General features: G+C 69.7%; 50 protein-coding genes, 2 tRNA genes and 1 pseudogene (1 of these 53 only partly in view). 19 read left to right on the forward strand and 34 right to left on the reverse strand.

Annotated features, from left to right (window positions below; all coding sequences use genetic code 11):
* The 5 genes from speB to Talka_RS06385 all read left to right on the forward strand — a co-directional run.
* Positions 1-121, forward strand: the 3' end of a protein-coding gene (gene speB / locus Talka_RS06365) for an agmatinase (protein ID WP_143890279.1). 851 nt of this gene lie to the left of the window's left edge; only the last 121 of its 972 coding nucleotides appear in the window; its start codon lies off the left edge, out of view; the stop codon is at positions 119-121.
* Between the two features lie 147 nt (positions 122-268).
* Complete coding sequence (locus Talka_RS06370) at positions 269-1,747, forward strand: NAD-dependent succinate-semialdehyde dehydrogenase (protein ID WP_143890280.1); 1,479 nt, start codon at positions 269-271, stop codon at positions 1,745-1,747.
* Between the two features lie 110 nt (positions 1,748-1,857).
* Entirely contained in the window at positions 1,858-3,492 is a 1,635-nt protein-coding gene (locus tag Talka_RS06375; protein ID WP_143890281.1) for an ATP-binding protein, read from the forward strand.
* 99 nt (positions 3,493-3,591) lie between these two features.
* Positions 3,592-3,665, forward strand: a tRNA-Gly gene (locus Talka_RS06380).
* 97 nt (positions 3,666-3,762) lie between these two features.
* Positions 3,763-4,656 carry a recombination-associated protein RdgC gene (locus Talka_RS06385; RefSeq protein ID WP_143890282.1) on the forward strand — a complete coding sequence of 298 codons (894 nt, stop codon included), beginning with the start codon at positions 3,763-3,765 and terminating at the stop codon, positions 4,654-4,656.
* Here the strand turns inward: Talka_RS06385 and Talka_RS06390 are convergent.
* A complete protein-coding gene (locus Talka_RS06390) occupies positions 4,653-5,099 on the reverse strand; it encodes an OsmC family protein (protein WP_143890283.1) in 447 nt (148 codons plus the stop codon). The genes Talka_RS06385 and Talka_RS06390 overlap by 4 nt on opposite strands.
* Positions 5,100-5,213: 114 nt before the next feature.
* Between Talka_RS06390 and Talka_RS06395 the strand changes: the two genes are divergently transcribed.
* Positions 5,214-6,551 (forward strand): NAD(P)/FAD-dependent oxidoreductase, encoded by a 1,338-nt coding sequence (locus tag Talka_RS06395; RefSeq protein ID WP_143890284.1) that lies wholly within the window; start codon positions 5,214-5,216, stop codon positions 6,549-6,551.
* A 27-nt stretch (positions 6,552-6,578) separates the two neighbouring features.
* On the forward strand, positions 6,579-6,944 hold the full coding sequence (locus tag Talka_RS06400; RefSeq protein ID WP_143890285.1) for a DUF5368 family protein: 366 nt from the start codon (positions 6,579-6,581) through the stop codon (positions 6,942-6,944).
* Positions 6,945-7,020: 76 nt separating this feature from the next.
* Here Talka_RS06400 and Talka_RS06405 read toward each other — a convergent pair whose 3' ends face one another.
* From Talka_RS06405 to Talka_RS06420, 4 genes are all read right to left on the reverse strand, one after another.
* A complete protein-coding gene (locus Talka_RS06405; RefSeq protein ID WP_143890286.1) occupies positions 7,021-7,272 on the reverse strand; it encodes a MoaD/ThiS family protein in 252 nt (83 codons plus the stop codon).
* Positions 7,273-7,276: 4 nt separating this feature from the next.
* Positions 7,277-8,590: an NAD(P)/FAD-dependent oxidoreductase gene (locus Talka_RS06410; RefSeq protein ID WP_143890287.1), complete on the reverse strand. Its 1,314-nt coding sequence runs from the start codon at positions 8,588-8,590 to the stop codon at positions 7,277-7,279.
* A 94-nt stretch (positions 8,591-8,684) separates the two neighbouring features.
* Entirely contained in the window at positions 8,685-10,532 is a 1,848-nt protein-coding gene (locus Talka_RS06415) for an aldehyde ferredoxin oxidoreductase family protein (protein ID WP_143890288.1), read from the reverse strand.
* A gap of 32 nt (positions 10,533-10,564) precedes the next feature.
* Complete coding sequence (locus Talka_RS06420; RefSeq protein WP_143890289.1) at positions 10,565-11,047, reverse strand: 4Fe-4S dicluster domain-containing protein; 483 nt, start codon at positions 11,045-11,047, stop codon at positions 10,565-10,567.
* 181 nt (positions 11,048-11,228) lie between these two features.
* On the opposite strand from Talka_RS06420, the gene Talka_RS06425 reads away from it, so the two are divergent.
* A complete protein-coding gene (locus Talka_RS06425) occupies positions 11,229-12,311 on the forward strand; it encodes a helix-turn-helix domain-containing protein (RefSeq protein ID WP_143890290.1) in 1,083 nt (360 codons plus the stop codon).
* Between the two features lie 11 nt (positions 12,312-12,322).
* Here the strand turns inward: Talka_RS06425 and Talka_RS06430 are convergent, their stop codons facing one another.
* The 11 genes from Talka_RS06430 to tolB form a co-directional block, all read right to left on the reverse strand.
* The gene (locus Talka_RS06430; RefSeq protein WP_143890291.1) at positions 12,323-13,141 is read right to left on the reverse strand and encodes an ABC transporter substrate-binding protein; all 819 of its coding nucleotides are present in this window, start codon (positions 13,139-13,141) and stop codon (positions 12,323-12,325) included.
* Positions 13,138-13,860 carry an ATP-binding cassette domain-containing protein gene (locus Talka_RS06435; protein WP_143890292.1) on the reverse strand — a complete coding sequence of 241 codons (723 nt, stop codon included), beginning with the start codon at positions 13,858-13,860 and terminating at the stop codon, positions 13,138-13,140. Before Talka_RS06435 ends, Talka_RS06430 begins: the two co-directional genes overlap by 4 nt.
* The gene (locus tag Talka_RS06440; RefSeq protein ID WP_143890293.1) at positions 13,857-14,573 is read right to left on the reverse strand and encodes an ABC transporter permease; all 717 of its coding nucleotides are present in this window, start codon (positions 14,571-14,573) and stop codon (positions 13,857-13,859) included. The genes Talka_RS06435 and Talka_RS06440 overlap by 4 nt, the downstream gene beginning before the upstream one ends.
* 42 nt (positions 14,574-14,615) lie before the next feature.
* Positions 14,616-15,641 carry an MBL fold metallo-hydrolase gene (locus tag Talka_RS06445; RefSeq protein WP_143890294.1) on the reverse strand — a complete coding sequence of 342 codons (1,026 nt, stop codon included), beginning with the start codon at positions 15,639-15,641 and terminating at the stop codon, positions 14,616-14,618.
* A gap of 110 nt (positions 15,642-15,751) precedes the next feature.
* Positions 15,752-16,336: a TMEM165/GDT1 family protein gene (locus Talka_RS06450; RefSeq protein WP_143890295.1), complete on the reverse strand. Its 585-nt coding sequence runs from the start codon at positions 16,334-16,336 to the stop codon at positions 15,752-15,754.
* A gap of 82 nt (positions 16,337-16,418) precedes the next feature.
* Positions 16,419-16,494, reverse strand: a tRNA-Lys gene (locus tag Talka_RS06455).
* 56 nt (positions 16,495-16,550) lie between these two features.
* The gene (locus Talka_RS06460) at positions 16,551-17,375 is read right to left on the reverse strand and encodes a tRNA threonylcarbamoyladenosine dehydratase (RefSeq protein ID WP_143890296.1); all 825 of its coding nucleotides are present in this window, start codon (positions 17,373-17,375) and stop codon (positions 16,551-16,553) included.
* Complete coding sequence (locus Talka_RS06465) at positions 17,368-18,483, reverse strand: YeeE/YedE family protein (RefSeq protein WP_143890297.1); 1,116 nt, start codon at positions 18,481-18,483, stop codon at positions 17,368-17,370. The genes Talka_RS06460 and Talka_RS06465 overlap by 8 nt, the downstream gene beginning before the upstream one ends.
* A gap of 41 nt (positions 18,484-18,524) precedes the next feature.
* Positions 18,525-19,328 carry a tol-pal system protein YbgF gene (gene ybgF, locus Talka_RS06470; RefSeq protein ID WP_246100604.1) on the reverse strand — a complete coding sequence of 268 codons (804 nt, stop codon included), beginning with the start codon at positions 19,326-19,328 and terminating at the stop codon, positions 18,525-18,527.
* Positions 19,329-19,407: 79 nt separating this feature from the next.
* Positions 19,408-20,016 carry a peptidoglycan-associated lipoprotein Pal gene (pal, locus tag Talka_RS06475; RefSeq protein ID WP_143890298.1) on the reverse strand — a complete coding sequence of 203 codons (609 nt, stop codon included), beginning with the start codon at positions 20,014-20,016 and terminating at the stop codon, positions 19,408-19,410.
* A 43-nt stretch (positions 20,017-20,059) separates the two neighbouring features.
* Positions 20,060-21,298 (reverse strand): Tol-Pal system beta propeller repeat protein TolB, encoded by a 1,239-nt coding sequence (gene tolB / locus Talka_RS06480; protein WP_221933862.1) that lies wholly within the window; start codon positions 21,296-21,298, stop codon positions 20,060-20,062.
* 271 nt (positions 21,299-21,569) lie between these two features.
* Between tolB and msbA the strand changes: the two genes are divergently transcribed.
* Positions 21,570-23,345, forward strand: coding sequence for a lipid A export permease/ATP-binding protein MsbA (gene msbA / locus Talka_RS06485; protein ID WP_246100605.1), 1,776 nt, complete (start codon positions 21,570-21,572; stop codon positions 23,343-23,345).
* 21 nt (positions 23,346-23,366) lie between these two features.
* Here msbA and rng read toward each other — a convergent pair whose 3' ends face one another.
* From rng to Talka_RS06525, 8 genes and pseudogenes are all read right to left on the reverse strand, one after another.
* Positions 23,367-24,851 carry a ribonuclease G gene (gene rng / locus Talka_RS06490; RefSeq protein WP_143890336.1) on the reverse strand — a complete coding sequence of 495 codons (1,485 nt, stop codon included), beginning with the start codon at positions 24,849-24,851 and terminating at the stop codon, positions 23,367-23,369.
* Between the two features lie 17 nt (positions 24,852-24,868).
* A complete protein-coding gene (locus tag Talka_RS06495; protein WP_143890300.1) occupies positions 24,869-25,516 on the reverse strand; it encodes a Maf family protein in 648 nt (215 codons plus the stop codon).
* Positions 25,513-25,983 (reverse strand): 23S rRNA (pseudouridine(1915)-N(3))-methyltransferase RlmH, encoded by a 471-nt coding sequence (gene rlmH / locus Talka_RS06500; protein WP_143890301.1) that lies wholly within the window; start codon positions 25,981-25,983, stop codon positions 25,513-25,515. The genes Talka_RS06495 and rlmH overlap by 4 nt, the downstream gene beginning before the upstream one ends.
* Before the next feature lie 92 nt (positions 25,984-26,075).
* Positions 26,076-26,432: pseudogene (gene rsfS, locus Talka_RS06505) on the reverse strand (ribosome silencing factor); the annotation flags it as partial.
* A gap of 22 nt (positions 26,433-26,454) precedes the next feature.
* Complete coding sequence (gene nadD / locus Talka_RS06510; RefSeq protein WP_185970085.1) at positions 26,455-27,060, reverse strand: nicotinate (nicotinamide) nucleotide adenylyltransferase; 606 nt, start codon at positions 27,058-27,060, stop codon at positions 26,455-26,457.
* Positions 27,057-27,974 carry an oxygen-dependent coproporphyrinogen oxidase gene (gene hemF / locus Talka_RS06515; protein WP_143890302.1) on the reverse strand — a complete coding sequence of 306 codons (918 nt, stop codon included), beginning with the start codon at positions 27,972-27,974 and terminating at the stop codon, positions 27,057-27,059. Before hemF ends, nadD begins: the two co-directional genes overlap by 4 nt.
* 21 nt (positions 27,975-27,995) lie before the next feature.
* Positions 27,996-29,288 carry a phosphoribosylamine--glycine ligase gene (purD, locus tag Talka_RS06520; RefSeq protein ID WP_143890338.1) on the reverse strand — a complete coding sequence of 431 codons (1,293 nt, stop codon included), beginning with the start codon at positions 29,286-29,288 and terminating at the stop codon, positions 27,996-27,998.
* 11 nt (positions 29,289-29,299) lie between these two features.
* Complete coding sequence (locus Talka_RS06525) at positions 29,300-30,025, reverse strand: YebC/PmpR family DNA-binding transcriptional regulator (RefSeq protein ID WP_143890303.1); 726 nt, start codon at positions 30,023-30,025, stop codon at positions 29,300-29,302.
* Positions 30,026-30,176: 151 nt separating this feature from the next.
* Between Talka_RS06525 and Talka_RS06530 the strand changes: the two genes are divergently transcribed.
* Positions 30,177-31,670 (forward strand): helicase HerA-like domain-containing protein, encoded by a 1,494-nt coding sequence (locus tag Talka_RS06530; RefSeq protein ID WP_143890304.1) that lies wholly within the window; start codon positions 30,177-30,179, stop codon positions 31,668-31,670.
* A 31-nt stretch (positions 31,671-31,701) separates the two neighbouring features.
* On the opposite strand, the gene sbcB is transcribed toward Talka_RS06530, so the two are convergent.
* Positions 31,702-33,159, reverse strand: a complete 1,458-nt coding sequence (gene sbcB / locus Talka_RS06535) for an exodeoxyribonuclease I (protein WP_143890305.1) — start codon at positions 33,157-33,159, stop codon at positions 31,702-31,704.
* Between the two features lie 46 nt (positions 33,160-33,205).
* Between sbcB and Talka_RS06540 the strand changes: the two genes are divergently transcribed.
* Positions 33,206-33,772: a methylated-DNA--[protein]-cysteine S-methyltransferase gene (locus Talka_RS06540; RefSeq protein ID WP_143890306.1), complete on the forward strand. Its 567-nt coding sequence runs from the start codon at positions 33,206-33,208 to the stop codon at positions 33,770-33,772.
* Between the two features lie 50 nt (positions 33,773-33,822).
* Here the strand turns inward: Talka_RS06540 and clpA are convergent, their stop codons facing one another.
* From clpA to icd, 3 genes are all read right to left on the reverse strand, one after another.
* Positions 33,823-36,162: an ATP-dependent Clp protease ATP-binding subunit ClpA gene (gene clpA, locus Talka_RS06545; protein WP_143890307.1), complete on the reverse strand. Its 2,340-nt coding sequence runs from the start codon at positions 36,160-36,162 to the stop codon at positions 33,823-33,825.
* Positions 36,163-36,254: 92 nt separating this feature from the next.
* Positions 36,255-36,605, reverse strand: coding sequence for an ATP-dependent Clp protease adapter ClpS (gene clpS / locus Talka_RS06550; RefSeq protein ID WP_143890308.1), 351 nt, complete (start codon positions 36,603-36,605; stop codon positions 36,255-36,257).
* A gap of 232 nt (positions 36,606-36,837) precedes the next feature.
* On the reverse strand, positions 36,838-38,094 hold the full coding sequence (icd, locus tag Talka_RS06555; protein ID WP_143890309.1) for an NADP-dependent isocitrate dehydrogenase: 1,257 nt from the start codon (positions 38,092-38,094) through the stop codon (positions 36,838-36,840).
* Positions 38,095-38,276: 182 nt separating this feature from the next.
* Here icd and Talka_RS06560 point away from each other — a divergent pair, with 182 nt between their 5' ends.
* Complete coding sequence (locus tag Talka_RS06560) at positions 38,277-38,720, forward strand: DUF192 domain-containing protein (RefSeq protein ID WP_143890310.1); 444 nt, start codon at positions 38,277-38,279, stop codon at positions 38,718-38,720.
* 110 nt (positions 38,721-38,830) lie between these two features.
* Here Talka_RS06560 and Talka_RS06565 read toward each other — a convergent pair whose 3' ends face one another.
* A complete protein-coding gene (locus tag Talka_RS06565; RefSeq protein WP_143890311.1) occupies positions 38,831-39,418 on the reverse strand; it encodes a superoxide dismutase in 588 nt (195 codons plus the stop codon).
* 77 nt (positions 39,419-39,495) lie between these two features.
* The gene (xseA, locus tag Talka_RS06570) at positions 39,496-40,905 is read right to left on the reverse strand and encodes an exodeoxyribonuclease VII large subunit (protein WP_143890312.1); all 1,410 of its coding nucleotides are present in this window, start codon (positions 40,903-40,905) and stop codon (positions 39,496-39,498) included.
* A gap of 99 nt (positions 40,906-41,004) precedes the next feature.
* On the opposite strand from xseA, the gene Talka_RS06575 reads away from it, so the two are divergent.
* From Talka_RS06575 to adk, 6 genes are all read left to right on the forward strand, one after another.
* Positions 41,005-41,640, forward strand: a complete 636-nt coding sequence (locus tag Talka_RS06575; protein WP_143890313.1) for a MotA/TolQ/ExbB proton channel family protein — start codon at positions 41,005-41,007, stop codon at positions 41,638-41,640.
* A 34-nt stretch (positions 41,641-41,674) separates the two neighbouring features.
* Positions 41,675-42,097 carry an ExbD/TolR family protein gene (locus Talka_RS06580; RefSeq protein ID WP_143890314.1) on the forward strand — a complete coding sequence of 141 codons (423 nt, stop codon included), beginning with the start codon at positions 41,675-41,677 and terminating at the stop codon, positions 42,095-42,097.
* Positions 42,094-43,161, forward strand: a complete 1,068-nt coding sequence (lpxK, locus tag Talka_RS06585) for a tetraacyldisaccharide 4'-kinase (RefSeq protein WP_143890315.1) — start codon at positions 42,094-42,096, stop codon at positions 43,159-43,161. Before Talka_RS06580 ends, lpxK begins: the two co-directional genes overlap by 4 nt.
* Before the next feature lie 8 nt (positions 43,162-43,169).
* Positions 43,170-43,388 carry a Trm112 family protein gene (locus tag Talka_RS06590; RefSeq protein ID WP_143890316.1) on the forward strand — a complete coding sequence of 73 codons (219 nt, stop codon included), beginning with the start codon at positions 43,170-43,172 and terminating at the stop codon, positions 43,386-43,388.
* Positions 43,385-44,176 (forward strand): 3-deoxy-manno-octulosonate cytidylyltransferase, encoded by a 792-nt coding sequence (gene kdsB / locus Talka_RS06595; protein WP_143890317.1) that lies wholly within the window; start codon positions 43,385-43,387, stop codon positions 44,174-44,176. Before Talka_RS06590 ends, kdsB begins: the two co-directional genes overlap by 4 nt.
* Positions 44,177-44,324: 148 nt before the next feature.
* Positions 44,325-44,981 (forward strand): adenylate kinase, encoded by a 657-nt coding sequence (gene adk, locus Talka_RS06600; protein ID WP_143890318.1) that lies wholly within the window; start codon positions 44,325-44,327, stop codon positions 44,979-44,981.
* 66 nt (positions 44,982-45,047) lie between these two features.
* Here the strand turns inward: adk and Talka_RS06605 are convergent, their stop codons facing one another.
* From Talka_RS06605 to Talka_RS06620, 4 genes are read right to left on the reverse strand one after another with little or no spacing between them, the layout of a single operon-like run.
* On the reverse strand, positions 45,048-46,112 hold the full coding sequence (locus Talka_RS06605; RefSeq protein WP_143890319.1) for an asparaginase: 1,065 nt from the start codon (positions 46,110-46,112) through the stop codon (positions 45,048-45,050).
* Positions 46,093-47,601: a tripartite tricarboxylate transporter permease gene (locus Talka_RS06610; protein WP_143890320.1), complete on the reverse strand. Its 1,509-nt coding sequence runs from the start codon at positions 47,599-47,601 to the stop codon at positions 46,093-46,095. Before Talka_RS06610 ends, Talka_RS06605 begins: the two co-directional genes overlap by 20 nt.
* A gap of 4 nt (positions 47,602-47,605) precedes the next feature.
* Complete coding sequence (locus Talka_RS06615) at positions 47,606-48,052, reverse strand: tripartite tricarboxylate transporter TctB family protein (RefSeq protein WP_143890321.1); 447 nt, start codon at positions 48,050-48,052, stop codon at positions 47,606-47,608.
* A 5-nt stretch (positions 48,053-48,057) separates the two neighbouring features.
* On the reverse strand, positions 48,058-49,059 hold the full coding sequence (locus tag Talka_RS06620; protein ID WP_143890322.1) for a Bug family tripartite tricarboxylate transporter substrate binding protein: 1,002 nt from the start codon (positions 49,057-49,059) through the stop codon (positions 48,058-48,060).
* A gap of 285 nt (positions 49,060-49,344) precedes the next feature.
* On the opposite strand from Talka_RS06620, the gene Talka_RS06625 reads away from it, so the two are divergent.
* A partial coding sequence (locus Talka_RS06625; RefSeq protein ID WP_185970086.1) for a tyrosine-type recombinase/integrase occupies positions 49,345-49,914 on the forward strand: 570 nt, incomplete at its 3' end.

Below are 49,914 nucleotides of genomic sequence, written 5' to 3' on the forward strand. Positions count from 1 at the left end.
GGTGGGGTGTGACCTCGTCGAAGTCTCCCCTCCGTACGACCCGAGCGGCAACACCGCGCTGCTCGGCGCCAACCTGCTGTACGAGATGCTGTGCGTGCTGCCGGGCGTGCGGTATCGCTGACGACGCCGACAGCCGACGCCCGCGCAGCTGTATCGGCCCACAGCCCGGCACAACGGCGTGCAGGCTGTCGCGCGCTGTACCGCCACGCGCACGCCAGCCGGGCTACAGTACCGCGATCATCGGAGCCTGGATGGATGGAGTTTCTCGATGGACATGCCGACCTCGCCGCTTGCCCTGCTGCGTGATCCCACGCTGCTGAAGACCGACGCGCTGATCGACGGCCGCTGGGTGGCCGGCCCGGCGCGCTTTGCCGTGCACGACCCAGCCACCGGGGCCAGGCTCGCGGAGGTGGCCCGGCTCGGGCCTGCCGAGGCCGAAGCCGCCATCGCCGCGGCCAACGCCGCCTGGCCGGCTTGGCGCCACCGCACGGCCAAGGAACGCGCCAACCTCCTGCGCCGGTGGTACGAACTGCTCATGGCCCACCAGGACGATCTGGCGCGGCTGATGACCGCCGAGCAGGGCAAGCCGCTGCCGGAGGCCAAGGGCGAAGTGGCCTACGGCGCCAGTTTCGTCGAGTGGTTCGCCGAGGAGGCCAAGCGCGTCAACGGCGAGACGCTGCCGCCCTTCGACATGAACCGCCGGCTGCTGGTGCTCAGGCAACCGATCGGCGTCTGCGCGGCCATCACGCCGTGGAATTTTCCGCTGGCGATGATCACGCGCAAGGTGGCCCCGGCGCTGGCCGCCGGCTGCACGGTGGTGATCAAGCCCGCGGAGCAGACGCCGCTGACGGCGCTGGCGGCGGCGGAGCTCGCCATGCGCGCCGGCATCCCAGCCGGCGTGCTCAACGTGCTGACCAGCGACGGCCCCGGCAGCGTCGAGATCGGCCAGGTGCTGTGCGCCAGCCCCGTGGTGCGGCACCTGAGCTTCACCGGCTCCACCGAGGTCGGCCGCATCCTGATGGCGCAAAGCGCCCCGACGATCAAGAAGCTGTCGCTGGAGCTGGGCGGCAACGCGCCGTTCATCGTCTTCGACGACGCCGACATCGACAGCGCGGTGGAAGGGGCGTTTGCCAGCAAGTACCGCAACGCCGGCCAGACCTGCGTCTGCTCCAACCGCATCTACGTGCAGGAGGGGGTGTACGAGGCGTTCGTGCAGAAGTTCGCCGCCAAGGTGGCCACCGCCAAGGTCGGCAACGGCTTCGAGGAGGGCGTCAACCAGGGCCCGCTGATCGAGGAGGCCGCGGTGGAGAAGGTGCAGCGCCACGTGGACGACGCGCTGGCCAAGGGCGCGCGGCTGCTGACCGGCGGGCGGCGGCTGGGCGGGCTGTTTTATGCGCCCACGGTGGTGGCCGACGCCACGCCCGACATGCTGTGCGCCCGGGAGGAGACCTTCGGGCCGTTTGCGCCGGTGTTCCGCTTCCGCACCGAGGACGAGGTGATCCGCATGGCCAACGACACCGAATACGGCCTGGCGGGCTACTTCTACAGCCGCGACGTGGGACGCATCTTCCGTGTCGCCGAGGCGCTGGAGTACGGCATGGTCGGCGTCAACGTCGGCATCCTGGCCACCGAGCACGTGCCGTTCGGCGGCGTCAAGCAGTCGGGCCTGGGCCGCGAAGGCTCGCACCACGGCATCGACGAATACCTGGAGCTGAAATACATCTGCATCGGGGACGTGCTCAAGTGAACGGCAGCGCGCGGCAGGTGGTCGCAACGTGAATGGAAGGCCCCGCGCCCACCCTCCCCGCCGAGCGGCGGCGGCGATCCGGTGGGGGTGACCGTGCTACCCTTGGCGGCATGAACCGGGTCACGCCCACCCGCCGCAAACTGCCGATCGGCATCCAGACCCTGCGCGACATCCGCGAGGGCGGCTACTACTACGTGGACAAGACGCCGCTCGTCGCGCGCCTGGCGGACAGCGGCAAGTTCTACTTTCTCTCCCGCCCGCGCCGCTTCGGCAAGAGCCTGCTGCTGGACACCATCGCCTGCGCGTTCGAGGGCAAGCGGCAGCTGTTCGATGCGCACGACGGCGCGGATGGCACGGCGCCGCGAGAGAAGCTCTTCCTGGCCGACCACTGGGACTGGGTCAAGCCCCACCCGGTGATTCGGCTGAGCTTTGCCGCCGGGCGGCTGCAGCGGCGCGAACAGCTGGAAGAGCACATCCACGCGCAGCTGGAGGCCAACGCCCGTCATCTGGGCGTGGAGCTTCCGCCGCCGCAGACCGACATCCCGCTGCGCTTCGATGCGCTGATCGAGCGCGCCGCTGAGACCCACCACCGCCAGGCCGTGGTGCTGGTCGATGAATACGACAAGCCGATCCTCGACAACCTCGAAGCCCCTGAGATCGCCCGCGCCATGCGCGAGGGCTTGCGCAACCTCTACAGCGTCATCAAGGGAAGAGACGCCGACCTGCGCTTCGTGCTGCTGACGGGGGTGTCCAAATTCAGCAAGGTCTCGATCTTCTCAGGGCTCAACAACCTCAACGACATCACGCTGGACGAGCGCTACGGCACGCTGTGCGGCTACACCGAGGAGGACATCGACACGGTGTTTGCGCCGGAGCTGGAGGCTGCCAAGCAAGAGGGCCAGCCGCTGGACCGCGAGGAGATCCGGCGCTGGTACAACGGCTACCGCTGGGGCCCGGTGAGCGTTTACAACCCGTTCGACGTGCTGTTGCTGCTGGACAAGCGGCAGTTTCGCGCGCACTGGTTTGAGACCGGCACGCCGACGTTTCTCGTGGAGTGGCTGCGCGGCAAGGGGTTCTTCACCCCGCAGCTGGAGCGGCTCTACGCCAGCGAGCAGCTGCTCTCCACCTTTGACGTGGAGCGTATCGAGCCCGAGGCGCTGCTGTGGCAGACGGGGTATTTGACCATCGACGGCCAGCAGCGCAAGGGCGCTGCCACGGTCTACACGCTGCGCGTGCCCAACCTCGAGGTGCGCAGCGCCCTCAACGAGGCGCTGCTGCTGGGCGGGTGGCTGCCGGGCGGCACCCCGCTGTCGCAACTGACCCTGCGGCTGTACGACCTGCTCACCGATGGCGATGCGCAAGCCCTGCGCGCGCACTTCGAGCGGCTCTACGCCAGCATCCCGCACGATTGGGTGCGCGCCAACCCGATTGCGCAGTATGAAGGCTATTACGCCAGCGTCTTCTACAGCCACTTGGCAAGCCTGGGCCTGGACATCGTGCCGGAGGAGGTCTCCAACCCGGGCCAGTGCGACCTCGTCATCCGCCATGCGGGCCGCGCGTGGGTGATCGAGTTCAAGGTGATCGACGGCGACGCCCCCACCGGCGAGGCGATGCGCCAGCTCAAGGCCAAGGATTACGCCGCCAAGCACCGCGGCGCGCCGGGCATTGAGGAGGTGATCGAACTCGGCGTGGAGTTCAGCCCCACGAAGCGCCAGATCGTCGGGTGGGAGGTGGCGCGCGGTTGAACCAGCCTTGCGGCCGCCTCCCCCACGACCGGAAGCCGGCTCGCGCGCGAGCCGACGGTCGAGGCGGGTGCGCGGGAATTCGCTAAAATAGCGTTCCGTGCGGCTGTCGTTCAATGGTAGGACCTGAGCTTCCCAAGCTCAAGACGTGGGTTCGATTCCCATCAGCCGCTCCAGAACCGAACCGGCCCCGCTCGCGGGGCCTTTTTGTTGGCCGCACCCGGCGGGCCTGAGGGGGCCACCGCCGCGCGCGGCCACAGGGAAACCGGGCTGATGTTCAAGAACCTGACCGTGCTTCGCGTGGCCGAGGCGCCGGCGCTGGAGCTGGAGGCGATCGAGGAGGCGCTGCGGCGGCGCCCCTTCGTGCCGTGCGGGCCGACGCAGGCCGAAAGCCTGGGCTGGGTGCCGCCGCGCGACGATGCGCACGCGCCGCTGGTGGAGGCGGTGGCCGGGCACCGGCTGATGCGGCTGCGGCTGGAGCACAAGCGCGTGCCGGCGGCGGCGGTGCGGCGCGAACTGGAGGCGCGCTGCGCGCGGATCGAGGCCGCCGAAGGCCGCCAGCCGGGCCGGCGCGAGCAGCGCGAGCTGAAGGAGGCGATCCAGCAGGAGCTGCTGCCGCGGGCGTTCGCCAGCACGGCGGACGTGTGGGTCTGGTGGGACGTGCGCGCCGGCCGGCTGCTGCTGGACACCACGACCGCGCGGCGCGTGGACGCCGCCACCACCGCGCTGGTGGAGGCGCTGCCGGGCTGGCGCGCCGAGCCGCTGGCCACCGCCACCTCCCCGGCCAGCGCCATGGCGGCCTGGCTGGGGAGCCGCACCGAGGACTGGCCGGCGCCCTTCGCACCGGGGCGCGAGGTGGAGCTCAAGGGCGACGGCGACAGCCCGCCGGTGGTGCGCTTCGCGCGCCACGTGCTGCACGCCGAGGCGATGCGCGAGCACTTGGCGCAGGGCAAGCGGCCGACGCGGCTGGCGCTGGACTGGCGCGGGCGCGTGCAGCTCGTGCTGACCGAGGCGCTGCAGCTGCGCCGCATCGCCTTCGACGACGGCGCGTTCGAGGCCAGCGACCACGGCGAGGCCGACCGCTTCGACGCCGATGCGGCGATCGCCACCGGCGAGCTGTCCAGCCTGCTGGACGACCTGATCGCCGCGCTCGGCGGGCCGCTTTAGCCCTTGAGCCGCTGACCGGCGCCGTCCAGCACGCGGATGTCGATCGGCACCCCCTGGCGCACGCTCATCGAGACGGTGCAGAACTCCTCGAACTGCGCCAGGATGCGGTCGAGGTGCTCGTAGTCGGCGCCGGGGCGCTCCAGCTGGATGTCCACCTCGATGCGCTGGATGCGCAGCCGGCCTTGCTCGTTGCGATCCACGGTGGAGCGCGCCACCGCGCGCAGCGTGCCGGGGTCGTTCTTGAACTTGGTCAGCGCAAACGTCAGGCTGGCCGACAGGCAGTTGGCCACCGCCGCCAGCAGCAGGTGGTTGGGCGTGGGGCCCTGCCCGTGGCCGAGCGGGGCCGGCTCGTCGCTGAACAGGTGCGGCCAGCCGGTGCCGAAGTCGATGTCGAACTGGTAGCCGCTGCGGCGGGTCAAGGTGACGGTGGCTTGGGAGGCCATATGCGGGAAACTCCTAGGCTAGACGAGCCCGATCGATTGAGAAATATCAAATGAACTGGACCACGTGTTTTTGATCATACAAACTCCCGAGAGTATGAAACGAGGACGCAGAGGATGAACGACCATCATGTTGACCGTCGCGCCGCGCTGCGCCGGCTGGCCATGCTGGCTGGCGGCGGCGTGGCGCTGGCCGGCGTCGGCGCCACCACCACCCCCGCACGCGCGGCCACCGAGCCGGTGCGCACCCAGGCCCGCATCGCCATCGTCGGCGCCGGCGCCGCCGGCCTGGCGGCGGCCTCGCGCCTGTCGCAGCGGCTGCAGGGCGCGCAGATCACGCTGATCGACGCCCGGCGCGAGCACTACTACCAACCCGGCTACACGCTGGTCGGCGCGGGCATCAAGCCGGCCAGTTATGTCGTCTCCACCACGCAGGAATACATCCCGCGCGGCGTGGAGTGGGTGCAGGAAGCCGCCGCCGAGCTCGACCCCGACGCACGCAAGGTCGTCACCGCCAGCGGGCGCGCGGTGCCGTATGACTTTTTGATCGTGGCCTGCGGGCTGGAGCTGAACTACGGCGGCATCGAGGGCATGGACCCCGGCCTGATCGGCCGCGAGGGCATCGGCAGCGTTTATTACGGCCCGCAGGCTGCCGCTGAAACGTGGAAGACGATGGCCGCCTTCGCGCAAAAAGGCGGCGTGGCGCTGATGGGCCGCCCTCATACCGACATGAAGTGCGCCGGCGCGCCGCTCAAATACACCTTCATCACCGACGACCGGCTGCGCCGCGCCGGCACGCGCGGCAAGGCCGAACTTCACTATTTTGCGCCGCAAAAAACGCTGTTTTCGGTGCCGATTGTGGCCGAAAAGGTGCGCATGCTGTTCCAAGATCGCGGCGTCAAGACGCACCTGGAGCACCGGTTGGTGGCCATCGATGCGGGGCGGCGCATCGCCACTTACGAGTCGCCGGCGGGCCGCACCGAGATGCAGTGGGACTTCATCCACGTGGTGCCGCCGATGCGCGCGCCAGAGGTGGTGCGCAACAGCCCGCTGCCTTGGCAGGACGGGCCGTTTGCCCGCGAGAGCTGGCTGGAGGTGGACCGCGAGACGCTGCGCCACAAACGCTACGCCAATGTGTTCGGCGTCGGCGACATCGCTGGCGTGCCCAAGGGCAAGACCGCCGCCAGCGTCAAATGGCAGGTGCCGGTGGCGGTGGACCACCTGATCGGCGACATCACCGGCAAGCCCTCCAGCGAAACCTACAACGGCTACACCTCTTGCCCGCTGATCACCCGGCTGGGCCGCGCGATGCTGATCGAGTTTGACTATCACGACAACCTCTACCAATCGTTCCCGGGGTTCATCGCGCCACTGGAGGAGCTGTGGGTCAGCTGGGTGATGAAGACGATGGCGCTCAAGCCCACTTACCTTAGCATGCTGCGCGGACGCGCCTGAGCCCATTCAACAAGTAGCGAGGAGACGATGAAGGACTACGATCCGATGGTGTTTCTGGCGGTGTTCCAGGAAATGCTGGGGCCGCTGCTGTGGATTCTGCCGCTGCTGGCGCTGGCGGCGGTGGCGGGCTTCGTGTGGGTATGGCGACGCGAAGGCGGCTTGGTGTCGCGCCGGCTAGTGCGCGCCGAGCTGCTGGGCCTGCTGGGCGGCGGCCTGGCGCTGGTGATCATGGCGGCGGTGTCGTCGTCGGGCTTCACCGACGCCGCAGGTCCCGCCGACTGGTTCTTGATCATGATCGTCTATGGCGTCGGGTTTGTGGCCACCACCGTGCTGGCCTACACGGTGCTGGGGCTGCTGTGGCCCCGGCAACCCACAGCCAAACCCGCCACCTAACGCCGCGGCGCAAGCAAACCATCCCACGGCGGCTGGCGGCTGAGGGTTGTGACGCTGTCAAAACCGCCCCGTCGCCTCAACCGCCGGCCACCGGCGGCCAGATGGCCAGCACGTCGCCTTCTTGCAGACGGCGCTCAGGGCGCTGCGGCGGGGCCACATACACGCCGTTGACCAGCACCAGGTGCACGAGCTGAGGCGGCAGGTTGAGGCGGTCGATCGCCTGTTGCACCGTGGTGCCGTCGGGCAGCGGCAGAGTGATGGAGTTGCCGTGGCCTGCGGCGGGCAAATGATCCGACAGCGTCGCAAACAATTTGAGCGTGACGTTCATCGCCTCATCGTAACGCGGCTTCGGCTGGGCTGCCAGGGCGCCCACGGCGGCGCGCGTCCCCCGGCCCAGCCCAATCCGCTTGCCCCTGGGCGCAGGCCAAATAGGCGCTCATGAACTGGGTCGGATCGCGTCGTAGCGTCTCTTTCCACGGCCCGAGGCGCACCTGCCCCTCGACCAAGCCGCGCAACGCGCCGATGTGCGCCGTCCAGCCAACCGTATTGCTGCCGATCAGGCGGTCGCCGTCGAACGCCAGGCTGATCATGCGCGGGCGCGCTTCGTCCACCCACTCGACGTGCTCGCCGCCTGGCACGCCCTGCCACTGGCCAAAGCTGCTGGAAATCAACCCGAGCGTGTCCAGCACGTTGATCTGCGTGACGCCGCGCAGCTCGGCGGCTCGGCCGGCCATGTTGAGCGCCGCCACGCGCGCCTGCTCCGCCGCGTTGGGCTGGATGGCGCTGACGATGGAGCGGGCGCTGACCTTGTCGAACGCCTCGGCGCAGTCGCCGGCGGCGTAGATGCCCGGCACGTTGGTCTGCATGCGCTCATCCGTCAGCACGCCCTGCAGGCAGCGGATGCCGCTGCCCTCCAGAAACCCGATCGCCGGGCGCACGCCGGCGGCGATGATGACGAGGTCGGCGGCCACGCGCTCGCCGTTGGACAGCCGCGCCTGCAACGGGGCCGCATGCTCAATGGCCTCGATGCGCGTGCCGGTCAGCACGCGCACGCCTTGCTGCTCGCACCAGCGGCGGATCATGCCGCCCGCAGTCGGGCCCATCATGCGCGGCACCATGCGGTCGCCCATCTCGACCACCGTCAGCTGCACGCCGCGCTGCTTGAGCGCCTCCATGATGATGCAGCCGATGAAGCCGGCCCCCAGCTGCAGCACGCGCGCGCCGGGCGTGGCGCGCTGCAGGATGGCGCGGGCGTCGGCCAGCGTCCAGCAGTGGTGCACGCCAGGCAGGTCGATGCCGCGGATCGGGGGCTTGAGCGGCTGCGAGCCGGTGGCGATCAGCAGCCGGTCGAACGCCAGCGTGGCGCCATCGGCCAACTGCACGGTGCGGCTTTCGGCGTCCACCGCCACCGCTCGCCCTTGCACGCGCTCGATGCGCAGCGCCTCGTAATGCCCCGGCGACTTGCGCAGCCACGTGCCGTCCTCGCCGATCTGGCCGATCAGCAGGTAGGGGATCGCCATGCGCGAATACGGCGGCTCGGGCTCGTCGCCGACCAAGGTGATGCGGTCGGCTGGGGCGTGCTTGCGGATCGTCTCCGCGGCGATGACGCCGGCCGGGCCGGCGCCGAGGATCACGTGGTGCGTCATCAGCAAGGCTCCCATCCGCGGGAAGGGCCCCGCGCCGGGCCCAGCCGGCCATCCTCAGCCGGCCGGGGCGCGGGAGCAAAAGCGCACAGGCCACTCACAGCCCAAGGCGGGCCTTGGTCTGCGGCGTCGGGCGGCCCTGCTCGTCCCAGCCGCGCACTTGGTAATACTTTGGCAGCATCTGCGGCAGCCTGTTGACGAGTCCCTTGGCCGGGCCGGTCTTGGCCGGCTCGGTCAGCAGGCGCGGCGGCAGCGTGTCGTCTTTGGCCGTGAAGCCCGCCGCCAGGTTGAACTCGCGCTCCAGGTTCCAGATGCGCTCGCCGATGCGCTCCAGCTCCTGCACGGTGAACTCCTCGCCGCACGCCGCCGCCACCTGCGGCGCCACGTCCGCCAGCGTCCAGGCAAAGCTCGTGAAGATGCAGATGCCCGCCGAGTCGAACGCCGCCGTGGCGTCCTGGAACGCCTTGACGAGCTCGGGCTTGCCCTCGGTGGTCAGCGGATCGGTCTTGACCGGGATGCCCAGCACCTCCGAAGCAACCGTGTAGCCGCGCAGGTGGCAGGCGCCGCGGTTGCTGGTGGCGTAGGCCAGCCCCATGCCCTGGATGCCGCGGCTGTCGTAGGCCGGGAATTCCTGCCCCTTGACGCTCATCGACAGCTCCGGGTGGCCATACTTTTCGCACAGGCGCTTGCTGCCCAGGCCGATTTCCTTGCCGAAGCCGATGCCCAGCGCGGTCATCTCAGCCAGCTCGCACAGCGCGCGCGCCGAGCCGAACGGCGCCTCCAGCCCGATCTGCTCCCGGGTCAGCACGCCCATCTCATACAGCTCCATCACCGCGCCGACGGTGGCGCCGAAGCTGATCGGGTCCATGCCGTGCTCGTTGCAGATCAGGTTGGCGTACTGCAGCGCCTCCAGGTCGCGCACCCCGTTGGCGGCCCCCAGCGCCCAGGCCGCCTCGTACTCCAGCCCGCCGCTGGCGCCCCAATACTGCGGCTTGTTCTGCACGCTGAAGTGCGTCTCGTCGATCTTGCTGATGCGCCCGCAGGCGATCGTGCAGCCGAAGCACGCCTGGTTCGTCACGAGGTGCGTTTTGCCGTCGGTCGGGCGCGGCCGCAGCATGGCCTCGGCGGAAATGTCGTCCGCGCCTTCGAACTGCACGTCGCGGTGGTTGCGCGTCGGCAGCGCGCCGACTTCATTGATGACGTTCATCAGCACCTGCGTGCCGTACTTTGGCAGGCCCTGGCCGGTGACGGCGTTGTCCGCGAGCACCTTCTTGGCCGCCCGCGTGGCCGCCATGAACGCCTTCGGATCGCGCAGGTTGCCCACCCCCTTGGTGCCACGCACGGCGATGGCCTTGAGGTTTTTGCTGCCGGCCACCGCGCCGACACCGGAGCGCCCGGCGGCGCGGTGCAGGTCGTTGACGACGCAGGCGAACAGCACCTGGTTCTCACCCGCGCGGCCGATGCTGGAGATGCGCAGCAGCGGATCCTGCAGCGTGGTCTTGAGCGTCTCCTCGGTCTCCCAGACGCTTTTGCCCCACAGGTGCGAGGCGTCGCGCAGCTCGGCCACGTCGTCGTGGATGTAGAGATAGACCGGCTTGGGCGCGCGGCCCTCGAAGATGATCATGTCCCAGCCGGCCATCTTCAGCTCCGCGCCCCAGTAGCCGCCGGAGTTGGAGCAGGCGATCGCCCCGGTCAGCGGCCCCTTGGTGATGACGGTGTAGCGCCCGCCGGTGGAGGCCATCGTGCCGGTCAGCGGGCCGGTGGCCCAGATGATCTTGTTGTCCGGCGACAGCGGATCGACCTTGGGGTCGATCTCCTCCACCAGGTACTTGGTGCCCAGCCCCCGCGAACCCAGGTACTGGCGCGCCCAGTCCATGTTCAGCGGCTCCGGCGTGCAGGTGCCCGCGGTGAGGTTGACGCGCAGAATCTTGCCAGCCCATGCCATGGTCGGTCTCCTCGTTGTCGGATGCGCGGGGGTCAGGCCGCCGCCGGGGCGCTCTGGTTGCCGAGCTTGTCGGCCCACTGCTGCATGCGCGCCAGGCCCGTCCAGTTGGCGTCGATGTAGGTGATGGCCCCGGTCGGGCAGGCCTCGGCGCAGGCCGGCTGGCCGCCGCACAGGTCGCACTTCTGTACCTTGCCGGTCTCGGCCACGTAGTTGATGGTGCCGAACGGGCAGGCGATGGTGCAGACCTTGCAGCCGACGCAGGTGGCTTCGCTGACGACCTTGGCGCCGGTGACCTTGTCCACGGTGATGGCCTCCACCGGGCAGGCGTGCAGGCACCAAGCCTCGTCGCACTGGGTGCAGGTGTAGGGCACCTTGCGGCCAGTATGGTGAAAGTCAAACACCTTGATGCGCGATTTGGACGTCGCAAAGACGCCAAAATGCTCGTAAGAACAAGCCATCTCACACGACAAGCATCCGGTGCACTTGGCCGGATCGATGTGCAGCACCTTGTGCATGGCGCGGTCTCCTGGAACATGCCCGGGCATCACCCCTGCCCGCGGGAAGCTTTTTCGGCTATTCTTGACGCCAAGGCACCGATCCGCTTTCGGGTTTTCCCCGAAAAACCGTCGAAATTCTCAAAATGAGACAGGCCCGATCCGAAAGCCCGGACGGCGCCCGTCCGCCAGGAGACCGCGGATGCCGCTCACCGAACCTGCTTCAGCGCGGCTGCAGGCCATTGAGCTCGCGCGTCGGCTTTGGCTCGACGAGCGGCGCGAAGACCCGACCGTGCTGCCCGACTGGATTGCCGCCTCGTGGCGGCGTTGCTTGGCCCGCGGTCGCCAGCCCTATGAACGCTTGACGTTCGATCAAGTCGGCGCATCGGCCCAGCGCTGCGCGCTGGAGCGCAACGCCGCTTTGCGCCGCGTGGCCACGCCGATCATCGAAAGCAGCCTGGCTCAGGCCATGCGGGATACGGGCTACTTTGCGCTGCTGACCGACGCGCACGGGGTGGTCATCGGGGTGCACGGCCCCGCCGACCTGGCCAACCCGCATGTGCAGGCGATTGCCCGCATCGGCGTGGACTTGTCGGAAGCTGCGGTCGGCACCACCGCCATTGGCGCGGCTTTGGGCGAGCGCATGCCGGTGTGGCTGCATCGCGGCGAACACTTTTTCGAAGACACGGCGGTTTATTCCTGCGCCGGGGCCCCGTTGTTTGGCCCGGATGGCGCATGCATCGGCATGCTTGACCTGACCGGCGTGCTGGCACCCGAGCGCCGTGCGCTCAAGCACTTGGTGGCGGCCACCGCGCGCCGCATCGAACACGCCCTGGTGGCGGCGGCGCCCCATGCGCTGAGCCTGCGCTTGGCTTGGCCGGGCCGCCTGCCGGGCGATGACGCGGATGGCATCTTGGCGTTGGACGGCGACGGAGCGATCGTGGCGGCCAACCGCGCCGCCGCCGAGATGCTCGACCTGCAACCGCCGTGGCCCCACATTGAAGCGGCGCTGGCCTTGCCCGCCTCGGCGCTGTTTGACGCCGCGCGGCGGCAACGCCCGCCTTGGGAAGCACCTACTTGGGCTGGGCTGCGGGTGATGCTGCTGGCGCAATTGGCCAGCCAAGAGCCGCCCGCAGGCGCATCGGCCACGGCGCTGCCGCTGCGCCACCGCCAGACAGCCCTGATCCGCCAGGCCGTGGCCGAAGCCGGCGGCAACGTCGCCGAGGCTGCGCGGCGGTTGGGCATCAGCCGCGCAACGGTTTACCGCAAGCTGCAGTCGCCATGACGTCAGCCGGCCTAGGGGCTAGCGGCCACTGGCTGAAACACCATCTCGCCGTGAAGACGGAACGCCGCGATCGCCGCTTGGCCTCGCGGCCCGGCCAGCCAGTCGGCCACCCGCTGCGCCCACTCCGCTTGCACGTGCGGATGGCGGCGCGGGTTCGTGACCACCACCGCGTAGGGGTTGCGCAGCCGCGCATCGCCCTGCACCAGCACGGTCAGCTCGGCACGGTGGCGAAAACTTGCCCATGTGGCGCGATCGGCCAACGTGTAGGCCGCCAGCGCCGCCGCCATTTGCAGCGCAGGCCCCATGCCGCAGCCGCAGGCGCGGTGTCCGCGACCGATGGGGCCCCGACCGCCAGCCAGCGCCCACAGCCGCTGCTCGGCCATGTGGGTGCCGCTGCGATCCGCGCGGGAAATCCACGGCGCGCCCGCCGCCGCGATGCGCTGCAACGCCTGCACCGCATCCCCGCCGCGCGCGCCTGCGGGGTCATGGCGCGGCCCCACCATCAGCAAATCGTTGACCATCACTTCGATGCGTCGCAACCCATGGCCCTGCGCCACCAGGGCGGTTTCCGCCTGCGCATCGTGCCCCAGCAACAAGTCGGCATCGCCGCGGCGCACCAGCTCGACCGCCTGCCCGGTACCGACGGCCACCACCCGCAGCTCGATGCCGGTGTCTTGGCGCAAGCGCGCTCGCAAATGGGCCATCAGCCCAGAATGCTCCACCGACGTGGTGGTGGCCAACACAACCGTCGGCGCCGCTGCCCACCCGCGGCGCGCCGGCCCGACGCAGCCAACCGCCGCGGTTGCCAGCAACCAGCCGCGACGCCTCATGGCAAGGGTTCTTGGCTCACACGCAGGGCTGCTGGGTCATGAGCCGCCGGCTGGACCCGATCCCAGAAGGCGTCCACCGGCTCGTCCCACTTCAGACAACCGCCCTGCACCCACCACACCCGGGTGGCCAGGCGGCGCACCTGGCCCCAATCGTGGCTGCTGAACACCAACGTGCGCGGCCCCCCCTGTGCGGCCCCCGCCGCCATCAAGCGCAGCAAGCTGGCCTCCAGCTCTGCGCACGCCTGCGGGTCCAGGCTAGCCGCCGGCTCGTCCAGCAGCCAAAGGTCAGGCTGTTGCGCCCACAATCGCGCCAACGCCAGCCGTTGCTGTTGCCCGCCAGAAAGTTGATGCGCCGGTTGCCGCCAAAGTCGCTCCAAGCCCAACTCCGCCAGCGCCCGGCGAGCGGTGTGCCGCGCCTGCGACCACGCCACCCCTTGCAGCCAAACGGGCAAGGTGGCGTTGAGCCCCACGCTGGCACGCAACAGGAAGGGGCGCTGAAACACCATGCCAACCTTCAGCCCCGGTGCGCACAGCACCTGCCCTTCGGTCGGCGCCGCCACGCCCGCCAGCAACCGCAGCAGCGTGGTTTTTCCGCTGCCGTTGGGGCCTACCACGGCCACGCACTCACCGCGGCGCAGCACGGCGTCGATGGATCGCAGCGCCCATCCTTGCGCGCCACGCAGCCCCACGCCGCGCAGCGTCACCACGACGTCGTTCATCCACCCACCCCGGCGCGATGCGGCTGAGCGGCGCGTCCCGCCCAAGCCCCCAGCCCGTGCAGCGCCCACACCACCGCCAGCAACACCAGCCCAAGAGCCAGCGCCAGCGGCAGGTCGCCTTTGCTTGCTTCCAGCGCGATCGCGGTGGTCATGACGCGCGTGTAGCCTTCAATGTTGCCGCCCACCACCATCACCGCGCCGACCTCCGAAACCGCGCGGCTGAACGCCAGCAACACCGCCGACAGCACCGCGTGCCGCTCATCCCATGCCAGCAGCGCAGCGCGCCAGCCGATGCCGGCCCCCCACATGCGCAGCTGCTCTCCGTGATCGCGTTCAGCCGGCTCCACCGCGCGCCGCACCAGATTGACCACCACTGGCAACACCAAAACCGTTTGCGCCATCACCATGGCCGGCAACGAAAACAGCCAGCCTAAAAACCCCAGCGGGCCGGAGCGCGACAGCATCCAATAGGCAACCAGCCCCACCACCACCGAGGGTACGGCCAACAACCCATCCAGCAGCGTCATCCACGCCGCGCGCCCCGGAAAGCGAGCCACTCCCAGCCACGCTCCGAGCGGCACGCCCACCACGCACGCCAGCCCCGTGGCCAAGCCGCTGACAGTTAGCGATCGCGCCACCGTGGCCCAAAGCGTCGCATCGCCCTCGAACACGAGCGCCCAGGCCAGCGCCCAAGGGGATTCGTTCGGATCCATTAGCCCGGCCAAAGCCGCAGACGGGCTCACTGCGGCGCTGATTTAAAACAGCTCTTTTTCGGCTTCCAGATAAGCCAGACTTGTGTATTTGCCGATGTTGCTGTCAAAGCCGGCCATGGTCTTGGCGCGCCGCGCCACGCGCGGATCCTGCAACACCAAATCTTTGGCTTTCTCCAGCGGCACGCCGTCTTTGACCGCCTGCACGCACGGCTCCCAAATGCCTTTGAGAAAGGTGCCATAGTCGTCCAGCAGCGTCTTGCTGCCGCGGCCATGCCCGGGCCAGAAGACCTGATCGCCCACGGCTTTTTGCAGCGCCTCGTAATACTTGAACGTGCCGGGGTAGGAGCCGTCGTCGATGTTGGCGATGCGGTTTTCCATCGCGATATCGCCGACGTAGGTGAAGCGATCCTCCACCACTTCCACGCACAAGTCCGATGGAGTGTGCGCGCGTCCGTAATGATGCATGCGCAAGGTCACATCGCCGAACCGGTAGGTGCGCCCATGCTCGGTGGGCGTGTTGGGCGGCACCACCTTGGTGCCCAGCGTCGCCTGATTGGTCCAGCGCTCCATCAGGCTGCGCCACAAGTTCCCCTCGGCGCCCTTGACTTGCTCAATGGTGTGCGGCAGCGCATAAATCGGCAGGTTGGCCCCGAAAGCCTCGACAAAGGCGTGGTTGCCAAGCCAATGGTCGCCATGGTAATGGCTGTTGAAAATGGCCACCACCGGCTTGTCCGTAACGGTGCGGATCATGCGGATGGCCATCTGGCCGTGCTGCAAAGAGCAGCCCGAGTCCAACACCACTACGCCAGCGCTGGTGACCACGAAGATCACATTGGCCATGACGCCGCGGTTTTCCGGCGTGGGAAAGCCATCCTTGGCGTAAATCATCCAGACATGCGGCGCGATGCGCTCGGGCCGCACATCGGGCACCGGCGGGCCCTCGATGAAGTCTTGCAACTGCTGCGCGAACACGCGCACCTCGGGCACCGCGGCCAGCGCGGCCACGCCAGCGGCGCTGCCAGCGGCCAGGCGCAGCCAGCGGCGACGGCTTATTGGGAATGGGGTCATCGGCAGTCTCCTCGCAGGTCTGTGGCTCGGTGTGCTTTCGGAGAGCACACACCGGTTTCAAACATCAGCGTCCACGAATGTGCCGATTGTGACGCGGCGTCAACGGGGTGTCAAAAACCCAGCGACGCCCCCGCACCCAGCAAGGTGGCTGCACCCAACAGCGCAAACACCGCTGCGGCCACCCCGTGCACCAGCCGCATCGGCACGCGCCGCGCCAGCCGGTCGCCCACGAACACCGCGGGCACGTCGGCCATCAGCATGCCCAGCGTGGTGCCGATCACCACCATCACCGGCGCCGCGTAATGCACGGTCAGCGCCACCGTGGCCACCTGCGTCTTGTCGGCCATCTCAGCCAGAAAGAACGCCAAGGCCGTAGCGCTGAACACGCCCCAGCGCGCCGCAACGCGGACATCCCCTTCCTCGACCTTGTCCGGCACCAGCATCCACAGCGCCATGCCCAGAAAAGAAAGCCCTAAGCCCCAACGCAGCCAGGTGGGATGAAGGTGCGCCGCCAGCCACGCGCCCACGGCGCCGGCCAGCGCATGGTTGAGCAGCGTGGCCGCCACGATGCCCGCCACGATCGGCAGCGGGCGGCGAAAGCGCGCCGCCAGCAACAGCGCCAGCAATTGCGTCTTGTCGCCCATTTCGGCCAGCGCCACCACCCCAGTCGAAACCGCCAACGCTTCCCATGTCATCCTGCGAACCCCTGGCCGACGGGCGCAACCCAAGACGCACAAAAAAACCCGCTGTCTGCGGGCTGCTTGATTTGAATGAATTTGGTGGGTCGTGCAGGATTCGAACCTGCGACCAACGGATTAAAAGTCCGCTGCTCTACCGACTGAGCTAACGACCCTAGCTGTTTTGCCGCGCCGCTATCGTGCGCTGCGAAAGCTTGCATTATAGCAGAGATTAGAGCGTCTCCTTGACTCCTGCAGCCCATTGGTTCAACACCCAGCCAGCGGCGCAAAAGCCAAACGTGGCGGTGACGACCACGCTGGAGCCGTAGCCATGGCAGCTTAACGAGGCGCCGGGGCCAAAGGCGTCGGGCACTTGCGGGCAATCCGCCGCCGGGCGCGCCACTGGCTCGCGGCTGAAGACCGCCGCCAGCTCCATCGGGCCTTGGCTTGGCGCGCCATGCCGGCGCCGCAGCTGCTGGCGCAGCCGGGCTAGCAGCGGATCGTGGGTCGCGCGCGCCAAATCATCGATTTCAACCCGCTCGGGATAACGCTTGCCGCCAGCGGCGCCGACGGTCACAAGCGGCACACGGCTGCGGCGCGCCCAGGCAGCCATCGCCACCTTGGCGGCGATTTGATCGCAACAATCCAGCACCGCCAGCGGGCGTTGCCGCCCTTGGCGGTCGCAAGCGCGTTCCAGCAGCGCCACCCAGCCATCCGGCTCGACGAAAGCCTCCACTGCCTCCACCTGACAGCCCGGGTGGAAGGCCGCGATGCGCGCGCGCATGGCCTGCACCTTGGCCATGCCCAGCGTGTCGTCCAAGGCGTGCACCTGCCGGTTGATGTTGGACTCCGCGACGTGATCGAGGTCGATCAACGTCAACGCCCCGACGCCGCTGCGCGCCAACGCCTCCGCGGCCCAGGAGCCCACGCCGCCGACGCCCACCACGATGGCGTGCGCCTCAGCAAACGTGGCAGCCGCCGCCGAACCGTAGAGCCGCGGCACGCCTCGAAAGCGTCGCGCCTCAACGCCCCCCGCGCCGACGCTGGTCTCAGTCACGCTCCAATAACCAAAGCTGGAACCGTAAACCCGCCAGGGCCCCTATCACGATGCCGACCAACGCCAGCACGCTGGTCACGCTCAGCGTCGAGACGCCCGACAGACCCTGCCCGATGGTGCAGCCCATGGCCGTGACGCCCCCCACGCCCATGCACACCGCGCCTACGATGTGCAGCGCGGTGTCGCGCGTGTCGGCAAAGCCTTCCCAATGGAAGGTGCGCGTGCCCAGCGCCGACGCCGCCGACCCCGCCACCACGCCCAGCACGCTAACCACGCCCAGCGTCAAGGTTTTGTTGGCGTCGCTGAACAACATCAACCAGTCCAGCGTGTAGGCCATCGGGGCGGTAAAGGTCAGGGCCTCCATCCGCCCGCTTTGCGTAGCCACGAACGTCGGCTCCAGGGTTTCAGGGTGCTCCGGCACAAAGCCCAGCCAGCCCGAGACCGCCCACATGGCCACCACCGTCAAGCCGATGCCGATGCCGCCAAGCCAAGCGTCAAAGCTGCGCCGAAACTCCGCGCTGGAGACGGCCCACAGGATCAAGAGCGCCCCTACGCCGAGCCCCACGATAAGCAGCGACCAGGCTTCGGGCCAGCCCCACTGCCGCGCCAGCCAGGCCGGCAGCGGGCTGCCAGGCTGCATGTCAAACGCCCACCGATCCACCGTGCGATCGCGCAACACCGCGGTGAGTCCGCGCAACGTGGCGTAGGCGGCCACGCCCATCACCACAAACACCACCAACGCTTTGAGGCTGCCTGCGCCCAAGCGCACCAGCGTCTTGCTGCCGCAGCCGGAACCCAGCACCATGCCGAAGCCAAACAGCGCGCCGCCAACCAGCGCGGACGCCCAGATCACCCGCCCGCTGTAGTAGATGGTCTGGGTGGCGTCGATCACGCCCAGCGCTGCCAGCATGTGAAAGCCGATCATGGCCACCCCGATGGCCATCGCCCACATGCGCAGCCGCGTCCAGTCGCCCATGTTGACGACGTCGCTGATGGCGCCCATCGTGCAGAAATGGGTGCGTTGCGCCACCGCCCCAAAAACGGCCGAGACGGCAAACGCCGCCAGCAAGACTTCGGTGCGCAAGGTGGATAAAACGTTGGCGTCCATAGGTTCGAGGACGCGATTGTAGGCTTGCTGCCCAGGGCTTTTCAGCGCAGTCGGCTCAAACGCTCACGCGCGGCAGCCGCGGCTTCGCTGTCGGGGTAGCGCTGAACAAGCGCCTGCCAGGTGGCGCGGGCGGCCTTGACGTCTTTGAGCTCAACCTGGCAGCTGGCGATCGCCAGCATGGCCTCAGGCGCGCGCGGATGTCGCGGGTAAGCGTCCAGCAGGCGTTGATAGGCTTCGATGGCTGGCTTGTAGTCGCGCGCCGCATAGAGAGCGTTGCCACGCCAATAATGCGCCAGCGGCGCGTAGCCGCTGCTGGGGTAGCGCTGCAAAAAATCGGCATACAGCTCTGCCGCGCGTCGAAAGTCGGATGCCCGCAGCGCGGCCATGGCGGATTCAAAAGCGCTCTTTTCTTCCGGGCGGACGGTGAATTCTTGCCCCTCGATCGTGACTTTGAGCGGCTCTTGGGCGCGCAGCCGTTCATCCAGCGCAGCCAGCGCATCGCGCTGCTGGCGCTGCAACTCCGCCAGCTGAAAGGCAAGCTGCTCCTGCTGACCACGCAGCTGCGCCAGCTCGCGCCGCAGCGCCTCGGTCTGGTTGGTCTGCTCCAGCAAGCCTAGACGGGCGGGCTCCAGCGCATTTTGCAGCTCTTGCAAGCGCTGCTGCGTGCTTTGCAGCGCGCGCTGCTGCTCCTCGATCAGTAGGCGCTGGGCTTCGATTTGCTGGCGCTGCGCTTCCAAGCGACCGCGCAGTTCGAGGATGGCCCGCCGGGCTTCATCGTCGCCAAACAGCGCCCAAGCTGGCGTGGCCACCCACACCGCCAGCAGCGCAGCCGTCAAGCCGCGCATCCACCGAACCTGAGCTACCCCCATCCGCTGAACATGACGCGTCATTCAGCCTCCCTTCGCACGGCATCACCGCTGCGCCTCAGCGATACACGATTTCGACGCGCCGGTTGCGGCTCCAGACCTCTTCGCCGCTGCCCTGCACGGCGGGTTTTTCTTTGCCGTAGCTGACCGACTCCATCTGTTCGTCTTGCACGCCCAGCAGCGCCAGCGCGCGCCGCACCGCGTCGGCCCGCTTCTGCCCCAGCGCGAGGTTGTATTCGCGCCCGCCGCGCTCGTCGGTGTGGCCCTCCAGCACCACGCGGCGCTTGCGGTCGGCGTTGAGGTAGCGCGCATGCGCCTGCAGCGTCGCCATGAATTCCGGCTTGACCGTGTAGGAGTCAAAGTCGAAATAAATCACCCGCGCGACCTGGGCCGGCGGCTGCCCTTGATCGGCGGCGGACGCCTGCACCGGCGCGACGTTGCGCGGGTCGATGGCCGAGCCGGTCGCCGCGCCAGCGACGCCCCCATCCCCTGCCGGCGCCGGGGCCGGCGCCACCGGCACGGTGGTAGGTTGTCGATCCGCCACCGGGGCTTGGTCATCCAGGCGCACGCTGGAGCAGCCCGCCAGAATGGCGACGGCGGCTGCCAACCCTAACCAGCGCGAAGCAACCCGCGCAGCACAGCGATCAAGGGGTGAGATGGCGTTCATGATGGTAACCATAAGTGGGCGATCAAAAAGCGAACGTGGACAGTCAAACCGGCAGCAACGGCCCCCAGTCGGGTTCGCGCACGTTGCCCTGCGCGTTGAGGCGCGTTTTGACGCGACCATCCAACGTGGTGGTCATCAGCACTTCGCGCCCTTGTTGCCGGGTGGCATACACCAACAGCCGGCCATTGGGCGCAAAGCTTGGGCTTTCATCAGCCGTGGTGTCGGTGGGGGCGGTGACGCTGCCGGTGGCCAGATCCATGACACGCAGCTGGAAGCCGCCGCCCGCAGTGCGGGTCACGTAGGCCAGATGGCGCCCGTCCGGGCTGACCGCAGGCGAGATGTTGTAGCCGCCCTCAAACGTCACCCGTGTCACCTCGCGTCCGTCAGGCGTCATGCGGTAGATCTGCGGCGCGCCGCCGCGGTCGCTGACGAAATAGACCGATTTGCCATCCGGGGCAAAGGCCGGCTCGGTGTCGATGCCGCCGGTCTGCGTGATGCGCTGCGGGGCGCCGCCGTCCAAATCCAACGCGTATATCTGGGAGCTGCCGGCCAGCGTCAGCGTGGCATACAGCCGCCGACCGTCGGGCGACCAGGCCGGCGCGCTGTTGGAGCCGCGAAAGCTGGCCAGCAAGCGCCGCCGCCCTGTGGCCAAGTCATGCACGTAAATGACGGGCTTGCGCGCTTCGAACGACACGTAGGCGAGCTGCTGACCATTGGGCGACCAGGCCGGCGAGATGATGGGCTCGCTGCTGGACAGCGCCGCCTGGGCGTTTTCGCCGTCGGCATCAGCCACCCACAACCGGAACTGCCCGCCCAGCTCGCCAACGTAGGCGATACGGGTGGAAAAAACACCCTTGTCGCCGGTGAGCTTTTCATACACGTAGTCGGCGATGCGGTGCGCAGCCAGCCGCAGCTGGCTGGCTCCAGCGGGGTAGCTCAGCCCGCCGAGATCGGCGCCACGCACCGCGTCCCAAAGGCGGAAGCGCACATCGAAGCGGCCATCGGCCAGCGGTCGCACGCTGCCGGTGATGAGGGCATCCACGCCTTGCGCTTTCCACGGCGCCAGATCCGGGCGCGTGGTTTCATCCATGCCTTGAGCCGAGCTGGGCACCTGCCGCAGCACGCCGCTGCGCACCAAATCGGCGGCCACCACCGCGGCCACATCCTGGGGCAAGCCGGGCGGCACGCGAAACGGCGCGATGGCAAACGGGATTTGCTGCATGCCAACCCCGGTGACTTCGACGCGAAACTGCGCCCACGCGGCAGGCGCAAGGCCCATCATCGCGCCGACCAGGGTCTGGCGCAAAAAACGGCGGCGCGCAGCCCCCGCGCACTGCCAAAACCAAGGACTGTGTGCTTCCAATCGGTTCATGCCTGGGTGTCGGGGCTTTTTACGCAACCGAGCGGGGGCGTAATTATCGCCCCTGACCTGAGGGTCTAGCCCTTTGCGGAAGGGCGCCCCGCGGCCCGCCGATAATAACGGATCCGTTCGAGGAGATTCGCGCCGCGTTGGCCAAGTTCCCGTTTGCCCATTAACGCTCCGTCGCTCCGCTTTGCTGTCCCCCCGCGCCGTCCCCGATACCGCCCACGAAAGCGCGGCTTTGCACCGCCGGCTGCGCCGCCTGTGGCCGTACTTCCGCCCGGCGCGCGCCGGGCTGCTGCTGGCGCTGGCAGGCGCGCTGCTGGCGGCGGCCACCGAGCCGGCCATCCCGGCGCTGCTGAAAGTGCTGCTGGACGAGGGTTTCATCGCGCGGCGCATCCCGCTTTGGACGGTGCCGGTGGCGCTGGTGGGGCTGTTCGCGCTACGGGGGCTGGCCACCTTCATCGCTCAGTATGGGCTGGCCTACACCGCCAACGGCGGCATGGTGGCCCTGCGCCGCGCAATGTTTGAACGCCTGGGTCAAGCCGAGCTGCGGTTGTTTGCCGAACAAAGCGCCAGTCAGCTGGCCAACACGGTGGTCTATGAGGCCAACAGCGGCGCCGCGCAACTGGTCGGCGCGCTGCTGACGCTGGTGCGCACGGCGTTGACGATCGCGGCGCTTCTGGCCTACCTGCTGTGGCTGAACTGGGCGCTGACGCTGGTGGTGCTGGCGATGTTTCCGCCGCTGGCCTGGGGCATGCGCACGCTGTCGCGCCGGCTTTACGGGGTGACGCGCCGGGCCCAGGGCGCCACCGATGATTTGGCCTACGTTGTCGAAGAAAACGTGCTGGCGCACCGGCTGATCCGCCTGCACGAGGCGCAGGCGCAGCAGCAGGCGCGCTTCGACCGCTTGAACGCCACGCTGCGCGCGCTGGCGCTCAAGAGCACAGTGGCGGCGGCGCTGATGACGCCGCTGACGCAGCTGCTGGCCGCGGCCGCCCTGTCGGCAGTGATCGTGATCGCGCTGTGGCAGGCGCAGGGCGGGGTGTCGGTCGGCAGCTTTGTCGGCTTCGTCACCGCGATGCTGATGCTGGTGGCGCCGCTGCGCCAGCTGGCCGACGTGGCCACGCCGATCACGCGCGGACTGGCGGCGCTGGAGCGGGGGCTGGCGCTGATCGACGCCACGCCGCTGCAGGCCGGCGGCGCGCACGCGGCGCCGCGCGCGCGCGGCGCGCTGGCGCTGCGCGACGTCTGGGTGCGCTACCGCTCAGGCGGCGGCCACGCCCTGCGCGGCGTGACGCTGGAGATCGCCGCCGGCGAGGTGGTGGCGCTGGTGGGGCCTTCGGGCGCGGGCAAGACGACGCTCGTCAACCTGCTGCCGCGCTTCGTGGAGGCCGAGCACGGCGAGGTGACGCTGGACGGGCGCGACGTGCGCGAGTGGGACCTGGTGGCGCTGCGGCGCCAGTTTGCGATGGTCAGCCAGGACGTGGTGCTGCTCAACGACACGGTGCGCGCCAACGTGGCGCTGGGCGATCCGCAGCCCGACGAGGCGCGCGTGCGCGCGGCGCTGCAGGCGGCCAACCTCGGCGACTGGTGGCCGGCGCTGCCGCAGGGGCTGGACACCGTGGTCGGGCACAACGCGGCGCAGCTCTCCGGCGGGCAGCGCCAGCGGCTGGCGATCGCGCGCGCGATCTACAAGGACGCCCCGGTGCTGATCCTGGACGAGGCCACCTCGGCGCTGGACAACGCGTCGGAGCGGCTGGTGCAGGAGGCGCTGGCACGGCTGATGGCCGGGCGCACGACGCTCGTCATCGCGCACCGGCTCTCCACCGTCGAGCACGCCGACCGCATCGTCGTGCTGGAGGACGGCCGCATCGTCGAGCAGGGCCGCCACGCCGAGCTGCTGGCCGCCGGCGGCCTCTACGCGCGGCTGCACGCGCGCGGGCTGGACGACGCCGCGGCGGGCTGACCGCCGCGCCGCACACGCCCCTCACAGCAGCACGATGTCGTATTGTTCCTGTGTCATCGCGCTTTCGCTCTGCAGCGAGATCGGCTTGCCGATGAAGTCGCTCAGGCCCGCCAGGTGCTGGCTTTCCTCGTCGAGGAAGCGCTCGATCACCGAGGGTGACGCAATGATGCGGAACTCGCGCGGGTTGAAGGCGCGCGCCTCGCGCAGGATCTCGCGCAGGATGTCGTAGCAGACGGTGCGCGCGGTGCGCACGCGTCCACGCCCGTCGCACGCCGGGCAGGTCTCGGTCAGCATTTGCGCCAGCGATTCGCGCGTGCGCTTGCGCGTCATCTCCACCAGCCCCAGCGCCGAAAAGCCCCCCACCATCGTCTTGACGCGGTCGCGCGCCAGCTGCTTGCGCAGCTCGGTCAACACCGCCTCGCGGTGCTCCTCGCGCGCCATGTCGATAAAGTCGATGATGACGATGCCGCCGAGGTTGCGCAGCCGCAGCTGGCGCGCGATCGCCTGCGCCGCCTCCAGGTTGGTGCGAAACACCGTGTCGTCGAAGTTGCGCGCGCCCACAAACGCGCCGGTGTTGACGTCGATGGTGGTCAGCGCCTCGGTCTGGTCGATCACCAGGTAACCGCCGGACTTGAGGTCCACCCGCCGCCCGAGCGCCTTCTGGATCTCCTCATCGACCTGAAACGGCTCGAAGATCGGCCGCTCGCCGCGGTAGAGCTGCAGCCGCTCGGCCACCTGCGGCGTGAATTCGGCGGCAAACGCCTGCAGCGCGGCGAATTGCTCGCGCGCGTCCACCTGGATGCTGCGCGTGGCGGGCGTGGCCAGGTCGCGCAGCACGCGCTGCGCCAGCGTCAGTTCCTCATACAACAGCGCCGGCGGCGCGGCGGTGTTGGCGCGCTCGCGGATGCGCGCCCAGGTCTTGCGCAGGTAGGCGATGTCGTCGGCCAGTTCCTCGTCGCTGGCGTCTTCGCCGTTGGTGCGCAGGATGAAGCCGCCGCCGCCCTCGCCGACCAGCGCCTGCAGCCGCTGGCGCAGCGCCTCGCGCTGCGGGTTGGGGATTTTCTGCGACACGCCGACGTGCTCGTCATAGGGCAGGTACACCAGCAGCCGCCCGGCGATGCTGACCTGCGTGGTCAGCCGCGCGCCCTTGGAGCCGATGGGGTCCTTCAGCACCTGCACCAGCAGCGTCTGGCCTTCGAACACCTGGCGCTCGATCGGCGGCGGCGCAGGCCGCGGCTCGCCACCCTCGCCGCGACCGGCGCCAAAGCGCTGCTGGATCTGCGGCATCAGATCCGCCACATGCAGGAACGCGGTGCGCTGCAGCCCGATGTCGATGAAGGCCGACTGCATCCCCGGCAGCACGCGCTGCACGCGCCCGGCGTAAATGTTGCCGACCAGCCCGCGCTCCAGCGCGCGCTCGATGTGCACCTCTTGCACCGCGCCCTGCTCGATGACGGCCACGCGCGTTTCCTGCGGCGACCAGTTGATCAGGATGTCGTTGGGCACCATCACAACGCGCAAGCTTAGCGCAGCAGCGCGAGCCCTGCGCGCGCCAGCAGGGCGCCGGTCTCGAACGCCGGCAGGCCGACGATGCCGCTGTGGCTGCCCACGATGCGGCGCACCCACAGCGCCGCGCGGCCCTGGATCGCGTAAGAGCCGGCCTTGCCGAACGGCTCGCCGCTGGCCACGTAGGCGTCGATCTCAGCCGGCGCGAGCGCCCGCAACGCCACCCGCGAACGGCTAAGGCGCAACCAGCGCCGGCCACCCGCGGCCACCGCCACCGCGGTCAGCACCTCGTGCGTGCGGCCCGAGAGGCGCGCCAGCATCGCGCGCGCGGCGTCCGCGTCGGCCGGCTTGCCAAGGATCGCGCCGTCCAGCGCCACCGTGGTGTCGGCGGCCAGCACCACGCCGCCGGGCCAGCCGCGCCGTCGCAAGCGCGCCAGCGCCGCGGCCAGCTTGGCGCGCGTGACGCGGCGCACGTAGGCCGCCGGCGCCTCGCCCGGCTGCGGCGCCTCCAGCGCCTCGGCGTCCTCGTGTGGATCCGGCAACAGCAGCACCGGCTGCACGCCCCACTCGCGCAGCAGCGCCTGGCGGCGCGGGCTCTGCGAGGCCAGGTACACCCACGGGCGGCCATCGGCGGGCAAATCGGGCGGGGCGGCGGCGTCGTTCATGCGCGGTGATAGGGGTGGCCGGCGTGGATCGACCACACGCGGTAGAGTTGTTCCAACAGCAGCACGCGCGCCAGCGCATGCGGCAGGGTCAGATCCGACAAGCGCAGCCGCTCGTGCGCCTGCGCGCGCAGCGCTGGATCGAGCCCGTCGGCCCCGCCGATCAACAACGCCACATCGCTGCCGAGCCGCTGCCAGCGCGCCCAGCGCTGCGCCAGCTCCGCGGTGGTGCAGCGCTCGCCGCGCTCGTCCAGCGCCACCACATGCGCGCCCTTGGGGCAGGCGGCGCGCAGGCGCTCAGCCTCGGCGGCCATCGCCGCCTCGGCGCTGCGGCCATCGGCGCGCGTCTCGGCCTTGACGGTGCGCACCACCACCCTCGCCTCAGGCGGAAAGCGCTTCAGGTAGTCGGCGCAGGCGGCCTCGGCCCAGTCCGGCAGGCGCTGACCGACCGCCAGCACATGGCACTTCATGCGTCCATCGTCGCGGGGCGACGCTGGCGAGACCGCCGCGCGGCATGGGTCGCCGCTGGCGTGGCTGAACCCGCCTTGGCCGGCGATGCGCGGCGCAACCGCACGGGCTTGCCGCCCCAGATTTCCTCCAGGCGGTAATACTGCCGGATCGCCGGTTGCATCACGTGCACCACCGCTTCGCCGCAATCGACGATGATCCACTCGCCGTTGTCCTCGCCCTCCAGCCGCGGCTTGGGAAAACCCGCCTCCACCACCTTATCACGCACGCTGGCTGCCAGCGCCCGCGTCTGGCGGTTGGAGGTGCCGCTGGCGATGATGACGCGTTCAAACAGCGGGGTCAGTTCCTGCGTGTTGAAGACCTGGATATCCTGGGCTTTGATGTCTTCCAGGCCATCCACGATGGCGCGTTGCAGTTTTTGGATCCGGCGTTGGGCGGCAGCGTCTCGCATGAACAATCACGATGCAACAGTTTCAGACACCGGGCCTGTAGAGCCCATGCCGCACAATATACCGCGCCACCGCCGCCGGCACCAGCGTGGCCAGCGCTGCAACGTCGGCCCCGGCAGCTGCGGCGGCGCGCACCGCGGTGGAGCTCATGTCGCGCGCCGGCCACGGCAGCGTGCGCGGCGGCGCGCCCAGTGGCGAGTCGGCCAGCGTCGCGCCAGGGCGGGCCGCCACCACCGGCGTGGCCAGCGCCAGCACGTCGCGCCAGCGGTGCCAGGTCGGCAGCGCGCGCCACTGGTCGGCGCCGATCAACAGCAGCAGCTGGGCCTGCGGATGGCGCGCGCGCAGCTCGGCCAGCGTGTCGGCGGTGTACGAGGGGCCCGGGCGCGCCAGCTCGCACGGGTCGATGACGACGCCGGGCAGCCGCGCGAACGCCAGCCGGCACATCGCGAGCCGGTGCGCCGCGGGGCTCAGCGCGCGGGCCTTGTGCCAGGCGTGGCCGGTCGGGATGACGTGCAGCGCATCCAGCCCCAGGTGGCGCAGCGCCAGCCGCGCCAGCGCGCGGTGCACGCGGTGAGGGGGATCGAACGCGCCGCCGAAGACGCCGACGCGCCGCGGCGCCGCCGCGTTCACAGCCAGTCCCGGCGCACCAGGAACTCGGTCAGCAGCCGGTGCTCCGGCGTGCCCGGCGCGGGCCGCTCGTCGTAAGCCCAGCGCACCAGCGGCGGCATCGACAGCAGGATCGACTCGGTACGCCCGCCGGACTGCAGGCCGAAGTGGGTGCCGCGATCCCACACCAGGTTGAACTCGACGTAACGCCCCCGCCGGTAAAGCTGGTGCTGGCGCTCGCGCTCGCCATAGGGGGTGTCTTTGCGCCGCTGCACGATCGGCAGGTAGGCGTGCAAGAAGGCATCGCCGACCGCGCGCGTCAGCGCAAAGCCCCCGTCGAAGCCAAGCTCGGTGAGGTCGTCGTAGAAGATGCCGCCGATGCCGCGCTGCTCGCCGCGGTGGCGCAGGCAGAAGTAGTCGTCGCACCACGCCTTGAAGCGCGGGTACTTGTCGGCGCCAAATGGCGCCAGCGCCTGCGCGCAGGTGCGGTGGAAGTGCACCGCATCCTCCTCGAAGCCGTAGTAGGGCGTGAGGTCCATGCCGCCGCCGAACCAGCTGACCGGCTCGCCGCCCGCGGGGCGCGCGGTGATCATCCGCACGTTCATGTGCACGGTCGGCACGTAAGGGTTGCGCGGATGGAACACCAGCGACACCCCCAGCGCCTCAAACGGCGCGCCCGCGAGTTCCGGCCGGTGCTGGGTGGCCGAGGGCGGCAACTTCGGGCCGCTGACGTGCGAGAAGCCGCAGCCGGCGCGCTCGAACACCGCGCCATCCTCCAGGATCTGCGTCACGCCGCTGCCCTGCAGCGGGCTGCCGGGCTCCTTCTCCCAGGCGTCGGAAAGAAACGACTTGCCGTCGATCTCGGCGATCGCGCTGGTGATGCGCGCCTGCAGCCCGAGCAGGTACTCGCGCATCAGGCTGACCGGGTCGGTGACCATGGGGATGGACCTCCTGCGCCTTCAGAGGGCCGGGCGCGCCAGCGCCCGGCGGCCGATGTCGCGGCGAAACTGCATGCCGGCAAAGCGCACGCCCTCCACCAGCGCGTAGGCGCGCGCGCGCGCCGCGGCCACGTCGGCCCCCAGCGCCGTGCAGCAGAGCACGCGCCCGCCGCTGGTGAGGAGCCGCCCGTCGGCGGCCAGGGCCGTGCCGGCGTGGAACACCACGGCGTCGTCGGCATCCGGCGGCAGCGCCTCGATCGCATCGCCCTTGCGCGGCTGCAGCGGGTAGCCCTCGGCGGCCACCACCACGCCCAGCGCCACGCGCGCGTCCCACTCCAGCGTCACGGTGTCGAGCCGGCCTTCGGTGGCGGCCAGCAGCACCTCCACCAGGTCGCTGCGCAGCCGCATCAGGATCGGCTGCGTCTCCGGGTCGCCCAGCCGGCAGTTGAACTCCAGCGTGCGCGGCGTGCCGTCCGGCGCGATCATCAGCCCGGCGTAGAGAAAGCCGGTGTACGGCGTGCCCTCGGCGGCCATGGCGCGCACGGTCGGCTCGATGATCTCGCGCATCACCCGCTCGTGCACCGCCGGCGTGACCACCGGCGCCGGCGAGTACGCCCCCATGCCGCCGGTGTTGGGGCCGGCGTCGCCGTCGAGCAGCCGCTTGTGGTCTTGGCTCGTGGCCAGCGGCAGCGCGCGCTGGCCATCCACCAGCACGATGAAGCTTGCCTCCTCGCCCTCCAGGTAGGATTCGATGACGACGCGCGCGCCGTCGGCGTTGTGCTGCACGCCGAGGCGGTTGTTGACCAGCATGGCGTCGATGGCCTCGTGCGCCTCGGCAACGGTCATCGCCACCACCACGCCCTTGCCGGCGGCCAGGCCGTCGGCCTTGACGACGATCGGCGCGCCCACGCGATCGACATGGGCGTGCGCCGCCGCCGCGTCGGCGAACGTCTCGTGCGCGGCGGTGGGGATGCCGTGGCGCTGCATGAACGCCTTGGCGAACGCCTTGGAGCTCTCCAGCCGGGCGGCGGCCTGCGTCGGGCCAAACACGCGCAGCCCGGCGGCGCGGAAGGCGTCGACGAGGCCGGCGGCCAGCGGCGCCTCCGGCCCAACGACAGTGAGGTCGATGCCTTCCCGCTTCGCCCAGTCGCACAGCTCGGCCACGCCGGTGATCGGCACGTTGGTCAGGCGCGCATCAAGCGCCGTGCCGCCGTTGCCGGGCGCGACGAACACCCGCGCCGCGCGCGGCGACTGCGCCAGCTTCCACGCCAGCGCGTGCTCGCGCCCGCCGGCGCCGACCACCAGGATGCGCAGGCCGGCGGGGCTCATGCGTCGAGCTCCGCGTTGTGGAACACGTCCTGCACGTCGTCCAGATCCTCCAGCGCGTCCAGCAGCTTCTGCATGCGCTGCGCGTCCTCGCCGCTGAGCTGCACGGTGTTGGTCGGCCGCCAGGTGACCTCGGCCATCGCGGGCTTCAGGCCCGCGGCCTGCAGCGCGTCGCGCACCGCCTCGAACTGCGCCGGCGCGGTGAGCACCTCAATCGAGCCGTCCTCCTGCGTCAGCACGTCGTCGGCGCCGGCCTCCAGGGCGACTTCCATCACCTTGTCCTCGCTGGCGCCGGGCTCGAAGACGATCTGCCCGCAGTGCTGGAATTGGAACGCCACCGACCCCTCCGTGCCGAGGTTGCCGCCATGCTTGCTGAAGACGTGGCGCACCTCGGCCACGGTGCGCACGCGGTTGTCGGTCATGCAGTCCACGATGACGGCCGCGCCGCCGATGCCGTAGCCCTCGTAGCGCACCTCCTCATAGTTGACGCCCTCGAGGTTGCCGGTGGCCTTGTCGATGTTGCGCTTGATGGTGTCGGCGGGCATGTTGGCGGCCTTGGCCTTTTCGATCGCCAGCCGCAGGCGCGGGTTGGCCGCCGGGTCTGCGCCGCCCTGACGCGCCGCCACCATGATCTCGCGCACCACGCGCGTCCAGATGCGCTGGCGCTTCTCGTCCTGGCGCGCCTTGCGGTGCTGGATGTTGGCCCACTTGGAATGTCCTGCCATGCGAACCTCGTGATTGGCTTGGGTGTTGGCCCTCTAAGGGGCGCGAAGAAAGCGGGACAATCCGGTATTCTACGCGGCAGCCGTGGGCGCTGGCTGCGCCCTTGGGCCGTCGCTTTCGCTGCTTTTGCTCTCAACGCCACCCACCCCACTTATGAACCCCGCATCGATCTTGGTCGCGCGCCGCGACGCCACCGAATGCCGCCTGCTGCTGGACAAGGCCAACCGCCACGGCCTCATCACCGGCGCCACCGGCACCGGCAAGACCGTCACGCTGCAGACGCTGGCCGAAGGCTTCTCGCGCCACGGCGTGCCGGTGTTCATGGCCGACGTCAAAGGCGACCTGACCGGCATCAGCCAGCCCGGCCGCATCGAGGGCAAGCTGGCCCAGGTGCTGGCCGAACGCGGCCTGCCGGCGCCGCAGCCCGCGGCCTGTCCGGTGACGCTGTGGGACGTGTTCGGCGAGCAGGGCCATCCGGTGCGCGCCACCATCAGCGACATGGGCCCGCTGCTGCTGGCGCGCATGCTCGGCCTCAACGACACCCAGGCCGGCGTGCTCAACCTGGTGTTCAAGATCGCCGACGACCAAGGCCTGCTGCTGCTGGACCTGAAGGACCTGCGCGCGATGCTGCAGCACGTCGGCGACCGCGCGCGGGAATTCACCACCGAATACGGCCACGTCAGCGCCGCCAGCATCGGCGCCATCCAGCGCGCGCTGCTGACGCTGGAACAGCAGGGGGCCGACCGCTTCTTCGGCGAACCGCAACTGAACATCGCCGACCTCATGCAGACGGTGGACGGCCAGGGCGTGGTCAACATCCTGGCCGCCGAGAAGCTGCTCAACGCCCCGCGGCTCTACGGCACGTTCCTGCTGTGGCTGCTGTCGGAGCTGTTCGAGGCGCTGCCGGAGGCGGGCGACCTCGACAAGCCCAAGCTCGTCTTCTTCTTCGACGAGGCGCACCTGCTGTTCGAGGACGCGCCGAAGGTGCTGCTGGAGCGCATCGAGCTCGTGGTGCGGCTGATCCGCTCCAAGGGCGTGGGCGTGTATTTCGTCACGCAGAACCCTCTGGACGTGCCCGACAGCGTGCTGGCGCAGCTCGGCAACCGCGTGCAGCACGCGCTGCGCGCCTTCACCCCGCGCGACCAGAAGGCCGTCAAAGCCACCGCGCAGACCATGCGGCCCAAGGCCGGGCTCGACCTGGAGCGCGCGATCACCGAACTCGGCGTCGGCGAGGCGCTGGTCAGCCTGCTCGACGCCAAGGGGCGGCCGAGCGAAACCGAGCGCGCCTGGGTGCTGCCGCCGGCCAGCCGGCTCGGCCCCGTCACGCCGCTGGAGCGCCAGCAGCTGCTGCGCAGCTCGCTGGTGGCCGGCGTCTATGAACAGAGGATTGATCGCGAAAGCGCCTACGAGCGGCTGCGTGCGCTGCACAGCCCAACCGAACCCGGCGCCACCCCCAGTTCAGGCGGGCTTGGCGGCCTGGTGGGCGAAGTGCTGCTGGGGCGCACCGGCCCGCGCGGCGGGCAAACCGATGGGTTGGTTCAAACCGTGCTCAAGACCGCCGTGCGCGAGATCGGCGCCAACCTCGGCCGCCAACTGGTGCGTGGGCTGCTGGGCGGACTGGCGGGCGGCAGCGGGCGGCGGCGCTAGCCGCGCGGCGGCGTCAACGAGGCCGCCACGCTTACTGCAGCTCGGCGGCCAGCTTCAGCGCATGCTCGCGCACGGCCTGCAGCACCTCCGCCCCGCGCGCTCCATGCTCGGCGCGCACTGCAGGCTCCATCGCCTGCAGCTCGGCCAAGTATTCGGTCAGCGTCGGGCCTCCGTCGGCTCCTTCCAGCAACCGGCGGCGGCAATGCGCGCGCCAGCGCTGGCGCTCGTCCTCATCGAGCGTCTCGGGATGGTTGCGCGCCCGAAAACGAAACACCAGTTCGCCCAAACGGGAGTCGTCAAACCCCATGTGCCGCCACGCCGGGTCGGCGGGATCCAAGGTGCGCAAGCGCTGCAGCCGACGCCGATCGGCGTCTTGGAGCCATCCAGCGTAGAGGGCGCCGTCCACGTCGGATGGTTGCGCCGACGCGGACGGCGGCGCCCAGACGTGGGCCCAGGTCGCGCTCAGGTCGGGCAACCGGGCAGCCCGCCGCGCATGACGCTCGATCAAGCCCAAGTCGATGCCCCAGCGCTGCGCCGCCCCCTGCTGCAGCAAGCGCAGGTCGCCCACCACAAAGGGCGCCCGGTTAAGGTGCACCGTTTTGATCGGCAACCGCCGCCAGTCGTCGCGTTCCTCCTCGCGGCGTAAAAACAGGCGCGCGCGCACCTCTTCGAGCCGCAGATCCGCCAACTCGCTGGGGTCATGGGCCAAATCCCAGGCGATCACTTCATGGCGGCGATAAGGGTGCGGGGCCAGCGGCCACATCACCGCAAGAAAGCCGCGTTGCGCCCCCAAGCGCGGCGAGACGTGCACAAAGGGACGCGGTCGGTTGGGCAGCCCCAGCTCCTGCCGCACCCGCTCTTTATCGCGCAAGCTTAGCGCGAATTCAAAGAGACGTGGCTGGCGTGCGCGCAACAGACGCGCCAGCGCCAGCGTGGCGCGCACGTCCGACAACGCATCGTGCGCTTGGTCGTGCACCAAGCCGTTGGCCGCGCTCAAATGCTCCAGCTTGAGGCTGACCTGGCCGTTGACCTGCGGCCATTCGATGCCGTCGGGCCGCAGCGCCCAGGCGGCGCACATCGCGTCAAACAAATCCCAGCGCCCGCAGCCGTCGCGCCATTCGCGGGCATATGGGTCGAGCAGATTGCGCCACAGCAGATGGCGCGTGAACTCATCGTCAAAGCGCAGGGAGTTGTAGCCGACCCCGATGGTGCCCGGCTGCGCCAGCTGCGCTTCGATGCGCTCGGCAAACACCCGCTCGGCCACCCCCTTGCGCTCGCACATTTGCGGTGTGAGACCCGTCAGCACGCAGCTCCACGGATCGGGCAAGCGGTCGGGACTGGGCCGGCAATACAGCACCAGAGGCGCGTCGATTTCGCGCAGTTCGGCGTCCGTGCGCACCCCGGCGAACTGCGCTGGCGCGTGCTGGCGCGGATCGCGGCCAAAGGTTTCGTAGTCGTGCCAGTAAAAGGTGGTGGGAGCAGCCTGCATGACCCCCGCATCGTAACCGCGGCGACGCCATGCTAGATTGAGCGCCATGCCTACGCGACAAGGCCCTGCCCCCTACGAACCCATCGTGCTGAGCTGCTCGTTGGGTGCGGCGCTGCTGGTGGCCGGCCCTGAGGGACTGCACTGGCTCGCGCTGGGTGACGACCCGACCGCGCTGCAGGCGGCTTGGCGGCGATCGCACCCCACAACCCAGACCTTGGGGCGTCCGCCCGCCGCCTGGGTCGAGGCGGTTCACGCGGCTTTAGAGGGTAACAGCCAGTCTGACCTACCCCCTCTGGCGCCCCATGGCACGCCGTTTCAACGGCGGGTGTGGGCGGCGCTGCGCATGATTCCGGCGGGGACGCGCCTGAGCTACCGCGAGCTGGCCCAGCGCATCGGACAGCCGCGCGCCGCCCGAGCCGTCGCGGCGGCCTGCGCGGCCAACCCGATTGCCGTGCTGATCCCGTGCCACCGCGTGGTCAGAACCGACGGCACCCTAGGCGGTTACCGTTGGGGATGGGCCCGCAAGCATGCGTTGCTGCACCGCGAGAGCCGCACGGCGAGTTGTCCCCGCTTGCCGTGGACAGCAAGCGAATCTCTCGGGACTGGCGCTTGAGCGGCCTGTGGGGACAGCGGGCGGGCAGGCTACGGCGGGAGCCGCCGCGCTCAATCAGCTGTGGCCTCTTCGGGCTCAGCGGGCTCGGCCTTGCGATCTTTTTTCGGCAGCGGCTGGATGTCGAGCTTGACCTTGGGCTCGCCGCCGCCCTCGGGGGTTTCGACGTCCACCGTCAGGCGCCCGCCGTCCACCAGCCGGCCAAACAGCAGCTCGTCCGCCAGCGCCCGCCGGATCGTGTCCTGGATCAGACGCTGCATCGGGCGCGCGCCCATCAGCGGGTCGAAGCCCTTCTTGGCCAGATAGCGCCGCAGCGCGTCGGTGAAGGTGACCTCGACCTTCTTCTCCGCGAGCTGCTGCTCCAGTTGCAGCAAGAATTTGTCCACCACGCGCAGGATGACCTGCTCATCCAGCGGCTTGAAACTGACGATGGCGTCCAAGCGGTTGCGGAATTCGGGTGAGAACAGGCGCTTGATTTCCGCCATTTCGTCGCCGGCCTGGCGCTGCGTCGTAAAGCCGATGGTGGACTTTTGCATCGTCTCGGCGCCGGCGTTGGTCGTCATGATGATGATGACGTTGCGGAAGTCCGCCTTGCGCCCGTTGTTGTCGGTCAGCGTGCCGTGGTCCATCACCTGCAGCAGCACGTTGAAGATGTCCGGGTGCGCTTTTTCAATTTCATCGAGCAGCAGCACGCAGTGCGGCTTCTTGGTGATGGCCTCCGTCAGCAGCCCGCCCTGATCGAAGCCGACGTAGCCCGGCGGCGCGCCGATCAGGCGGCTGACGGCATGGCGCTCCATGTACTCCGACATGTCAAAGCGCACCAGCTCGATGCCGAGGATGTAGGCGAGCTGGCGCGCCGCCTCGGTCTTGCCCACGCCGGTGGGGCCGCTGAAGAGAAACGCGCCGATCGGCTTGTCCGGCTTGCCCAGCCCCGAGCGCGCCATCTTCACCGCCGAGGCCAGCGCCTCCAGCGCCTGATCCTGGCCGAACACCACGGCCTTGAGGTCGCGCTCCAGGTTCTGCAGCTTGCTGCGGTCGTCGCTGGAGACGCTGCTGGGCGGGATGCGCGCGATTTTGGCCACGATTTCTTCGATTTCCGCCCGGCCAATGGTTTTTTTCCGCTTCGACGGCGGCGCCACGCGCTGCGCCGCGCCCGCCTCATCGATCACGTCGATGGCTTTGTCCGGCAGGTGGCGGTCGTTGATGTACTTGGCCGACAGCTCAGCCGCGGCCTGCAGCGCGGCGGCGGCGTATTTGACGCCGTGGTGCGCCTCGAAGCGCGACTTCAGGCCCTTGAGGATCTCCACCGTCTGCTCCACGGTGGGCTCCACAACGTCGATTTTCTGGAAGCGCCGCGACAACGCCGCATCCTTCTCGAAGATGCCGCGGTATTCGGTGAAGGTGGTGGCGCCGATGCATTTGAGCTGGCCGCTGGACAGCGCGGGCTTGAGCAGGTTGGACGCATCCAGCGTGCCGCCGGAGGCCGCCCCCGCCCCGATCAGGGTGTGGATCTCATCGATGAACAAAATGGCGTTGGGCTTGTCTTTCAACGCCTTGAGCACACCTTTTAAGCGCTGCTCGAAATCGCCGCGGTACTTGGTGCCGGCCAGCAGGGCGCCCATGTCCAGCGCATAGACGGTGGCGTCGGCCAGCACCTCCGGCACATCCTTTTGCACGATGCGCCAGGCCAGCCCCTCGGCGATGGCGGTCTTGCCCACACCGGCTTCGCCGACCAGCAGCGGGTTGTTCTTGCGCCGGCGGCACAGCACCTGGATGACGCGCTCGACCTCGGCCTCGCGCCCGATCAGCGGGTCGATGCGGCCCTCGCGCGCGGCCTGGTTGAGGTTTTGTGTGAACTGCTCCAGCACCGAAGCCTTTTCGTTGCCGCGCGCCTCATGGCTGCCCTCTTCCGACTCCGCCGCGCCATCGCCGGACTTGGCCGGCTCAGGCGCGTCGCTTTTGCGAATGCCGTGCGCGATGTAGTTGACCACGTCCAGCCGCGTGATGCCCTGCTGGTGGAGGTAATACACGGCGTGCGAGTCCTTCTCGCCGAAGATGGCCACCAGCACGTTGGCGCCGGTGACTTCTTTCTTGCCGTTGCCGGTGGACTGCACATGCATGATGGCGCGCTGGATCACACGCTGAAACCCCAGCGTCGGCTGCGTGTCCACCTCGTCGGTGCCGGCCACGGTGGGCGTGTTTTCTTTGATAAATGTGGTCAGTTGCTTGCGCAGCTCCTCAATGTTGGCATTGCAGGCGCGCAGCACTTCGGAGGCGCTGGGGTTGTCCAGCAACGCCAGCAGCAGGTGCTCCACGGTGATGAACTCGTGCCGCTGCTGCCGCGCCTCAACAAAGGCCATGTGGAGGCTGACTTCAAGTTCTTGGGCAATCATGGGGCACTTCCTTCACTGACGATGCTGGCGCAGACCGCCGGGCGACCCTGTCAGGCCGCCGTGGCGCTGCTGAATGAAATGGGGCCGCGCGCTCACGATTCAATCGGCTCCGCAATGCACTGAAGCGGGTGGCCCGCGGCGCGCGCCGCCTGCAACACCTGCTCCACTTTGGTGGTGGCCACATCCCGCGTATAAACGCCGCAGACGCCGCGACCGTGCACGTGCACGCGCAGCATGATTTGCGTGGCGGTTTCGCGATCTTTGTGAAAAAACTCTTGCAACACGCGCACGACGAACTCCATCGGCGTGAAGTCGTCGTTGAGCAGCACCACCTGGTACATGCGCGGCGGCGGCACGCGCTGGTCGCGCCGCTCCACCACCACCGCCGCATCGCTCCCCGGCAGCAGCGGGGTCAAGTCGGGTTGCTTCGGTGTCGTGGCCATGCCCACATTCTGCAATAAATCGCCGCCGCCTTCACGGCGCAGGGGCGCCTGAGCCGCACCCCAACCGCAAGGGAGCTGGCGCTTGCCGGGGCACTGGCAATCAAGCCGTGTGTCAGAGCAGCAAGGGGCGCTTGGCGCCCGACGCGCAAAGCGACCCTTGCAAGCGGCCAGGCTGCCCGCAGCAGCCTTTCAGATCGTCGGGCAAGGCCGATCGCCGCCAAGCGCCGACCGGTCATCCCATGTGGTCGATCATCACCTGACCGAAGCCCGAGCACGACACCTGCGTGGCGCCTTCCATCAGGCGCGCGAAGTCGTAGGTCACGTGCTTGCTCTGAATGGCCTTTTCCATCGAGCTGATGATGAGGTCGGCAGCCTCTTTCCAGCCCATGTGGCGCAGCATCATCTCCGCCGACAGAATTTCCGAGCCGGGGTTGACGTAGTCCTTGCCGGCGTATTTCGGCGCCGTGCCGTGCGTGGCCTCGAAGCAGGCCACGCTGTCGGACAGGTTGGCCCCGGGCGCGATGCCGATGCCGCCGACCTGCGCGGCCAACGCGTCGGAGATGTAGTCGCCATTGAGGTTGAGCGTGGCGATGACGGAATATTCCGCCGGACGCAGCAGGATCTGCTGCAGGAAGGCATCGGCAATCGAATCTTTGATGACGATCTCGCGGCCCGTCTTGGGATTGGTGAACTTGCACCACGGGCCGCCGTCGATCTCCACCGCGCCGAACTCGCGCTTGGCCAAGGCGTAGCCCCAATCGCGAAACGCCCCCTCGGTGTACTTCATGATGTTGCCCTTGTGCACGAGCGTCACGCTGGGCTTGTCGTGATCGATCGCGTATTGGATCGCCTTGCGCACCAGGCGCTCGGTGCCCTCCTGCGACACCGGCTTGACGCCGATGCCGGAGGTCTCGGGGAAGCGGATCTTGGTGACACCCAGCTCCTCCTGCAGGAACTTGATCAGCTTTTTCGCTTTTTCGCTCTGCGCCGGATATTCAATGCCGGCATAGATGTCTTCGGAGTTCTCGCGGAAAATGACCATGTCGGTCTTTTCCGGCTCCTTCAGAGGGCTGGGCACGCCCTTAAAGTAGCGCACCGGGCGCAGGCAGACGTAAAGGTCCAGCTCCTGCCGCAGCGCCACGTTGAGCGAGCGGATGCCGCCGCCGACTGGCGTGGTCAACGGCCCCTTGATCGAGACCACGTATTCCTTCAAAGCGTGCAGGGTTTCGTCCGGCAGCCAGACATCAGGCCCATAGACCCGGGTGGATTTTTCGCCGGCGTACACTTCCATCCAGTGGATCTTGCGCCGTCCGCCATACGCTTTGGCCACCGCGGCATCCACCACCCGGATCATCACGGGCGTGATGTCCACCCCGGTGCCGTCGCCCTCGATGTAAGGGATGATGGGGTTGTCCGGCACGTTGAGCGACATGTCGGGGTTGACGGTGATCTTGGCGCCGTCGGCGGGCACGCGGATGTGCTGATACATGGGCTGCAGTCTCCTTGGGTGGGGATCAAGGCCCGGCCGGCGCGGCGCCAAGGCCAAAGCCTCTCAACGAAAATTCTAGCGACAAACCGATTACGAACGGGGTTCAAACCATGCTCTCGGGCCGCTTGCAAGCCTCGCTTCGGACGCTGCGTTTGGCCGGTTGCGGGCTGCGCGCGGCATGGATGGCCGCCTTGCTGGCGGCCCTCGGACTGCTGAGCCCAGCATCGGGCCAGGCGCAGGGGCAGCCCCAACGCGACCTGCCGCGCGTGACGCTGCGCGCCGGCATGCACCTGATTCACGCGCAGGTGGCGGCCACCCCCGCGCAGCGCGCAGTCGGCCTGATGTGGCGCCGCGACCTGGCCCCCAACGAGGGCATGCTGTTCGTGTTCGAGACGCCGGCCGTGCAGTGCTTCTGGATGAAGAACACCTACGTGCCGCTGACGGCGGCGTTCGTCGCCGACGATGGTCGCATCGTTCACCTGGCCGACATGCAGCCGCTGGACGAGCGCAGCCACTGCTCCCCTGAGCCGGTACGCTACGTGTTGGAGGTGGCGCAGGGCTGGTTTGCGCAGCGCGGCCTTAGGCCCGGCTTCAAGCTCGCTGGCGGACCGTTTGGCGGGCGTTGACGCGGGTCACCCCGGCTGCGCGGCCCCGGCAGGAGCAACGACGGGACGGTCGAGCCGCCCCTGGCCCAAGCCCGGCCCCTTTGTCTGGGCGGGGCCGGGATGTGGCGCTGTCAGGCGTAGTTGGCCTGTGCGAACTCCCAGTTGACCAGCTTATCGAGGAAGGTCTCGACAAACTTCTGACGCAGGTTTCGGTAGTCGATGTAATAGGCGTGCTCCCACACATCGACCGTCAGCAGCGCCTTGTCGGCGGTGGTCAGCGGCGTGCCGGCCGCCCCCATGTTGACGATGTCCACGCTGCCATCGGGCTTCTTGACCAGCCAGGTCCAGCCGGAGCCGAAGTTGCCGACCGCGCTCTTGACGAAGGCTTCGCGGAAAGCGGCGTAGCTGCCCCACTTGGCCTTGATGGCCTCGGCCAGCGGGCCGGTCGGCTCACCGCCGCCGCCCGGCTTCATGCAGCTCCAAAAGAAGGTGTGGTTCCAAACCTGCGCGGCGTTGTTGTAGATCGGGCCGGGGTTGGGCGCCTTGCGGATGATGTCCTCCAGCGCCATCGTCTCAAACTCGGTGCCCTTCTGCAGGTTGTTGAGGTTGGTGACGTAGGCTTGATGGTGCTTGCCGTGGTGATACTCCAGCGTTTCTTTGGAGTAGTAAGGCTCCAGCGCATCGATCGCAAACGGCAGCGGGGGCAAGACGTGTTCCATGACAGACTCCTGGTTGGGTCGTGGTAGGGAAGGTTAGGACAACACCTTCAGCGCCGTGCATTGTAGGCAAGGCCCGCCTACCCTCGCGGCGGAGCCAGGATTGCGGCAGAGGCATCCTCGGCGATGGCATCGACCGTAGCCCGCAGCGCTCCTCGCGCCAGCCGCATCTGCAGCCTCTGCCCAAGCCGTGCACGCCGCGCGTCCGTCACCACGTGCCCTGCTTCATCAGTCACCAGCGCGTAGCCGCGCTCCAGCACGCGCTGCGGGTCTAGCAGCGCCAGGCGCGCCTGAGCTTGTTGCAACTGCGCCTGGGCTCGTCGCCACGCGCCGCTGGCCGCCAAGGGCAGCCGGTGGGCGCAGGCCAGCAAGCGCTGCCGCTCACGCGGCACCCGCGCGTGCAGCGCCGCCTGCAGGCGCGTCTGCGCAGCCTCATGGCGCTGATGTTGGCGCAGCAGCCAGCCCTGCAGCGCGCGTTGCAAGCGGTGCTGGTGCGCAAGCAACGCCTGACGCTGGCGCGCCACCGCCTGAGAGGGCCGCCCGAGCCGCTGCGCCAGGCGATCCAGCCGCTGCGCGCGCTCGTCCAGCCGTCGCTCGACGGCGTCGCGCAGCCGGCCGCGCAGGCGCTGCAGCGCCTCGAGCAGCTCCTCGCGCGCCGGCGCGCAAAGCTCTGCCGCCGCCGTGGGCGTTGCCGCGCGCACGTCCGCCGCAAAGTCGGCCAGCGTGAAATCGGTCTCGTGGCCCACGCCCGTGATCACGGGCATCGGCGCCTGCGCGATCGTGCGCACCAGCGTCGCGTCGTTGAACGCCCACAGATCCTCCAGCGAGCCGCCGCCGCGCACCAACAGCAGCACCTGCGGCGCGCCAAGGGTTTCAAAATCGCGGTACGCCCGCTGCAGCGCCGCGCAAAGTTGTGCCGGGGCCTCGGCGCCCTGCACCGCAGCCGGGTAGAGCCGCACCGGCAGATGCGGCGCGCGCCGCCTCAGCGTCGTGGCCACATCGCGCAGCGCCGCGGCGTCGGGCGAGGTCACCACGCCCAGGCTCGTCGGGTAACGCGGCAGCGTCCGCTTGCGCGCAGCCTCAAACAGCCCTTCGGCGGCCAGCATCGCCTTCAAGCGCAAAAACTGTTCGTAGAGGCTGCCCTGCCCGGCCAGACGAACGCGCTCAGCAATCAGTTGCAGATCGCCGCGCGGGGCGTACACATCCAGCCGCCCCACCATCTCGATGTGTGCGCCGTCGCGCAACAGATGGCCGCCGCCAGCCTCCACCGCGCGGCGAAACATGGCCACCCGCAGCTGACCCTGCTCATCCTTGAGCGTGAAATAAACATGACCGCTGGCCGCGCGCGTCAAGCCTGAAACTTCACCGGCTACCCGCACCGGATTGAAACGCGCGCGCAAAGCGTCGGCCACCGCCGCCACCAAAGCGCCGACATGCCACAGCGGCAGGTCGGCGGCCACATCCGCAGAGTAAAGGGTTGATCCGCTCATGGCGCTGCCGTGTCCTGCGAGCCCCTGCCCCAAGCACCGGGAAACAACTCGGCGATAATCCAGCCGTCCCTGCATTGTTTTCGCGGACGGGAGGCCCGATTGCTGTCGATCATACAAGCCGCCGGCTGGCCGATTTGGACGCTGATTGCCTGCTCGATCGTCGGGCTGGCGCTGATCCTGGAGCGCGGTTGGAGCTTGCGCCGCGACCGCGTCACGCCGCCCGGGTTGGTGGATGAGGCCATCGAGGTTTCGCGCCACGCGGTGCCGGCGCCCACGATCGTTCAGCAACTGGCCGAGCATTCGCTGCTTGGCGGGGTGTTGGCCGCGGGGCTGACGACGCTGCACGCCAACCCGCACGCCACCGAAGCCGAACTGCGCGCGGCGCTGGAATCCGCCGGCAAGTTGGCCGCCGCACGGCTGCAGCGCTACTTGGGTGCGCTGGCCACGGTGGCCTCGGCCGCGCCGCTGCTGGGGCTGCTGGGCACGGTCATTGGCATGATCGAGATCTTTGGCTCGCAGGCCGGCCCGGGCGGGCTGCTGCCCGGCGGCGGCAACCCGGCGCAGCTGGCGCACGGCATCTCGGTGGCGCTCTACAACACCGCGTTTGGCCTCATCATTGCGGTGCCGGCGCTGATCTTCTGGCGCCTCTACCGCGCGCGCGCCGACGCGCTGCTGCTGGAGATGGAGGTGGCTGCCGAGCGCTTCGCGCACCACCTGCTGCGCCTGCGCGGGTGAACGCCCCCCGCCCGACCACCCGGAGGCGCCGACGATGAACTTCCGCCACGGCCAGCGCGACGAGCCGGAGATCAACCTGATCCCGTTCATCGATGTGCTGCTGGTGATCCTGATCTTTCTGATGCTGACGACCACGTTCAGCCAGGCCAGCGCGCTGCGCGTGACGCTGCCGCAGGCCGACGCCGAGGCGCCGCCGCAGCGCCCGGCGGAGATTGTCGTGGCGGTGGCGGCCGACGGGCGCGTGGCCGTGGGTGATCAGGTGCTGACTCAGCGCGGGGTGGAGGCGCTGGCGCAGGCGCTGCGCGCCGCCGCGGCGCAGCGGCGTGAGGCGCTGCTGGTGATCCAGGCCGACGCCGCCGCGACGCACCAGTCGGTCATTGACGTGTTGGCCGCGGCGCGGTTGGCGGGACTGGCGCAGATCACGTTCGCCACCCAGCGCGGCGGCGGCGCGCCGTGAGCACGGGGCCGGACTGGCTGCGCGTCTGGGCGCGCCGCGGCGCGGCGGCGCGCGCGCTGTGGCCGCTGCAGGCGCTGATGAGCGCGCTGCTGGCGCTGCGCCGTGCGGCCTGGCGCGTCGGCCTGCGCCGCCCGTGGCGCGCGCCGGTGCCGGTGATCGTGGTTGGCAACGTGCTGGCCGGCGGCACCGGCAAGACGCCGACGCTGATCGCCCTCGTGCGCCACCTGCGCGCACGCGGCCGCAGGCCCGGCGTGGTGGCGCGCGGCCACGGCGGCGCCGGTGGATCGCCGCATCTGGTGGCCGACGACCCCGACCCGGCGCGCTGCGGCGACGAGCCGGTGCTGGTGGCGCAGGCCACCGACGCGCCGGTGGCGGTGGCGCGCGATCGCCCCGCCGCGGTGCGCGCGCTGCTGCAGCGCCATCCGGACGTGGACGTGGTGCTCAGCGACGACGGGCTGCAGCACTGGGCGCTGGCGGCGGATCTGGCGCTGGTGCTGTTCGACGCGCGCGACGTCGGCAACGGCTGGCTGCTGCCGGCCGGGCCGCTGCGCGAGCCGTGGCCGTTGCGGCGCGCGCCGGCGCCTGACGTCTGGGTGCTGCGCACCGAGCCGCCGGCGCAGCCGCCCGCGTTCCATCCCTACCCTGAATTCCAGGCGCAGCGGCGGCTGACCGGCCATGCCGACGATGGCCGCGAGCGGCGGCCGCTGGCTGACTGGGCCGCCGGGCGGCGCCCGGCGCCAGGGGCGCTGGCCGGCATCGCGCGGCCACAGGCGTTCTTCGACGCGCTGCGCGCCGCGGGCGTACCGCTGGCCGCCACGCGCGCGCTGCGCGACCATGTGCCGGCCGGCGAGCTGCTTGAAGCGCTGCGGGAAGCCGCCCGCGCCGGCGGCCCGCGCGACTGGCTCTGCACCGAGAAGGACGCCGTCAAGCTGCGCGGCGCGCCGCTGCCGCACGGCCTGCGCGTGTGGGCCGTGCCGCTGGCGCTGGAACTGCCGCCCGCCTTCACGCAGACGCTCGATGCCTGGCTTGACGCCCGGACGCCGCGGCAGGGCGGCGCGCTATGATGCGCGGCATGGACGCAAAGCTGCTGCAGCTGCTGGTCTGCCCGGTGACCAAGGGGCCGCTGGTGCTGGCGCGCGAGACCGGCGAGCTCGTCTCGCGCGGTGCGCGCCTGGCCTACCCGGTGCGCGACGGCATCCCGATCCTGCTGGAAAACGAGGCCCGGGCGCTAACCGAGGAAGAGCTGGACCGCCTGGCCCCGCCGCGCCCGGCGCAGCCCGAGGTCCGATGAGCACGCCGGCCTTTCACGTGCTGATCCCGGCGCGGCGCGCCTCCACGCGCCTGCCGGACAAGCCGCTGCTGGACCTCGCTGGCGTGCCGATGGTGGTGCGCGTGGCCCAGCGCGCGCGCGCCAGTGGCGCGGCCAGCTGCACGGTGGCCACCGACGACGCCGAGATCGCCGCCGTGTGCGCGCGCGCCGGCGTGCCGGCCCTCCCGACGCGCGCCGACCACCCGAGCGGCAGCGACCGCCTGGCCGAGGCGGTGCAGCGGCTCGGCCTGCCGGACGAGGCTATCGTCGTCAACGTGCAGGGCGACGAGCCGCTGATCGACCCCGAGCTCGTGCGCGCGGTGGCGGCGCTGCTGCACCGCCGCGAGGACTGCGCGGTGGCCACCGCGGCGCACCCGATCTCGCAAGGCACGGAGCTCTTCAACCCGAACGTCGTCAAGGTGGCGCTGGATGCGCACGGCAGCGCGCTGCTGTTCAGCCGTGCGCCGATCCCGTGGTGGCGCGACGCGCCGCGCCACGACGGGGATCTGGATCTGGCCGCCTGGCCGGCCGGCGCCCGGCCGCTGCGCCACATCGGGCTCTACGCCTACCGGGCTGGCTTTCTGCGGCGCTTTCCGGCGCTACCGCCCGCACCACTGGAGCGCTGCGAGCAGCTGGAGCAGCTGCGCGTGCTGTGGCACGGGCAGCGCATCGCGGTGCACGTCACCGACCACGCCCCGGGCCCGGGGGTCGACACACCCGAGGATCTGCAGCGCGTGCGCGCCCTGCTGGCTGCCGGCCTAGGCATCTGATACCCCCGGCGGGTCCGCGGCGCTGTAAGCCTGTGTCGGGCAACGCGTGCTATTCTTGGACGCTTGCGGTCGGCGCGCCGCCCGAGGAGACGCCGTCGGCCAAGGCCGCGAGCCCATCCCCACGTGAGACGACAAGCAAAGGAATCCCATGAGACTGATCCTGCTGGGCGCTCCGGGCGCTGGCAAAGGCACGCAAGCCACCTTCATCTGCCAGAAATACGGCATCCCGCAGATCTCCACCGGTGACATGCTGCGGGCTGCCGTCAAGGCCGGCACCCCGCTCGGGCTGGCCGCCAAGCAGGTGATGGACGCCGGCGGCCTGGTCAGCGACGACATCATCATCGGCCTGGTCAAGGATCGCATCGCGCAGCCGGACTGCGCCAACGGCTTCCTGTTCGACGGCTTTCCGCGCACCATCCCTCAGGCCGAGGCGCTGCGCGAGGCTGGCATCAAACTTGACGTGGTGCTCGAAATCGATGTGCCGTTTGAGGCCATCATCGAGCGCATGAGCGGGCGGCGCGTGCATCCTGCTTCCGGACGCACCTACCATATCCTTTACAACCCGCCCAAAGTGCCCGGCAAGGACGACGTCACCGGCGAAGACCTGATCCAGCGCGACGACGACAAGGAAGAGACGGTGCGCAAGCGGCTGGAGGTCTATGCCACCCAAACGCGGCCCTTGGTGGACTACTACCGCCGCTGGGCTGAGCAAGATCCGACCAACGCGCCGCGCTACCGCCGCATCTCGGGCCTGGGCACGGTGGAGGAGATCACCCGGCGCGTGTTCGAGGCGCTGGAAAGCTAAACCCGTGGGTTGCGCCTGGCCTGCCGGCGCCCGCCCTTCGGTGATCGGCTCGGTGCTGCGAGCGCTTCAGCGCGGATCCGCCTGCGCCAGCAGCGCCAGCATCAGGCTGATGCGCGCCTTGGCGGGCGGCAGCGGTGTCACCGCCCAGCCGCCAGCGCTCCGTCCATGGGGGGACGGCAGCACCTCCCCCTCGGCGCAGCGCGTCGTCACCCACACCGCCACGCCCTCCTGCTGCGCCTGCCGCAGCGCGTCGGCCAGCTCGGCATGCACCGAGCCGTTGCCGGTGCCGGCCACCACCAGCCCCGCCAGCGGCGCGTCGGCATCCTGCCCCGCCCGCGCCGCGCACCGCTGCGCCAACAGCGCGCGCACCAGCGCTCCGTCGGCGGCGGCATGGCTGGTGATCCACTCCACGCGCGGCCACGCCGCCGCCTGCCAGGGCGGCTCGACCGCCGCCCCCCGCGAGCCGGCCAGCGCCTCAAGCGCCGCCACGCGCGCCGCTGGGTCGAGCAGCCAGCGTACCCGGCCGCCCTCCACCCACGCCGCGGGGCCGGCGTCGCCGCCGCCAAAGGCGTCCACCCGCGCCGGGTGCACCTTGCGCGCCGCGGCGGCGTCGAAGACGCGCCCGGCCAGCGTCACCCACACGCCGCCGGCGGCCCGCAGCGCCGCGTCGGTGGCCAGCGTCACGGCGTCGGTCAGGTTCTGGGGGCCGTCCGGCACCCGCGCGGTGGCCGGCCGCATCGCGCCGGTCAGCACCACCGGCTTGGCCGGCGCCAGCGCCGCCTGCAGCAGCCACGCGGTTTCCTCCAGCGTATCGGTGCCGTGCGTCACCAGCACCGCCCCCACCGCCGGGTCGTGCAGCGCCGCATGCACCGCCTGCAGCAGCGCGCGCCACACCGCCACCGTCATGTCCTTGCTGTCGAGGTTGGCGACCTGGGCCGTCTGCAGCGTCCAGCCCGGCGGCGCGGGCAGGCCCTGCAGCAGGTCCTGCACCGCGACGACGCCGGCCTGGTAGCCGACCACGTCGTCGGCGCAGGCGGCACGGCCGGCGATGGTGCCGCCGGTGCCCAGCACCCGCAGCACGCGCGCCGGGTCGGGCGCGACGGCTGGGGCCTCAGCCGGCGGTGCGCTCACGCTCGCGCAGCGTGCGCTTCAGCACGCCCCACAGGCTCCACAGGAACAGCAGCGCGCCCGCAGCAAGGAACGCCGCGCTGATCGGCCGCTCGACGAAGATCATCGGGTCGCCGCGCGACAGCAGCAGCGCCCGGCGCAGGTTCTCCTCCATCAGCGGCCCGAGCACGAAGCCCAGCATCAGCGGCGCGGCCTCGAAGCGCAGCACCGCCAGCAGGTAGCCGACGGCGCCGATCAGCGCCACCATGTGGATGTCGAACACGTTGTTGTTGACGCTGTAAGTGCCCAGCGCGATGAAGATCAGGATCGCTGGATAGAGCACATGATAGGGAATGCGCAGGATCGCCACCCACATGCCCACCAGCGGCAGGTTCAGGATCACCAGCAGGATGTTGCCGATCGCGAAGCTCACGATCAGGCCCCAGAACAGGTCCGGCTGGTTGCTCATCAAGAGTGGCCCGGGCTGGATGCCGTGGATGATCAGCGCGCCCAGCATCAGCGCCATCACCGCATCGCCCGGGATGCCCAGCGACAGCGTCGGCACGAAGGCGGTCTGCGCCGCGGCGTTGTTGGACGCCTCCGGCCCCACCACGCCCTCGATGGCGCCCTTGCCGAAGCGCGACGGTTCCCTGGCGACGCGCTTTTCCACGGCGTAGGACATGAAGGAGGCGATCGATGCGCCGGTGCCGGGCAGCGCGCCGAAGAACGAGCCGATGCCGGTGCCGCGCAGCATCGGCATCCATGAGCGGCGCCAGTCCTCGCGCGTCGGCAGCATGTCGCGCAGGCGGATCGCGTGCGTCATGTGGCCGTCGCGCGGCTGGTTGACCGAGCCGATCACCTCGGCGATGCCAAACAGCCCCATCGCCAGCGCGACGATGTTGAGGCCGTCCATCAGCTCCGGGATCTCGAAGTAGAAGCGCGCCACGCCGGAGTTGACGTCGGTGCCGACGGTGCCCAGCAGCAGCCCCAGCACCACCATCGCCAGCCCCTTGAGCGGCGAACCCGAGGCCAGCGTCGAGGCCGCCAGCAACCCCAGCGCCATCATCGCAAAATACTCCGCCGGGCCGAACTTGAGACCCACCTCGGCGATCGAGGGCGCAAAACCCGCCAGGATCGCCACCCCGAGCATCGAGCCGACGAAGGAGGCGATCGTCGTCATGAACAGCGCCACGCCGGCGCGGCCCTGTTTGGCCATCTGGTAGCCGTCCAGGCAGGTCACCGCCGATGAGGGGGTGCCGGGCAGGTTCAGCAGGATCGAGGCGGTGGAGCCGCCGTACTGCGCCCCGTAATAGACCCCGGCCAGCATGATGATGGCGCCGGTGGGCGGGATGTGATAGGTGACCGGCAGCAGCAGCGAGATGGTGGCCATCGCGCCGATGCCGGGCAGCACGCCGATCAGCGTGCCGATGAAGACGCCGATGAAGCAATACAGCAGCATCATCGGCTGCATGGCCTGCTGCAGGCCGAACAACAATCCTTGCCAGACGTCCATCGTTTCAGGCACTCCAGGGCCAGGTCGGCAGCACCATGCCCAGGCCCGCGATGAAGATCATCCACGCCAGCGCCGCGATCGCCGCCGCCGTCAGCAGCCGCGTGCGCCAGGTGAAACGTGCGTCCGCCAGCGACGCCACCAGCACCGCCGCCACGGTGGCCAGCACCAGCCCTGCGGGCTTGAGCAGCAGGCCAAACACCACAATGGATCCGACCACGCACAGGGCGGCGCGACCGGCCAGCCTGACCGACTCCCCGGGGCGCAGCAGCGCCGGCAGCGCGATCAACACGCCCAACGCCGCCAGCAACCACCCTAGCACCACCGGAAAGAACCCCGGCCCCATGTTGCGCAGCTCGCCCAGCTCATACTCCGCTTGCGCATACAGCGCGGCACCCGCACCGACCGCAGTCATCAAGAGGCCGCCGATCAGGTCTCGCACGTCCCGTTGCATCGCGCTCACCCCACCCGCAGACCCAGCCGCTCGATGACCTCGCGCATCCGCGCGGTGTCGCTCTGGATGCGGCGCGCCAGCCCTTGCGGCGCGGTGCCCGCCACCTGCCAGCCTTGCTGGAACAGCTTGTCGCGCACGGCCGGCTCGCGCAGGATCGCCGCCAGCGCCGTGGCCAAGCGCTCGATGTGCGCCGCCGGCATCGCGCGCGGCGCCGCCACCGCGTTCCAGATCTCCAGCTGCACCCCGGCCAGACCCAGCTCCGCCAGCGTCGGCACCTCCGGCGCCAGCGTGCTGCGCCCGGCGCTGGTTAACGCCACCGCCTGCAGCTTGCCGGCGCTGGACTGTTGCAGCGCCAGCCCCGGCGGCAGCAGCGCCAGCTGCACCTCGCCGCGCAGCATCGCCTGGATGACCTGCGGGTTGCCGGGGAACGGCACGTGCACAGCGCGCCAGCCAGCGCGCGCCTGGATCATCTCCATGCCGATGTGCGCCACCGTGCCGACGCCGGGCGAGCCGTAGTTCCACTGCCCGCCGGCCTCGCGCGCGGCCTGCAGCACCGCCGCGCCGCGGGCGACGACCGTCGGCGCCGCGCACAGCACCAGCGGCGCGGTGGCCAGCAGACTCACCGGCGCCAGGTCGGTCAGCGGGTCGTACGGCGTGGCCGGATTGAGGATCTTGGCGATCGTCAGATTGCCATTGATCATCAGGCCCAGCGTATGCCCGTCGGTGGCGCGCGCCACCGCGTCGGCGGCGATGTTGCCGCCGGCGCCAGGGCGGTTGTCCACCACCACCGGCTGGCCCAGCCGCTCCGCCAGCGGCTCGGCGATCGTGCGCGCCATCGTGTCCGGCGACGAGCCGGGCGGAAAGCCCACGATCAGCTTGATAGGCCGCTGCGGCCACGGCTGCGCGTCGCGGCCCTGAGCCCACGCCCACGGCGCGCCGGCCCCAATCAGCGCAGCGACCACCCACCGACGCCGCCCCTCCGTGTGATTGTGATTGTTGACGTCCATGATGTCTCTTTCCCCTCACCCGCGCCTTGGAGTCCACGGTTGGCATGATGATAGCGTCGCCCCAAACAAAAACCCCGCGCGACATGCGGGCGGGGGTGGGGTAAGGTGGCGGAGTGAGAGTCCGCCAATCAGACGTGCAGAGAGGGTTGAAGCTGTCTATTAAGCTCGTATAACACGTTGAAGTTTATATACCTATCGTCCGCCATTGTCCGATAGTGTTTGCCGCCAGCCGACGTTTCGGGTTATAACGCGGGTTATAACGGAAGGTTCGGAGGAGACTTTTTCGTGGGGCGCGAACTGGCAAGGCTGACGGCGGTGCAGGTGCGCAGTTTAGGGCCTGGACTGCACGCCGATGGCGGCGGACTGTTCCTGCACGTGCAAGGCGGGCGGCGTTCCTGGGTGTTCGTCTGGAAGCGCGGCGGCAAGCAGCACCGCCGCGGTCTGGGCAGCGTCAAGGCGCGCAGCCTGGCGCGCGCGCGTGAGCTGGCTGCCGAGCTGCGCGCTGCGCTGGCCGATGGCCGCCACCCGGACGAAGTGCTGGGCCGCCTGGCGCAGGGCGGTGCGCCCATTCCCACCGTGGCCGAAGCCGCCGAGCGCATGATCCAGGATCGTGCCGCAGCCTGGCGCAACCCCAAGCACGCCCAGCAGTGGCGCCACAGCCTGCGCGACTACGCCTGGCCGGTGGTGGGGGCCAAGCGCCCGGCCGAGGTCACCTTGGAGGACGTGCTGGCGATCCTCAAGCCCATCTGGACCACCAAGACCGAAACCGCCACCCGCGTGCGCCAGCGCCTGGAGGCGGTGCTGGACTACTGCGCCGTGCACGGCTGGCGCGAAGAGTCCAACCCGGCGCGCTGG

Source organism: Tepidimonas alkaliphilus (assembly GCF_007556595.1).
Classification (GTDB): domain Bacteria; phylum Pseudomonadota; class Gammaproteobacteria; order Burkholderiales; family Burkholderiaceae_C; genus Tepidimonas; species Tepidimonas alkaliphila.

What these genes read in the sequence shown, in the direction of transcription:
- Talka_RS06465 (WP_143890297.1), bottom strand. Translation starts at nt 18,483, where the DNA reads ATGGACGCCAACGTTTTATCCACCTTGCGCACCGAAGTCTTGCTGGCG.
- Talka_RS06420 (WP_143890289.1), bottom strand. Translation starts at nt 11,047, where the DNA reads ATGCACAAGGTGCTGCACATCGATCCGGCCAAGTGCACCGGATGCTTG.
- Talka_RS06560 (WP_143890310.1), top strand. Translation starts at nt 38,277, where the DNA reads ATGGCCGCCTTGCTGGCGGCCCTCGGACTGCTGAGCCCAGCATCGGGC.
- Talka_RS06415 (WP_143890288.1), bottom strand. Translation starts at nt 10,532, where the DNA reads ATGGCATGGGCTGGCAAGATTCTGCGCGTCAACCTCACCGCGGGCACC.
- Talka_RS06620 (WP_143890322.1), bottom strand. Translation starts at nt 49,059, where the DNA reads ATGGACGTCAACAATCACAATCACACGGAGGGGCGGCGTCGGTGGGTG.
- rlmH (WP_143890301.1), bottom strand. Translation starts at nt 25,983, where the DNA reads ATGAAGTGCCATGTGCTGGCGGTCGGTCAGCGCCTGCCGGACTGGGCC.
- Talka_RS06435 (WP_143890292.1), bottom strand. Translation starts at nt 13,860, where the DNA reads ATGAACGACGTCGTGGTGACGCTGCGCGGCGTGGGGCTGCGTGGCGCG.
- Talka_RS06370 (WP_143890280.1), top strand. Translation starts at nt 269, where the DNA reads ATGGACATGCCGACCTCGCCGCTTGCCCTGCTGCGTGATCCCACGCTG.
- Talka_RS06610 (WP_143890320.1), bottom strand. Translation starts at nt 47,601, where the DNA reads ATGGACGTCTGGCAAGGATTGTTGTTCGGCCTGCAGCAGGCCATGCAG.
- ybgF (WP_246100604.1), bottom strand. Translation starts at nt 19,328, where the DNA reads ATGCGCGGCTTGACGGCTGCGCTGCTGGCGGTGTGGGTGGCCACGCCA.
- Talka_RS06565 (WP_143890311.1), bottom strand. Translation starts at nt 39,418, where the DNA reads ATGGAACACGTCTTGCCCCCGCTGCCGTTTGCGATCGATGCGCTGGAG.
- Talka_RS06590 (WP_143890316.1), top strand. Translation starts at nt 43,170, where the DNA reads ATGGACGCAAAGCTGCTGCAGCTGCTGGTCTGCCCGGTGACCAAGGGG.
- Talka_RS06430 (WP_143890291.1), bottom strand. Translation starts at nt 13,141, where the DNA reads ATGAGGCGTCGCGGCTGGTTGCTGGCAACCGCGGCGGTTGGCTGCGTC.
- Talka_RS06450 (WP_143890295.1), bottom strand. Translation starts at nt 16,336, where the DNA reads ATGACATGGGAAGCGTTGGCGGTTTCGACTGGGGTGGTGGCGCTGGCC.
- Talka_RS06540 (WP_143890306.1), top strand. Translation starts at nt 33,206, where the DNA reads ATGCCTACGCGACAAGGCCCTGCCCCCTACGAACCCATCGTGCTGAGC.
- Talka_RS06425 (WP_143890290.1), top strand. Translation starts at nt 11,229, where the DNA reads ATGCCGCTCACCGAACCTGCTTCAGCGCGGCTGCAGGCCATTGAGCTC.
- sbcB (WP_143890305.1), bottom strand. Translation starts at nt 33,159, where the DNA reads ATGCAGGCTGCTCCCACCACCTTTTACTGGCACGACTACGAAACCTTT.
- clpA (WP_143890307.1), bottom strand. Translation starts at nt 36,162, where the DNA reads ATGATTGCCCAAGAACTTGAAGTCAGCCTCCACATGGCCTTTGTTGAG.
- xseA (WP_143890312.1), bottom strand. Translation starts at nt 40,905, where the DNA reads ATGAGCGGATCAACCCTTTACTCTGCGGATGTGGCCGCCGACCTGCCG.
- Talka_RS06390 (WP_143890283.1), bottom strand. Translation starts at nt 5,099, where the DNA reads ATGGCCTCCCAAGCCACCGTCACCTTGACCCGCCGCAGCGGCTACCAG.
- Talka_RS06615 (WP_143890321.1), bottom strand. Translation starts at nt 48,052, where the DNA reads ATGCAACGGGACGTGCGAGACCTGATCGGCGGCCTCTTGATGACTGCG.
- pal (WP_143890298.1), bottom strand. Translation starts at nt 20,016, where the DNA reads ATGAACGCCATCTCACCCCTTGATCGCTGTGCTGCGCGGGTTGCTTCG.
- Talka_RS06580 (WP_143890314.1), top strand. Translation starts at nt 41,675, where the DNA reads ATGAACTTCCGCCACGGCCAGCGCGACGAGCCGGAGATCAACCTGATC.
- Talka_RS06410 (WP_143890287.1), bottom strand. Translation starts at nt 8,590, where the DNA reads ATGACGCACCACGTGATCCTCGGCGCCGGCCCGGCCGGCGTCATCGCC.
- tolB (WP_221933862.1), bottom strand. Translation starts at nt 21,298, where the DNA reads ATGATGGGCCTTGCGCCTGCCGCGTGGGCGCAGTTTCGCGTCGAAGTC.
- Talka_RS06400 (WP_143890285.1), top strand. Translation starts at nt 6,579, where the DNA reads ATGAAGGACTACGATCCGATGGTGTTTCTGGCGGTGTTCCAGGAAATG.
- Talka_RS06525 (WP_143890303.1), bottom strand. Translation starts at nt 30,025, where the DNA reads ATGGCAGGACATTCCAAGTGGGCCAACATCCAGCACCGCAAGGCGCGC.
- icd (WP_143890309.1), bottom strand. Translation starts at nt 38,094, where the DNA reads ATGTATCAGCACATCCGCGTGCCCGCCGACGGCGCCAAGATCACCGTC.
- clpS (WP_143890308.1), bottom strand. Translation starts at nt 36,605, where the DNA reads ATGGCCACGACACCGAAGCAACCCGACTTGACCCCGCTGCTGCCGGGG.
- Talka_RS06405 (WP_143890286.1), bottom strand. Translation starts at nt 7,272, where the DNA reads ATGAACGTCACGCTCAAATTGTTTGCGACGCTGTCGGATCATTTGCCC.
- Talka_RS06530 (WP_143890304.1), top strand. Translation starts at nt 30,177, where the DNA reads ATGAACCCCGCATCGATCTTGGTCGCGCGCCGCGACGCCACCGAATGC.
- kdsB (WP_143890317.1), top strand. Translation starts at nt 43,385, where the DNA reads ATGAGCACGCCGGCCTTTCACGTGCTGATCCCGGCGCGGCGCGCCTCC.
- adk (WP_143890318.1), top strand. Translation starts at nt 44,325, where the DNA reads ATGAGACTGATCCTGCTGGGCGCTCCGGGCGCTGGCAAAGGCACGCAA.
- Talka_RS06395 (WP_143890284.1), top strand. Translation starts at nt 5,214, where the DNA reads ATGAACGACCATCATGTTGACCGTCGCGCCGCGCTGCGCCGGCTGGCC.
- Talka_RS06375 (WP_143890281.1), top strand. Translation starts at nt 1,858, where the DNA reads ATGAACCGGGTCACGCCCACCCGCCGCAAACTGCCGATCGGCATCCAG.
- Talka_RS06440 (WP_143890293.1), bottom strand. Translation starts at nt 14,573, where the DNA reads ATGGATCCGAACGAATCCCCTTGGGCGCTGGCCTGGGCGCTCGTGTTC.
- Talka_RS06495 (WP_143890300.1), bottom strand. Translation starts at nt 25,516, where the DNA reads ATGAACGACGCCGCCGCCCCGCCCGATTTGCCCGCCGATGGCCGCCCG.
- Talka_RS06385 (WP_143890282.1), top strand. Translation starts at nt 3,763, where the DNA reads ATGTTCAAGAACCTGACCGTGCTTCGCGTGGCCGAGGCGCCGGCGCTG.
- hemF (WP_143890302.1), bottom strand. Translation starts at nt 27,974, where the DNA reads ATGGTCACCGACCCGGTCAGCCTGATGCGCGAGTACCTGCTCGGGCTG.
- Talka_RS06445 (WP_143890294.1), bottom strand. Translation starts at nt 15,641, where the DNA reads ATGACCCCATTCCCAATAAGCCGTCGCCGCTGGCTGCGCCTGGCCGCT.